Source organism: Secundilactobacillus paracollinoides (assembly GCF_001702155.1).
Classification (GTDB): Bacteria; Bacillota; Bacilli; order Lactobacillales; family Lactobacillaceae; genus Secundilactobacillus; species Secundilactobacillus paracollinoides.
Window position 1 is genome coordinate 1,672,471 of the sequence record NZ_CP014912.1, and the last position, 57,671, is coordinate 1,730,141.

Consider the following 57,671-nt stretch of genomic DNA (forward strand, 5'->3'; position numbering starts at 1 on the left):
TCATCTTGTAAAACTGGGGCTTTCTGGCACCAGTGCTTATACAATGGCCAATACCCGTAAGGGTTATTGGCGAACTGCGCATAGCAAGACATTGACCTATACTCTGACAAACAAAAGACTGGAACGCCTTGGACTCATCAATATGAGCAAGACACTCCAGTCAATACAAAGTGCTTAAATTATTGAACCGCCGTATACGGAACCGTACGTACGGTGGTGTGAGAGGTCGGTAATTGAATTAATCAATTACCTCCTACTCGATTGATATGGTGAAGGCCAAGTTGGGTTATACTTTTTGACAAAATGCTCAGCTCTAGTAACACTATTTATTGGTAGTTTGAAAATGTCATAAATTATGAATTCAGCTTCGACCTCATTCGAAAGTGAACTAATGGTTTGTTCAAGCCCCAGTAAAAAAATATTGAGTTGATCAGAGTCGTTGGAAAGGAGCATGACACATAAGAAACAGGCAAAGAGATTATTTCTATTTTTGAAAATAGTTTCAGTATTTTGGATTACGATATCGTCATTAAGTATTTTTTTGATCTTCTGCAGCTTTAATTGTTGAGAGCACTGCATCTGACTTAACACAGAGTTATGTGCAAAAAAGTTTCTGAATTGTCTAAGACAAGTCATAGCATCTTTAAAAAGTTCGGTGTAATCCGCATCACTTACTTTTGAACTTTTAAGGGATAACATTTTCTTAGAAACCAATATCTCGTCCTCAAATTTTAGTGAATTAAACCAATAGTAAGTCTGCCCAAAGGATAATTCGTCAATTAAGATCCAAGGAGGGATGTGGTTATGATTCTTTCGGTAGTGTTTAATAGGCAACCCTTGTATTATTTTTGTATTACCATCTCGAACATCAATAAGTTGCTTCAATGTCTTTTTAACGATTCCTTTTTTACTGGAAGAATGAGGATAGTTAGTCTTAGTCAGATAGCCATCGATTCCGCTATTGACGCCAAATTGATCAGCGATATGATAGGAAAGAACTGTCTTAAAGTTTTTTTCAATCATTAATATTTGACTTAAAAATACCGATTTAATGCGATCTTCTATACTTCTTATTCGTACTAGTAGCTCAATTGATGTTTCTTCTTGGAAATGAATAGGGTGTTTTGAAACCAGAAGCTTATCTAAATTACCATTAATAAGATCATAATAAGAATATGTTTGTAAGGCATGCCTTGCATAATCGTCGTTTGTTATAATGAGTCCCCGTTCTTTAAGTAAAGATAGTTGTTCATCATAGGTTTTAAAGGGTTTATCAGGCTTAAAAATAGTCATTTTATTATCACCAAAGAAAAAGGCACTTCCTCATATAATTAAGAAAGTGTCTTTTTACTAGTCGCCTTACCGTCTCCAGTTAGCAACCATCTCATTTTCTCAATATTAATATATTGGCGATGCTTTCGTCAAGTATTAAATACTACGCACCGGATCGCCGATTTTTATCGACTTTTCTTTGATGGTGCGGGGGATGATAGTGTCTGTGTTAACGAATAGCTTTTGAAATTTACGAGTGGTTATTTCTTTAGAAGTGGATGCGAGTGCTGTCAGTTTATCTTAAGTATTGTTTCAGTAAACGTTGTCATATGACAAGCAAGAGTAAAAGATGAATGGATATCGTCCGGTTCTAACATACATTCACATAATCTAAAAGGCCTAATGATCCAAGTGTTGTCTAGATCAATATTTTTTCTCTGGGCTCGTTAATTTCACACCTGTCGCCATATGATATGCCATCCTGTGAACCAATATTAATGATTCATTCAGTGTCACTTAAAATACGAATTACGTTACTGGCCAATAAATATACCCGCTATTTAGTGTTGTTTAATCAGTGGTCAAATTTAAAAATCAAGAAGCTCCCTTTTGGTCTATGCCATTTATAACTCTATTATTACATATTCTGTCCAAAAATAACAGTGGTTAAACTTTATGGTAGAAAAGAGAAAACTCTGGTAGATTAGACTAAATATAGTGGTTTAAATGTTACCTATCCTCACGCTGGCCACGCCGTTTATTCCAAGCCCGCTTCCCATAGAACACCGCATAGCAAAGCGCAATAAACGGCACCATATAAAACAAGGCAGGCCGCTGCGTCGGGTCAAACACAATCAGGACGCACGACAACAGGCTCATAATAAAACGCTGCCCAGGGCACCACAGGATACCACGGCGTTTTGAATTTTAATTCGGAAACGGTGTGCCCATCTTTAAGCCACTGTTTGCGGAAATTGATCTCGGAGAGTGCGATGGCCATCCATACGATTACGACAGCTAAGCCGGAAATGGACACTAAAACGAGATAGACGGTTGAGGCTGCCACGACGGATGAGGCCAAGGCCAGGATGCCGCCAACCATGCTCAAGCACAGCGCTAACATCGGGATGCCATGGCTATTAGTTTTGGCGACTTTTAGCGGAATGGTGCCTTCATTTGCCAGTGACCACAACATCCGCGTCGACGCATACAAGCCGGAGTTCGCCGCTGATAGAATTGCGGTCAGCACCACAAAGTTCATCAGATCACCCGCAAAGGGCAGGCCAATGCTATTGAACACCAACACAAACGGGCTCTCGCTGACGCCAGCTTTCTGCCACGGAATCAGGGCCGCCATGACCGTGATGCTGCCGATAAAGAAGATAATGAGGCGCGCCAAGGTCGTGTGGATGGCACGCGGTAATGTCGTTTCCGGATTCTTGGTCTCACCCGCCGTCATGCCAATCAGTTCGGTGCCAGAGAAGGCAAAGTTGACGGTCAGCATGGTTGTAAACACCGCTTTGTAGCCGTTTGGGAACAGCCCGTCCTTGAACAGGTTGCTGAACATCGGCGCGTGCTGATAACCCTTCATGTGAATGACTCCAAACATCGCGCAAGCCCCCAGAATTATGAAAACGATAATGGCGATCACTTTAATACTGGAGAACCAAAATTCCGTATTGGCGAAAAATTTCACCGAAGCGGCGTTGGACACAAAGATGACGATCATAAATAGCGCGCTCCAGATCCAAGTGGGCGAGTGGGGAAACCATTTCGTCATAATGAGGCCAGCTGCCGTAAACTCCGATCCCAAGGCCACCGTCCAGGTCAGCCAGTAGAGGATCGCGACGGTAAACCCAGTCCCGTGACCAATATAGCGGTCGGCATAAACGTGGAACGACCCGGTTTCCGGCATGGCAACGGAGAGTTCGCCTAAACACAACATCACCAGATAAACAACGACAGCACCGATTCCGTATGCTAAAATAGTTCCGACGGGTCCTGCTTCATGAATCGTGTAACCGGAGCTCAGAAACAGCCCGGTCCCAATGACACCGCCCAGGGAAATCATAAATAAGTGCCGGGACGTCATTTTCCGTTCCAGCTTGGTATCCTTAATTTTCCAAAATTTTTTCCTCCGTTCAAGTTAAGAACAACTTGAATTAGAATATCATTAAAAAACAATGAATTGCAAGGGCTACATATATGAGGGGTATTTTAATATGAATAATGACTTACTAAAAAATTGGCTTGAGAAACAATCCAGCCTGGTGCTCGACGGCGCGATGGCCACAGAGCTCGAAAAACGCGGCGTGGACACCGACAACGAGTTGTGGTCTGCCATGGCGCTCGTGCACGACCCGCAGGCGATTACGGATGTGCATCGCAGTTACTTTGATGCGGGTGCCAATATCGCCATCACTGACAGTTACCAGGCCAACGTTCCGGCATTCTTAAAGGCCGGCTTAACTGCTGAACAAAGCGGAAAAATGATCTTTGATTCCGTCAAACTCGCGCAAAAGGCCCGCAATGATTATGCAGAAACGTTGGAAGACTCCGTGCGCCAAGCAACGCCGCTGTTGATCGCCGGTAGTATCGGCCCCTATGGTGCATACTTGGCTGACGGCAGCGAGTATACCGGGGACTACGAGTTAAGCGCAGACGAGTATAAGGGGTTTCACCGCGCGCGGATGCAACTGCTGGAAGAGGCCGGCATCGATCTGTTTGCCTTTGAAACGCAACCGAACTTTGAAGAAACAAAGGCGTTGGCTGACCTGTTGACCACTGAATTTACAGGGATTTCAGCCTGGCTGTCCTTCAGTGTCACGAATAAGGCTGAATTGTGCGATGGCACACCGTTGAAGGATGCAGTCGACTATTTTAACCAGTACCCAAACATTGTCGCAATTGGCGTCAATTGCACGGCCATGGACAACATTGAGGGGTTGGTAAAGGTCATCCACGATGCAACGGACAAACCAATCGTGGTGTACCCAAATAACGGCGACACCTATGACCCAAAGACAAAAACCTGGCAAACAAATCCCCACGCGGTGCCGTTCAGTGAACTAGTCCCAAAGTGGCAGGCGGCCGGTGCGTCATTGATTGGCGGCTGTTGCCGGACCACACCTGATGATATTCAGGAAGTGGCGGAGACAGTTAGAAAATAAATAGTGTGGTAATGATCCGTTACCCTTTGAAACGTTTTTCCAATACCAGGTGATAGTCCGTTGCATTCCGCAATTTGGCACGGAGCTGAAGTGCCTCGCGATGAAGCTAATTCGATTTCTGCTGCGCAGCTCTCGAATGGATCTTCATCGACTCGCACATCAGTAACCGGCTCAGGGACGGTCGCTAACTGATGTCGACACCACAGCACCGTGCCAAATTGCGCCATTCCACTGACATTGAGTTCAATTTTTGCCATTAGTTAAGCATCACAAGGGTGTTAAAACTGGTTTGCGGAGAATCCGCCCCTGACTGCTAGTAAGGCCATTGACAGCAATGCTTCAGACAAAGTGTTAGTCACTGGTAACGATTAATTAACCGATCTCATGACACCATTTATGAAAATATACCATCTATGCTGACTATTTAAGTATTGTAGTGTAGATGTTCGGCATTGCAGGCTCGGTGGTCGCTAACGGCTGTCTTTTAGCCGGTTACGAACAAGGGAGACGTAGGAGATCCTTGAATTTATGCCAAGACATTCAATAGCTACGGAGCGAACCCCACCTCAGTCTGCAGGGCCGAACGGCGGAACAAAGCGAACTAATAGCTCATTCTTAATCACTCAACATATGGAAGATTTCTTTCCAGAAAGTACTTCGGTTTTGGTGTAAAAAGCATCACACTCAAATAGGCACTCATTTCATCCTTAAAATCTTCAATCAAAAAACGCCACCTACCAGGATGGCGTTTTTACTATATGTGTCACTCATGATGCCGGCGATAAGCCTTAATTCGCCGCAAATGCCGCTGAATTCGATAATCAGAAACAACGTGCCAGAATGGATTGGGTCGGCATTGCTGTTTATTTTCTCTTTGTTGCCAGTAATCGATATCAGCATCGATCTGTTTTTTATTGAGCCAGGCGTAATCATGCTGTAAATAAGTCCGCACATTTTCGCGAGTATCCTTTGGCCAGTAGACGTGGTCGATGAACTGACTGCGCGTTGGCATCAGCACAATGGCTTCGTCACGCGCTTGCTGGTAGATCTGTGTGACGAATCCAACACCGTATGGGGGCAACACATCGTCTTTGGTTCCCATTGGTTTGGCAAAGATATATGGTGCCAGAGGGATGACAATAAGACCGTGCAACAGATGCCGTTGACCAGCAACGCGTCAATGTCTAAAGCGTGCTGGAGGTCACCAGAGAGCCGGTAAGCGATGGTTTGCCCATCCGTCCGTTCAATTTTGGCACACCACAGTTGTTCGGTCATTTTGCTGATCCCCCTTTTTGTCTAATGATAGCGCTACCATTAATTACTTTATGCTAGTCGTTAGGATAAAGCAAGCACCTTTTATAGGTGTTCTAAGTGGTCATTTTTGAGTTTAGAGGCTATTATTACTGTTTTTGATAACTATTTCAAGTCGAAAAAATAATTTATAGAATAAATTTAAGACCAGAAACACTGATTAATGGCTGTTCTGACCGACTAATGGTGACTGAACAATCTCGTAACCGCTTGCATTCGGATAAAAATTGCGTCACAATGAGTCCAATTAACAAAGCGTGACCATCACCGCGAAAAGAGGTCTAGGAAATGAATAAACAGCTAAAATTTAACCGTACCTTCTATAAAAATGTTCAGTTCTGGTTAGGCATTGTCGTACTCGTCATGGGGGCTGGCAGTCTCTTAAGTGAGGCCGTTTCGAGTATTTACTTCTGGTTGGACATTGCGATGATTCTTCTGGGCATCATCACAGTGATCGATGATATGATCCTGCATCGTCGACCCGTAAATGACTAGCGCTGGTTATAAAAACGACTGACTGGTTCCAATAAATTCAAAGGTGGCTTTTTCCTGATATAACAGGAAAAGTCACCTTTTTGTGACGACAATGCGTAATGAAAGCCAGATTATTCTTGTATTTATTGGTCAGTCACCGAATAAATTTGCTATACTGGAAAGCATACATTAATTGAGCGACAAAAAATTATGCACCCGGCAGCAGCGCTAGGGGACTACCGGCAAGCAATTGGAGTTAAGACTATGCAAGCAAAATATGAAATTGTGGAGGACGGCGTTAAGGAAAAGATCCTTGCCGGCACTTACGCAATCGGAGATAAGCTGCCCACCGAAACGGAATTAATGAATGACTACAACGTCAGCCGGTACACAGTTCGCCGGGCAATCGGAGATTTGGAAAATGAGGATTTTGTTTACCGGATTCAGGGTGGCGGCATGTATGTGAACGACTGGCAAACCGCACAAGCTAATAAAAACAATTCAAACCGGATGATTGGCGTGATTGCAACTCATATTGCCAATTATATTTTTCCCAGCATCATTAGCGGGGCGGACCAGATCATTTCTGATAATGGGTTTTCAATCCTGTTGGCGAATACGCATAACGACCCGAAACTCGAACGGCGCTCACTGACAACCATGTTGCAGAGCAACGTTGCTGGCTTGATTATTGAACCCACTCAAAGTACGATTCCAACGGCGAACCGCGATTTGTATGACAAGATTGCGGAGCTGGGACTGCCAGTGGTGTTCATTAACGCAACCTATGATTTGCCAGAATTGAACGCGCCATCGGTGACCACCAATGATGAGGGTGCCATGGCGAAATTGACGAATTATCTGATCGATCAAGGCCACGAGCGCATCCTAGGGGTGTTTCAGGTGGATGATGTGCAAGGGGTCAACCGGATGAACGGGTTTATCAAGGCCTACCAAGAGCACGCGGCGATCGCGTTGAAGTCTAATATCATCATGTATCAGTCAATGGACCCGATCAAACAGATTTTGGCGAAGATCGAACACGCGGTGAAATCCAATAGTCGTCCGACGGCCATTGTTTGCTATAATGACCAGCTGGCAATTCGCGTCATCGATATGGTCAAGTCGTTGAACTTACGCATTCCGGACGATATTTCAATCACGGGGTTTGATGACTATAACGTTGTCCGGTACATCGATCCAGCAATCACGACCATGAGTCATGAAAAAGAGCGGATGGGGCATGATGCAGCCCAACTATTGATGAATTTGATCAGTAAAAAGCCTACCAAATCGATTGTTTACGATCCGGAAATGGTTGTCCGCGATTCAGTTAAAAAAATCAATTAAAGTGTTCTCTTAAAGCGTCCCGAGGTCAAATAAAGACCCCGAGGCTTTTTTTGTGCCAAAAAATTTAAAGAACAAAGTATGGCTTGATGCCTAATCTCACAGCATTTAGAGGTACAGTCACAATTGCTAGTGTCCGTATAAATATAAAATACATTGATTTATTAGTATAAATATAATAAAATTCAAGTTGTAAGCGATTAATGTATTAATAAATTTAACCCACGAGCTGTTATCTGGAGGAATCAGACATGGAAACAAGCCAGATTAAAGAAAAAATTTTAAACGGACAACTTTCGCTGGGGATTGAACTGGGGTCGACCCGTGTCAAGGCTGTGCTAGTCGCAGACGATTTCACGACGGTCGCGTCCGGGGACTATACCTGGGAAAACGAACTAGTGAACAACATTTGGACCTACTCAGTTGATCACATCTGGGAAGGCATCCATACCAGTTATGCGCAAATGGCCAAGGAAGTTCGCGAGACGTACAGTGTGTCTTTGACGAAGATCGGATCGATTGGCGTGAGTGCAATGATGCATGGGTACATGCCATTCGATAAGGAAGGCAATCTGTTAGTGCCTTTCCGGACTTGGCGAAACAATATTACCGAGCAGGCAGCGGATGAGCTGACGGAACTGTTTGATTTTAACATTCCACAACGATGGAGCGTTGCGCACCTTTATCAAGCAATTCTTAACCAGGAAGATCATGTGAAAGACATTGATTTCATCACGACCCTTGCTGGGTACGTGCACTGGCAATTATCCGGCGAAAAAGTGCTGGGTATTGGCGATGCGTCTGGGGTCTTTCCAATTGATGACGACACCCAAGATTACTCAGAAAAAATGATTGACCAATTCAATCAACAACGCGGTGTTCGCCAGTATCTTTGGAATTTGAAAGCCATTTTACCTGAAATCAAATTAGCGGGTGAAACGGCTGGAACGCTCAGCACTGCCGGTGCTCAGTTATTGGATCCGTCTGGTGAACTGCAGGCCGGTTCGCTGATGGCACCACCTGAGGGTGATGCTGGGACTGGGATGGTGTCGACCAACGCGGTTCGGAAACGCACCGGGAATATTTCCGCTGGGACATCCGCCTTTTCGATGGTGGTCTTGGACCAACCAATGGCCAACGTTCACCGCGATATCGATATGGTGACCACACCAGATGGCGCACCCGTTGCCATGGTGCACACCAACAACTGTTCATCAGACATCAACGCCTGGGTCGGTTTGTTTGGTGAATTTGCCAAGGAAATCGGTGTTGATCTCCAGCCAAATGATTTGTACGGTGCGCTGTTTGACAGTACGACTCGTGCGGATGACAATGCCGGTGACCTGCTCAGTTACGCCTACCTGTCAGGTGAAAACATCACTAAGATGCCTGAAGGCCGGCCAATGTTTGTCCGGACACCGAATAGCAAGTTCAACCTACCGAATTTCATGAAGACACATCTGTACTCTGCTTTCGCACCGTTAAAGATCGGCAACGATATTTTGGCGAATGAAGAGCACATTAAAGCAGACGTGTTTATTGCCCAGGGTGGGCTGTTTAAGACCCCTAAGATCGGTCAACAGGTGTTGGCTGATGCGTTGGATACACCAATCACCGTCATGAGCAATGCCGGTGAAGGTGGCCCATGGGGCATGGCCGTTCTTGGGTTATACACGCTAGCCAAGGCAACTGAGCCGGGCGTTGAAGACCTGGCAGATTTCTTGGATCACAAAGTCTTTGCTGACCCAGAGGCCACCACGGTCAACCCTGATCCGGCTGGTGTTAGTGGATGCAACGCGTTCATCGAAGCCTATAAGAAAGGCTTGAACGTTGAATTAGCAGCCACCCAATCAATTGATCTTTAATAAAGGAGTCCATTAAGAAATGCTAGAAGCCTTAAAACAAGAAGTTTATGAAGCAAACATGCAGTTGCCGGAACTCGGCCTCGTGACCTTTACCTGGGGGAACGTTTCAGGTATCGACCGCGAAAAAGGATTGTTTGTCATCAAGCCATCAGGCGTGGACTATGACGATTTAAAGCCTGAAGACCTGGTCGTCGTCAATTTAAAAGGGGAAGTGGTTGAAGGTGAAATGAACCCGTCTTCCGATACCCCAACTCATACGTACCTGTACAATCATTTTCCAAATATCGGCGGGATCGTTCACACCCACTCTCCATGGGCCGTTTCCTTTGCGGCTGCTAAGATGGACATCCCGGCCATGAACACCACGCATGCGGACACATTCTTTGGGGATGTGCCGGCTGCGGATGCATTGACGCAAGAAGAAATCGAAGCCGACTATGAAGGCAACACGGGTAAGACCATTGTGAAGACCTTTAACGAACGCGGTCTAGATTACGAAGCTGTGCCAGCAGCCCTCGTGAGCCAACATGGGCCCTTCGCATGGGGGCCGACACCAGCCAAGGCCGTTTATAATTCCAAGGTCCTTGAAGTGGTCGCAGAAGAAGACTTCCACACCATGGAACTGACGCATCAAAGTTCTGAACTGCCGCAATACCTGTTAGATAAGCACTACTACCGTAAGCACGGTGCTAATGCCTACTACGGTCAAAACAATGCACATTCAAAGGACCACGCAGCACGGTCTTAATTTAAAAACTAACCTTAAAAGGAGAATAAAATCATGATCGAAACACCAGACTACAAATTTTGGTTCGTTACCGGGAGCCAATTCTTATACGGGGACGAACAATTAAAGTCCGTTGAAAATGACGCTAAGGACATTGTTGCGAAGCTTAATGCTTCAGGCAACCTGCCTTACCCAATTGAATTTAAGTTGACAGCAACCACTGCTGACAACATCACGAAACTGATGAAGGATGCCAACCATGATGATTCCGTTGCCGGTGTCATTACCTGGATGCACACCTTTAGCCCAGCTAAGATGTGGATCCGCGGCACGCAATTGTTGCAAAAGCCGCTGTTGCATCTCGCAACCCAATATTTGAACTACATTCCTTACGACAGCATCGACATGGACTACATGAACCTGAACCAGTCCGCTCATGGTGACCGCGAATACGGCTTCATCAATGCGCGTCTCCGGTTAAACAACAAGGTCGTTTACGGCTACTGGGGTGACGAAGAGACCCAGCAAGAGATTGCTGATTGGCAAGACGTTGCCGTGGCTTACAACGAATCCTTCAAGATCAAGGTTGTTTTATTTGGCGACAAGATGCGCAACGTTGCTGTGACTGATGGCGACAAGATCGAAGCCCAGATTCAAACTTGGCTGGACTGCTGACTACTATGCCGTTGGCGATCTCGTTGAAGAAATGAACAAGGTGACGGATGCTGATATCGACGAAAAGTATGCTGAATTAGCGAAGACTTACACCATGAACCCAAGTGCCGGCGGTAACGACGAAGCCTTCTTTGAAGACCACGTGAAGTACCAAATTCGCGAATACTTTGGGTTGAAGCGGTTCATGGATGCGCACGGGTACACCGCCTTCTCAGATAACTTTGAAGACCTGTACGGTATGAAAGAATTACCTGGTCTGGCAACACAATTGTTGATGGCTGAAGGCTATGGTTTCGCAGGTGAAGGGGACTGGAAGACCGCCGCTTTGGATCGTTTGATGAAGATCATCAGCCATAACAAGCGGACAGCCTTCATGGAAGACTACACCCTTGATCTGCGGAAGGGCCACGAAGCCATTCTCGGTTCACACATGCTCGAAGTCGATCCAACACTTGCTTCTGACAAGCCAAAGATCGAAGTACACCCATTGGACATCGGTGGCAAGGAAGACCCTGCTCGGTTGGTCTTCACCGGTGACGAAGGCGACGCCATTGACGTGACCTTAGCTGATTTCGGTGACGAATATCGGATGATCATGTACGAAGTCACTGCAAATAAGGCTGACGAAACACCAAAGCTGCCTGTTGCTAAGCAATTATGGACGCCTAAAGCAGGCCTCAAGGAAGGCGCTACTCAATGGATCCAAAACGGTGGCGGCCACCACACGGTTTTCTCATTTGGCGTTACTGCCCAACAAGTAGAAGACTTTGCTAACATGGTTAACTTGCACTTGATCAACATCAAGTAATCGAAGTTTTACCCCTCAATCTGATATAAAAAGCCCAAGAACGCCCAACTCTTGGGCTTTTTATTTGATATTGAAACTATTGCTAACCAAAAATACAGCGTTCAGGTTCTTGTCATTACAAGAATCTGAACGCTGTTTTGTCGTTTCATTGTTAATAAATTGTCTTTGCAAAGTCAATCAGCCGATTTAGAACGGTATTACTAATTTTGCCGACGACTTCACCATGTCTGCCCACAAAATCATAATTTGGCACTTGAAATAAGATGATTGAGCCCTTGATGCCACTATCAAAATCGGCTATCGGGGCATACATACGCCTATTTTCAACTTGTTTGGATGTTATCGGCATACAGACAACCATGCCTGTTTGTTGGTTATAGCCATCATTTGAGATAACGACCATCGGCTGCTTAATGTTACCTGCCGCCGGATCGTGTCCGCCTTCCTCGTGGCCGATATGGGGTTCAGCGTCAATGTAAATGAGGTCACCTTGTTTTGGACTCACTCAGGTTTCTCCTTCCCAATGGGTGATTCCAGACCGTAATTGCCGACTCGGTCTAGTTCGGAACGAAAATCGATATCCGAGTAAGTGCCATCAAGCCATGGATTATCTTTGGCAGCTCGATATTCTAAAGTATCATCATCTTTGGAAACGAGAATAAACTTTTTTCCTTCAGGAACACCAGCACTTTTCGGGACTGTTAGTGTCAATGAATTACCGGTTCGTCGTGTAGCAAATTCACCAAGAATTTTTTCAGTTGATTTAGTTGCCAAGTTAGCCACCTCTTTCTGTAATTACAAGTATATACAAAAATTTTAAAAAAGCGAGTCTTTTGATTTGAATCATTAACTATAAAACAACTTCATTTCAATGTCTTGATTATAGTTCCCAAAGCCACGACCAAAGATCGTACAACCACCGTTATTCTTGGCGTTTTTCTTGATACCAAGCCGAACAGCAAACGTGTCGCGGCTTGTATCGATATCTTCGAGTTTGACGTCAGTAAACGGCTGGCCATCTAGAAAACTGCCGTCGTGGGTCAGGCGCAGCGTTTTAAGGATGCCATACTGGTTCACGTTGTCTGGTACCCATTCAGGCGTGTACTTACCACGGGTGTCTGAGAAGTCGCCTGGTGCGGTCCATGTGCCGATCTCGGTACCGTTAATGTAGAAGGTGATGTCTGAGGGCCAAACGTTGTTAGAGAAGGGAAATTCTGAGCCTAGCTCCATTGCAAGGTCGAGCATCTCAACGTTGTTTTTGGCAGTTAAATAATTTGGGAATTGGTATTCCACAAAGCCGTTGCACCACCAGATCATGCCTGCCGAGATGCGATCAGGGTCCATAAAATAGGCGGCGTTATCGACCTTGCCGATATAGTCCGTTTTACCAGCGAGGCCACACGAAGGCTTGACCGAAAAGTTCGTAAAGTGGCCAACGGGGACCTCGGTTTTGTAAGAGTCAAATTCCGGGTAAATGGTCTGAGGAAAATGCACGTTGATGTTATCAACAGTCAAACGCGATACCTTATTGTGGCCGATACGTTCAAATTTGATAATACCTGCATCCGCGAGTTTGTTGAGATGTTGTAACACAATGGTGCCGCTCAGTCCCAACTCGCTGGAAAGGTCATGCACGCTCATCTTACGTGCTGAGAGTTTTTGAATGATGCGCAGTCGAACTGGACTAGCAAGTGCTTTATAGACGGGAAGAGAGCTTAATGTGATATCCGCTTCCATGGGAATGCCTCCAATAATAAGGTTGATTGTTAATTAAGTAACAATAATTATATTGAGATTGAATCGTAATTTAACTGGACAAGTTCATTTTACCAATGCTTTTATTGTTTTAAAACTAAAATAGCAAAATAGTTTGGAATTAGTATGGAAATTCATGCGATATATTATTTAGATGCGTTTGCACCATTGAAATTTTAAATGAATTATCGAAATATAAGCTGATTTATAGGCGATTGATTGATGCCTGTTGCTGACAATATTATGATTTTGTTTAGTTTTTTTAAGCCAACTAATCAGATGAAAATTCCTTGATTTATTCAATAAATATTTATTTCGATTTTAAATTCATCAGTATAAAATGATGGTTTATATGGTTTATTAGGATGAAATAGGTCAATGATTGCGTTTTTAACAATAAAAAGGTTGCTAGTAATCAAAAAAACACACTAAAACATCAAAAAGCATATTGTAATCGCTTTCGGCTCATTTTATGATAAAACCGTGCACAAGAGGAACAAGCTACGTAGTGATAAAAGTCTTAAGGAAATCGTAAAACATGGCGAACACAAATCAATATATCAATCCGCTCATTGTTCAACGGGCAGATCCATATATCTACAAACACACTGATGGTTACTACTATTTCACAGCTTCAGTGCCAGCCTATAACTTGATTGAAATCCGTCGAGCTAAAACATTAGCCGGCCTAGCACATGCTGCACCAAGAACGATTTGGCGTAAACATGAAAGCGGTCCCATTAGTCAGCTGATTTGGGCGCCGGAACTGCACTATATTGATGGCAAATGGTTCGTCTATTTTGCAGCGGCTGAAACCACTGCGCTAGACGAAAACGGGATGTTTCAACACCGGATGTTCTGTATCGAGTGCGATGCTGAAAACCCAATGGAAAACGAGGACAACTGGTTTGAACACGGCCAAGTCGTTACCGACAAGGATACGTTCTGCCTGGATGCCACGTGCTTTGAAGCTAACGACAAATTGTATTACGTTTGGGCTCAAAAAGATAAGGCCATTCGCGGTAATTCCAACTTATACATTGCTGAAATGGAAAATCCTTGGACACTCAAGACGAAACCAGTCATGTTGTCTAAGCCAGAATTCGATTGGGAAATTATCGGCTTCTGGGTCAATGAAGGACCAGCTATTATTCACCGCAACGGTCGTTACTTCTTAACCTATTCTGCAAGCGCTACCGATGAGAACTACGCCATGGGCATGCTGACTGTCAGTGACGACGCCGACTTGCTCGATGCCGCTAATTGGGCAAAGTCAAAGGAACCCGTTTTTAAGAGCGATTTAGCAACCCATCAATATGGCCCAGGTCACAATTCGTTTACGATCGCTGAAGATGGCGAAACCGATATTATGGTCTACCACTGCCGCGATTACACCGAGATCAAGGGTGATCCATTGTATGATCCAAATCGTCATACAAAGGTTCAACCATTTACTTGGAACGACGATGGCACACCAAACTTTGGCAAGCCAGTTCCTTACAATTACGATTAATCAATCTAAACCGTCAAGTTTATACCGAATAGAAATGGAGTGAATTATCTTGGATAATACACAACCAAGACAGAAAAAAGATTTCTGGGGCTTTCCAGTCACCGATTTTACTTACTTCTTCCAGTGGCAAATTATTAACGGGTATTTAACCCTCTGGATGGAACAACAGGGTCATTTGGACGGAACCACAGCTGGGTTCGTTTTCTCAATGATGGCCTTCATGTCACTGATCTTCCAACCAATCTTTGGGATCATCTCTGACCGCCTTGTGTTCAAAAAGAACTTACTGGTCATCATTGCGATTGCCTCAATTTTAATTGGACCGTACTTCCAGTGGTTATTCTTACCATTAGTTCACATTAACGCTGCGTTAGTTGCCGTTGTTACTGGTATCTTCCTCAGTTTCGTGTTCAATGGTGGGGTTGCCGTTGTTGAACAATATGTCCAACGTGCTAGTCTGGCTAACAAGTTTGAATATGCCCACTCACGGATGGGTGGTTCCTTGGCCTGTGCCTGTGCCTCATTTGCAGGTGGGAAGTTATTCCTCTGGTCACCAAACTCAATCTTTTGGGCATGTACTGTAATGGGGATCATCTTGACCTTGACGATCACCTTCAGTGATAAGATCCACATGGAAAATGCCGCCGCTGCTGGTGACACTAGCGACTCATTGGACTGGAGTTTAATTGGTCAAATCTTCAAGATCCGTAACTTCTGGATCTTATCGATCTTCTACATTGGGACTTCAGCTTTGTACGATGTGTTCGACCAACAATTCGTTATCTTCTTCAAGACGTTCTTCCACACAACTGCTGCCGCAACCACGGCCTACAGTTACACAACTACTGCACAAATTGCTTTGGAATTCTTACTGATGTTCCCAATGCCATGGTTGATCAACAAGATCGGTTCACGTAATGGTTTGATTGCCTACGGGGTTATCCTCTGCATCCGGATCGTCGGTAGTGCCTTAGCACCAAGTGCCGCACTGGTTATCATCCTTCGTTTGCTTGCCGGCTTCGAAATGCCTTTGGTCTTAACTTCAATCATGAAGTACATTGCCGGAGCCTTCGGTATCCGTGTCTACGCCACCGTTTACGCGTTGTCGTCGAACTTTGCTAAGCAAATATCCGTCTTCATCTTCTCAACTGTTGCCGGTAATTTGTACGACTCAATTGGTTTCCAACACACGTACTTCATCTTGGGCGCCATTGTTGCCGTTGCAACCATCATCGCTGCCCTCTTCTTAACGAAGGAAGACCCAGTTCAAGCTGGTGAAGTTGCAGCTAAGAAAGAATAACCATTGCCGCAAACAATGCAGAAACGCGATTTTCATAAATAGTAAACTTTAAAACACTTTCACTTACTTGTGGGACTCCAGGAATATTCTTGGGGTCCCTTTTTAGAACATGTCAAAAGGCGATTATTAACTGGAACTGCCTTGTCGCTCCGTTCCACCGTTCGGCCCTGCAGGCTGAAGTGGGGTCGCGTAGGAGCTATTGAATTTCCTTTCAGAAATTCAATAGCTCCTACGTCTTCCGTAATAGTAAATGACCAAAGTACGGACATCAACTATCACCGACAACACAGCCTGCAATGCCGAACAGTTCCACTCCACTCCGCTACGATACCTGTAATTATGTTCCTAGATGGCGAGGCTTCAAAAGTGGCGTCATGAAACCTGTTAATTAAGCGTTACTGGTGCCTAGCACATTGGGAGAAGCATTGCTGCCAGTGTCCTTAATAGCAGTCGAGGGCGGATTCTCTCCAAACTAGTTTTAACGCCATTGTGATACTTAACTAGTAGTAAAAAGGGTGCACAATGTCAGTGGAATGCAGCAATTTGGCCCGGTATCGAACCACTTCGATGCCGGGCCAAATTGCGGAATGTAACGGACTATAACGGCCTATTTTACCCATCATTGCCCAAAAAAGCGCCCAGGGTGATAAGCCCTAGGCGCTACGCTATTATTCCTTCCCGCGATTCCCGCGTCGATCCAATGAAAAACTAACGTAGATGAGCACGAGCACGATGCCGGCACCGAAAATCGTGGTGAGGTTATTTGCAATTTGACCAGATTTAACGGCCCAGGCGATCCAGATCAGGATGATCTGAAGGACCCAAGAAACGATGGATTGTCCGGCGAAGTGTTTGGTAAAGAGTTTCATGATAGTGCCTCCTATGGCTGTAAAGTTTCTGGCAGACTGCCGTTTTCTGGAATGTAGTCGATGGAATCCGCGATTCGTTTTGGAATGGGAATCTGTGGATCGACATGTGGATTGTTGAGGTGAATTGAGTTATTGCACTTGCGGTACTCGGAAGGGGAGAGCCCCATTTCAGCCTTGAACTTGCGCATGAAGACTTTCGGGTCGTTGAAGTATGAATTGTAGGCGATCTCCTTGATGGACATTTCGGTTCGAATGAGCAACAGGGTAGCGACTTCGATCTTAATGTGATTGAGGTACTTGAGTGTTGACATGCCGGTGTATTTTTTAAACAGCCGGGTGAGGTAATCAGGATTTAAATGCACCTTATCCGCAATTTCTGCAACGGTGAGGTCATTGGTAATGTTGGCGCGAATCCACTCCTTTACGTTGTCGATTCGCGAGCTTTCATTATCTGGATCAAAGTTATGCCAGTAGGTGTTGTAGAGCTGAATGAGGAGCGCTGATACCAAATAGTCGCGTTCTTCGATAAACGATAATTCGTTGTGAATTGACAAGATCTGATGAATTAAGATCGTTGTTTGGTCCGCATCGACCAGCTTAAACACCAGCGGTAAATACAACTCCTTATCCGTGTGATCGGTATCCTTGGTTTGCACCCGCGGAAAGAGGTCCTGTGCTTGGACATTTAACAGCTGTTCAGGCTGCTGAGAGAAGAAATGCAGCCAGTAAAAGTCGATATCAGTTGATTTTTGATAGCCGACCATCTTCGTAAAGGGTGGGACGATCAGGATCTCGTTTTTATGCAACACGAGCTGTTGCTGCCCGACTTCTAGATATAAAGGCTCATTAATACAAAAAATAAGTTCATAGTCGCCCTTGTGAAACATCTCTTTATGTTGCCAAGGTCCTTCGTCTTTGAATTCGCCACCTTTATAAAAGAGCAGTGTTTTTGAAAGCGTAAATGTAGAAAATAACACAATCATAACCTCCTTTTTGTGATGTCGGAAACCGTCACTAAAAGTTCAAAATGAACAATTGGTTTTAATATCGGAAATGGTCACTATATGTCGAAAATGTTTCTAATCAACGTCTGATTCAGTATGAATTTAACATTCGTAAACTCAACTTACAATGGTTAAGTCGGAAACAGTAACCCTTTTTGCTATTATAGCCCTTTTTTGTTAATTTGGAAACGCTTACTATATAGATGCAAGCAAAAATCCATCCCGGGATATGGAGGGAATGCAGGACTTGTCCCGTATTCATGCATTGTAGATAATCGAGCAATATCGTTTCAAATGACGCATTTTATTTTTTGAAGAATCACGCTTTTTCAATTATAAGTTGTAGGCTTAAATTATGAGCGCAAATGCAGACCACGCCGATCAGCACACTGCCGTTGCCAGTTCACTACTCAACGACCGGTTGCCTTGGCACAGAAAAATCACCTATGGGTTCACTGATATGTCTGGGAACCTGCTATACTGTATCATTAGTTCTTACATGTTATACTTCTTCACAAATGTCTTCGGACTTGGCGTTGGGACAGCTGGTGGCCTACTACTGGTTGGTCGTTTCTTCGATGCCATTGGTGCCCCAGTCATGGGGATCTTAGTCGACCATACTCATAGTAAATATGGGAAGAACCGGCCATGGTTCCTCTGGATGTCACTCCCATTTGCTGTTTTCGTTTGGTTACTGTTCACAACGCCAGCTCTGAGCGGCACAGCAAAAATCGTTTACGCTGGGGTAACTTACATCTTGGCTGACTTGTCCTACACAGCCATGTCGACACCGATTACGTCAGTTTTGCCCAATCTAACATCAAACTCTGATGACCGGATGTCAGCTAATTCCATTCGACTGGTTCTTGGTAACGTTGGGAACTTCTTCGCCGTTACCTTCATCATGCCATTTGCGAGTTTGCTTGGGCACGGCAACCAACAACGCGGTTGGTCGTTAGCCGTTGGGGTCTACGCCATCATCGCGTTTATCCTGCTGATCATTGCGTTCCTCGACATGCGTGAAAAAAACATCGCCGAAGAAAAAATTATTACGATTCGTGAAAGTTTTAAAGCAGCAGCTGGTAACTGGCCATGGGTCATTATCGTGTTAGCCAACCTGATTTACTGGACAGCCTATACGGCGCGTAACGCTGCGTTGCCATACTACTTCCAGTACAATTTGGGCAATTCAAGTTTAACCTCATTCTTCAACGGCTTTTCAATCATCCAAGTGCTTGGGATGGCCGCCGTCCCATTCTTTGCTAAGTATCTGCATAAATGGGGAACCACAGTGTTTATGCTTGCCCTGACAATGATTGGCCAAATTTGGATGGGGCTTGCCGGTGCCAACGTGACGTCAGCCTTGATCGGCTGGTGTATCGCATGTATCGGTTCTGGGAGTGCCTGCACGATGTTCTTCGCCATGGTTGGTGATACCGTTGACTTTGGTGAATGGCGCAACCATATCCGTGCAAATGGCTTCCTGACTGCGATCGGTGCTTCATTCTGTATCCAAATGGGTTCTGGGTTTGGGTCATTCATCGCTTCCATGATTATGAAAGCCGCTGGGTTTACTGCTTCTAAGGCGCACCAAACGGCTGCAAGTATGACTGGTATTAAATTCTCATTTGTTTGGATTCCAGTCATTATTTACGCGGTAAGCTTGATTTTGATTATCGTTTACCGGAAGTGGGAAAACCACGAACCAATCGTTAAGGCTGATTTAGCAAAGCGGAATGCCGAAGCTGAAAAGGCCGCTGAATAATCGACATAAAAGAGAAAAGAGGGACTTTCAATGCAAGTCTTCGCGACACCTAAATTAAAGCACGTCGACATTACGTCTGATTTTTGGAAACGCTATCGCGAGCTGGTTGTTAAAGAGGTCCTGCCTTATCAATGGCAGGTCATGAATGATGAAGCTGATATTGCGATTGCTGATGATCCGCAAAATAACGGTCAGGATAAGAATAGTCACGCCGTTGCGAATCTCAAGATTGCGGCCGGCGAAATGGCAGGCCATCATTACGGGTTCCCATTTCAAGATACTGACGTCTACAAATGGTTGGAAGCTGCAGCGTACTCATTTAGCTATCAGCCGAATGCTGATTTGAAAACGATCACTGACAATCTCATTGAGTTGATCGCCAAAGCACAAGATGAGGACGGCTACCTGTCAACGTATTTCCAAATCGACGCGCCAGAGCGGAAGTTTAAGCGACTTCAACAGTCACATGAACTCTATACAATGGGCCACTATATTGAAGCCGGTGTTGCGTACTACCAAGCCACTGGTAACCAAAAAGCCTTGGATATTGCTACCCGAATGGCTGACTGCATCGACCGTAACTTTGGCCTAGAAGAAGGCAAGATTCCGGGTTACGATGGTCATCCCGAAATTGAATTGGCGTTGGCACGATTATATGAAGCAACTGACGACCAGAAGTATCTTGATCTGGCCCACTATTTCTTGAACCAGCGTGGGCAAGACCCAGCGTTCTTCGAAAAACAAATTGCGCTTGATGGCGACAGTGTTGACCGCGACCTGATACCTGGGATGCGTGATTTTACCCGTGAATACTACTTGGCCGGTGAGCCAATTGCGGATCAAAAGGTCCCACATGGGCATGCCGTCCGCGTCGTTTACCTTTGCACTGGGATGGCTTACGTTGCTCGCTACACACGAGATGCAGCATTGCTGGCTGCTTGTGACCGGTTCTGGAATGATATTGTTAAACGACAAATGTACATCACAGGCAACATCGGTCAAACAACAACTGGGGAAGCTGTGACCTATGATTATGATTTGCCAAACGATACCGATTACGGCGAGACTTGTGCGTCGGTTGGAATGTCCTTCTTTGCCAAACAAATGTTGAACATTCGGGCAAAGGGTGAATACGCCGATGTTTTGGAGAAAGAGCTCTTTAACGGTGCCATCAGTGGAATGGCCCTTGATGGCAAACACTTCTTCTACGTGAACCCGCTTGAGGCTGATCCAGCTGCCAGCAAGGGAAATCCTGGTAAGTCGCACGTGTTGACTCACCGCGCCGACTGGTTCGGTTGTGCCTGCTGTCCGGCTAATTTGGCACGGTTGATTACGTCAGTTGATCAATACCTGTACACGGTAACGGATGATACGATCCTGTCGCACCAGTTTATTTCTAACGACGCTCAGTTTGAAGACGGCGTTGAACTCAATCAGTCGAATAACTTCCCGTGGAATGGCGAAATTCATTACGATGTGAAAAATCCAAATGGCAAGTCGTTTAAACTTGGTATTCGAATTCCATCCTGGTCAAAAGAATTTGGCTTGGAGATCAACGGTGAGGTGAAGACCTTGCCAGTAGAGGATGGGTTTATCTATCTTGATGTGAGTGACAAGACTGTGACGATTGACCTGTCTCTTGATATGCGGGTGAAGTTTATGCGGGCTAACAACCGTGATAGTGCTGATTTTGGCAAGGTCGCTATCCAACGTGGCCCAATCGTTTACGCGGCTGAACAAGCTGATAATAAAGCACCGCTATGGTCTTACGAAGTGGATACCAAGACAAAACCAAGTTATGCCTACAATGCCGATTTGTTGAACGGGGTCGGTGTGGTCAAGGTAAGCGCGGATAAGGTAGAACTGGATGGTACGGATGCTGATCTGTATACCGAGGATAACGAGCAGGCGAGTGAGCAGGTCGAAATGACCTTGGTGCCTTACTATGCTTGGGCTAATCGGGAAGATGGGCAGATGCGGGTTTGGTTAAATAAGTAGCGCGTGGAAGGAGGCAGTCTCGCCTCCTGAAACGCGTTTCGGCAATGTGAGATTAGAACACGTCGCCATGACTGTTTACAAGCGAGAGCCACAATTCCAGACCCTAGTATTATTTTTAGTGTTGGTTTTGAAAGTAGAAAGCTTTCGTTAAAAAACAGTCTTTAGCATGTAGTAATATGTTAATGAAACAAAGAGACCCCTCGGAATTTTTGATTTAAAATCCGAAGGGTCTCTTTGTAGTTTAAAAATATCAATCAACGTCCTCACGCGGCACTTCCGCTTCCCTTGCATCACTGCCACCCTGCACCTTCCCAAGCACAGTCCGCGCAATCGGTCCAACGATCGCCAACTGCAGCGGCAATGCAACAATCACGTTAAAGCCCCAAGTATGCAGGTAGTTGATCCAGATATTACCGGCAAAATTATGAGCCATGATCAGCCCAAATAGGGACATGCAGGATACCATCCCAAGCACCATCATGACAGAAATGGTGATGCCGATCAGGAACGTGTGGCGTTTCATATAGTCATTAATAATGTAGCGAAATGCTAATTTTTTGGCAATTGGTCCGACGAACAACAGATCCAGGATAACGGCAACTGCGAGACCACCTGGGTATTCAGCGAGGACATCTACGGCGTATGTGCCCGCAAAACCCTGGGCAAGGGCAACATTATAGGCGACCATTCCAAAAACCATCAGACCGGCCATCATTGCGGTAAATAGTAGTTCTTCTTTTAAATTTCTTGGCATTGTGTATCTCCCTTTTAGTCATAGTTTTAAATCACAATGTTGGTTAGTATATCGAATTTGATAGGGGCTTCATAAGTTACATTTTAATGACAAAATATAAAACGATTTCGTTATTAATCAATTGATAAACGGCAAATCCCTTTTAAATCAGTGTTCAAAAACGATTAAAAAGGGGGTCATAAATTGACTGACTGCACCATTATATTACGTTTGTGTTTTATAGTTTCTTCCTATTTATTCTTGCTGGGCAACAACGTATACTAAATGGGTAGATTAGTGGGAGACGATTACGATGAAAATTAAAGGAAGACCATTACTGGTGGGGTTGCTGGTGATGGTTGCAATTTTGTTTAGCGGTGGTCGTCCGGCGCTTGCAAAAGTGCAACAGCCCAATCTTGGACCGTACGTCTATGAAAATGACGACGCGTTGACCACCCAGTACGACCACATTATGGCGGTCAATCGAAAATTAAAACAAAAAAAGTATCCGCAAACGATTAGCCTGTACATTACCGATACCGTTCCCGAGGGGCTAAGCGACAGCTACATGACTAATTCTGGGGCGCCGTTTGGTGAAACCTACGGAACGGAAGTGCTCAGTGCTTGGCAGAACACCCAAACAAAATCTGACCAGAATGATAACAATAATCAGGCTGCCCAGCTGCAGAGTGAGCAAAGCATCATCATTGTTGGCGTTAAGGACCACCGCATCGGGTTCGCGCCCAGTCGCGGGACTGAATCTTACTTTACGGATTTTAAGTACTCACAACTCATGTGGGGCTTAAATCGCCAATCGCGGTCAACGGACCGTAACGTGCAGGTTGCAGCTGCTGTCCAGCTCTTTAACCGGGTAGCTGGTAAAATTAATGCTGACAAAGCGGTTGGCGGCAATAGTTTGACCTGGGCGGACTTTCGTTCAGATCTATATGGCTGGTTAATACTGGGTGCTTTTATTATCATTTTGGCCATCATCGGCCGCTACGTTTGGTGCTATCGCGTGCGTAAAGATTCGTCGACTGACGATTTGGACGAAATGTATGCGGATGGCGTTGCCGACGAGGAAAAAAGCAACAAAAACCATGAATAGGTAAAAGAGTACGGTTTACGACAAATCGTGCTTTTTTTGTGCGTCATTTTTCTCTATACTGGACTTGTAAACTAATTGGAGACGATGTTATGAAGATTAAAGGAATCCCATGGTTGGTAGGGGTATTGGCCATGGTACTGATGATTGTGAGCGGCGAGCAGCACGCTGCTGCAAAGATTCAGGATCAAAACTTAGGGCCGTACATTTATGAGCAACATGAGGTGCTGACGGAAGCCCAGTATCAAAAAATTATGGCGCTCAATCAGAAAATGAAGCGCGCGAAATTCAAACAGTATTTATGCCTCTACATCGCTGACCGGATTCCTTCAAACGAGTCGGTGGATGGGGACAATTTGTCCGGTACGCCAAACGGGGCAAGCTATGGCAGCACGATCCTTGACACCTGGAACGACCGCGCTACCCGAAAGTGGGATGACGGCTTAGAAGATTACGACGTCAATTACATCAAACGTTATCATATGAGTGCGCAACGCAACATGATGGTCGTCGGGTTGAAAGACCATCGTATCGCTGTGACCGGTAGTGATATCACTGACGAATACTTTAGCGATATGAAGTTTGACATGATCACTTGGGGACTGAAGAACCAACTTCAGTCAAACGATGAGGATACGCAGATTGATGCAGTGATGACGGCCTATACGCGGGTCAGCCACAGAATTACGTCGCAAAAGGCCATGAATCATGACAGCCTGTCGTGGGATGAGTTTCGAGGAGACGTGATCACGGGGATCTTTTTTATCATTATTGGTGGTTTTTTGTTGCTCATTATTATTTTTCTTTGGCACAATCGCGGTAAGGGCGGCGGTGGCGGCTCGTACGCGGATGGTGAGTTTGATGAAGGCTATGTGCTGGGGATGATGGAAGGCGAGCAGCAGGATAATGATCGGTATTAGGTCGGGTGTGATTTGGCTGGTCTGATGTTGAATATTTTTGATGAAGGCATTGTTTTCTTTGCAACGATTTTTTTGGGGTATTACTTTTGAAACTGGGTTTGTATAAAGAGCGTTGAACTACTTATTGGGTACTTTGTGGTTGTCGTTCTTTTTGTTTTTTCGGTGGTTTTTGATTGTCTTTCTTGGCATCATGGACTAAACGAGTTTCGGAAAACAGAAAGCTGCATGTAAGCCGACTCTGACAGAAAGGCCAAGTTCGGGCCTTTCTGTCAGAGTCGGCTTACACTCCGCTTCCTACCGTTTTCCTTCACTCTCTGGTGTTTTACTTGATGCTGTGAGTATAAATTGTGCTTCTAGGCCACCGCGACTAAACGAGTTTCGGAAAACTGAGACCGGCCATGAAAGGGGCGTTAGTGGAAAATCCAAGCCCAGGATTCCCCACTAACGCCCCTTTCATTCTGGTCTCAACCGTTTTCCTTCACTCTCTAGGCTTTTTAATTGAACCCCCACCCAACTCTAGTGTATTCTGTGGTCAACGTAGGCATTCGACACTTGAAAGGGAGTAAGACAATGACAAAATACGATTATGATGTGTTGTATCTTGGTAGTGGTCACGCAACGTTTGATGGGGCGATTCCTTTAGCTGCCACCGGTGTTAAGGTGGGGGTAATTGAAAGCGGTTTAATTGGTGGCACCTGTCCGAACCGTGGCTGTAATGCTAAAATCACGCTTGATCAGCCGGTTGTGTTGACCCGTTTAGCTGAGCGCTTAAACGGTGTTGTTAATGGTGACCTGACCGTTGACTGGTCCGCAAACGTGGCCAATAAGCAGGCAGTCATTGATGGATTGCCAAAAATGATTGCTGGTTTAATGACGCAATCTGGCATCACGCTGTTAAATGGCAACGGGGTATTGATCGACAACCACACGATTGAAATTAACGGGCAACAGCGTGTCACTGGCGACAAGATTGTTTTATCGATGGGACAACGACCAAACCACATTGATGTTCCAGGGACTGAGATCGCACATGACAGCACTGATTTTATGAACCTGAAAGAATTGCCAAAGCACTTGGCCATCCTGGGTTCCGGCTACATCAGCATGGAATTTGCGACAATTGCGAACGCTGCCGGCTCCGACGTAACTGTATTAATGCACGGGGACACCGCTTTGCGTCAGTTCTATCAACCATTTGTTAAACAGGTCGTCGACAATTTGAGTACGCGTGGCGTTCAGTTTGTGCCACAGGCGAACGTAAGCGGCCTTGAAGAAAACGGCGACCAGGTTATTGTGACCTATGGCGATGACGAAGCCTTAGCGGTTGATTACGTGTTAGACGCAACCGGCCGGATTCCAAACGTTGAAAATCTCGGCCTGGAGACAGTTGGTGTCGACTATACGGAAAAGGGCATCACTGTCAACGATCACTTGCAAACGAGTGTGGACAACATTTATGCCTCGGGCGACGTGATTGATAAAACGCAACCGAAACTGACGCCAACAGCAATTTTCGAATCCAAGTATTTGTCATCAGTTTTTCAGGGTAAGGAAGTGGGTCCAATTAATTACCCAGTCATTCCCTCAGTTGTCTTTACTTCACCAAGGATCGCAAAAGCGGGCGTCACGGTTGAATATGCAGAACAAAAAGACTGCAAGATCGTTCGAAACCATATTGCGGACGATTGGTACCGTCAAGTGGATAAACAAACCATTGGCGACAGTTTCTTGATGTTTGACGACGACCAAAAATTAGTCGGCGCAACGGAAGTCAGTGAAAAGGCGGATGATGCCATTAACACACTCTTGCCAGCACTAGAATTCCATTTGGATGCAAAACAAATAGGCAGAATCGTGCCGTTGTTCCCAAGTATTGGGGCGTCGGCTTGGGAAAAGTTGTAGAGAGCGCGGAGCAAGGCGGTTAAGGGGCAGAATGTAACGGACTCTGGCAGAAAAGTCCGGGCCTGACTTTTTTGCCAGAGTCCGTTACATGGCCACCCCTCGCCTTGCGGAGCGCGTTTAGGCAATGTGACAGTAAAGCACGTCGCCTAGATCGTTTGTTGATTAAAACAGAAATCCCCGAATCTGGAATTTTTGCCAGAGTCCGTTACATGGCCGCCCCTTGCCTTGCGGAGCGCGTTTAGGCAATATGACAGTAGAACACGTCGCCTAGATCGTTTGTTGATTAAAACAGAAATCCCCGAATCTGGAATTTTTGCCAGAGTCCGTTACATGGCCGCCCCTCGCCTTGTGGAGCGCGTTAGGCAATGTGACAGTAAAGCACGTCGCCTAGATCGTTTGTTGATTAAAACAGAAATCCCCGAATCTGGAATTTTTGCCAGAGTCCGTTACATGGCCGCCCCTCGCCTTGTGGAGCGCGTTAGGCAATGTGACAGTAAAGCACGTCGCCTAGACCGTTTGCGGATTAAAACAGCAAAGTTTGAGGCTGACTTTTCAACCATAGTCCGTTACACGTTAGCTCCTGTGCCATGTGGCGCGCACGTATCAATGTAACAGCAGAATAACTTCACAATTGCGAGTTTAACGATTGAATGAGAAAAACGCGACCTTAATCATTTACGAAAAAATCGAGTAATAAACCAAAAACCAGGACGCCCTCAACCGAGAGCGTCCTGATTTTCTAATGTTTGGTTGTGTGACACGTACTGAATGAGTTTAAGGTACGCATTACCAATAAGTTAAACGATTTCGAGGTGTAGTTGCCGGTCCTTGACCCAGTGGAAGGCGAGGAGAACACGGTAAACGACCAAGGAGATAATGGCTGGAACGGCAACACCCATGGCAAGGTAGGCGAGGAACATGCCCATGTTGCTTGATGCCAAATTAATTGGGGCAATCAGTGAGTTTAAGCCAAGGCCAGCCAATGTATAGGAAACTTTAAAGTGGAAGAACAGCGTTGCAATTGGCGCTGAAACTGCTGCGGCAATGAATGACGGAATTGCGAGTCTCGGGTTTGCCAACAAGTTTGGAAATTGAACCTTTGGTGTGATGACGCCTTGGGCAATGTTAGCACCAAGGTTGTTTTGCCGCCATGAGATCACGGTGAACCCGACGAATTGAGCAGTTGTCCCAATCAAAGCGGCGCCTGATGACAATGGGTCCAGCATAACGGCAACCGCCAACGCGGCCGACGATGCTGGTGTCATCAAGAAAAGTGACCAGGCTAATGAGACGCAGATTGATCCGATCAATGGGTTTACCTTCATGGATTCTGCAATGAAGGCACTCAGCCAGTTCAATGCTGGGGTGGTGACACTTGCGAGGGCCAAGCCAGCAATGGAACCGACCAAAGTGGCCGCTAATGGCACCAGCATCATGTCCAGAGGTGTTTTCCCAGTGAGGTATTTCCCAACAAGGACGGCAACAAGTCCAGCAGCAACGGCTGAAATGGGTTGACCAGTTGTAAAGATACCAGATTGTGCAGCTTCAACCATCTTGTTCCCGGTGGCGGTGGCAGCGTGCATGTTGGCACTAGTGAAGTACACAGCGTTTGCACCAACTGTTGATGAAATCATGGCGCTAAACATGACCAGCGTGTTTGTTTTAAGTTGTGAAGCAACTGCGGCACCGAAAGCGGGCGCGAGTAACCATTGCGCAATTGAGCCGACCTGATACAGGGCTGTCCAGTGCACGAAGTTGGCGATCGACTGGGTTAGCAGCCCAATCCCCAACATGACCAGCACGGCGTTTGAGACCCCGGCAGAGACTTTGTAGATGTAATCCATGACTGATAGTTTTTCGGTATCAGCCGTAGCAGCATTGGCATTACTCATATGTAAGACTTCCTTTGATATGTATTGAAAAACTAATAAATGAGAAAATGATTAAAATACTAATATAGTGTTCATTTAATCACCGCTTTGAATTGATGTCAATAGAAAATAACGAATGATTAATTAACTAGAACGTAATTAGTTTGCCTTTTATGAACCACTTAATGATAGTTTCCTGAATTAATTCGGAAGAAATAACCAACAAATTTGATGTTTTTGTAATTTTTAATCAAATTTTAATTGCACACCCTTTCAAAATCAGCTACTATGAAATTGCTAAATACTTGTTGGTACGTGATTTTGCCGATTACGCACACAAAATAACGCCGATCTCGTTTGGGATTGACGTTATTTTTGTCTCATCGTCAAAATGATGTTCGGATTCTATTGTAAAAGCCACGTTAGAATTCCGGAATGTTCGACAGACAACCGTGGTTCTGTGGTATGCTTAATGCATCAAAAATAAAGGGGCCAATACCGATGAACCGAATTTACTTAGCAGCACCATTTTTTAGTGATGGTCAAAATGACCGGGTCAATGAAGTGGTTAGTTTGTTACGCGCCAACAAAACGATTGCTGAAGATGGCATTTTTATTCCGTCTGAACATCAACACGATGACTTAGAATTCGGCAGTTTTAAGTGGCAGGTTGCAACATTTAATAGTGATGTTCGCCAAGTACGTAAGGCTGACGCTGTGGTTGCAATCCTTGATTTTCAGTTTGAAGAAACAAAGGAAAACGAACCTGATTCTGGAACGGTGTTTGAAATTGGGACGGCTTTCCAAGCTGGGGTTCCGGTTATTCTTGTTCAGTATGATGAGAGCAAGAAGCTTAACTTAATGTTAGCCCAATCTTACACGGCTTTCTTTAATGGGAAGGCTGATATTCAGGGGCTTAAGGATTATGACTTTGATAGTTTGCCACAGAAGTATGTGGATAAAGAAGTTTTTTAATTGATAAGATTGTGAGACACGTGACTTTTGGTTGTGTGTCTTTTTTTGGCCTTGGATTTGAGTGCATCCTGTTTTCTGATTTAATAAATGCAATAAACAAGTACTGGACGGGTTATTTTGATTGGGATGTTTGGTTCCTTTAATGCGGGATGTTGGTTTTGCGCTCCCTTGTTATCTAGTCTAAACGTGTTCGGCAAAGCAGAGGGCTCCTGCATAGGCCAACTCTGGCACAAATTTGTCTTGAATCTTGGGTTCTTGGTTCAGAGTGGTGCAAGTTATGCGCTCCCTTGTTACCTGGCCTAAACGTGTTCGGCAAAGCAAGGGGCGGCCATGTAACGGACTCTGGCAAAAAAGTCAGGCCCGGACTTTTCTGCCAGAGTCCGTTACATTCTGCCCCTTAATCGCTTTGCCTCACACTCTCTATTTCATTCACATTAAATTTTTTAACGATTTGGTTAAAATTTGCGGTTCACCCTCTGGGTTCGGTACAATGAGTATGCATCATGTTTTGTGTTGGAATGCTGATTGATTAGAATTTATTTGAGGAAGGGTGTCAAAGATATGAAGAAGCCAGGTAAGTACATACTTGGCTTGATGCTTTTGGGGACTGTTGGCGGCTTTTCGCTTGCTAACGTTGGCACAAATCACCAAGCCAATCAAGGTGCGATCGTTGCGCATGCTGCTACTACCGTTAATGCTGTGAATCAGGGGATGAAGGCTGACGATAAGACAGACAATGCGCCAATTTTACAACGGATCATCAATGCTTATTCAGCAGATGATAACGTTACGATTCATGTTCCGAAGGGGACGTATCTCTTTACTAACGATGAACTAAAGGCCATCGTGTTGCATTCAAACATCACGTTTGATTTCGATGACGGTGCCGTGTTTAAGATTGCGAGCGGCGACCGGATTCCGTTCGTTTACCCGAGTCCCGATGCCGGTTACGGTGGTGGGATCTCAAACGTCACCTGGAAGAATGCCACTTTCCAAGGGGACTATAACGCAACGGATGGTCAGGCCGTTTTCGTTCAGAGTATGAACCATGCGTCAAACGTGACCTTCGACGGGTGTACATTTGACAACTGTGAATCTCCTACTGGCCACTACATCGATATTGATGGCAGCCACAATATCAACATTACGAACTCAACGTTTACTGGGTTTAACGCCTCAACTGATTATGACTATAAGGAAGCTATTCAGGTCGACTATTCTGATACCAAGGCAATGTCGTATCACCAAAGCGGTGACCAATACGACGACCTTGCTTCCTACGATGTGAATGTCACGAACAACAAGTTTATCCCGTTGTCAAAGGCTTCTGGTGCTGTGAAATCATTCGCGCCAAACCCAATCGGTGAACACGTTGTTTACAAGAAGGGTGTCCATGGCCTGATTCACGATATTCATTTCACAGGGAATTTCGTGCAGGATGCCAAACCATTACTGGATGATTCCGGCGACGGTGCCAACATTCACTTTATCATGGTCAACAATTTGTATATCAGCGGCAACACGTTTGAAAATGTCAACGCGCTGGGTTCTGGGAACTATATCCGGATCACCAACAGCGTGCCGGGTCTCGCAATTTCAAACATTCAAATTACCAACAACCAATTTGTGAACCTTGATCCTGATAACCGTTACATCTACTTTGATAACTCAAAGGGTGGCGGTATCAGCAAGATCAAGGTCACAGGTAACAAGATCACCTCGTCGAAATCAGACATTCCGTTTGTCCTTTCAAACGGCCTGAGTTCGGGTGATTTGACCATGAGCAACAACACCAACAACACGTCAACCAAGGTCAGCACGACTGATGTGAAGAACACCACCAAGCTGAAAACGAAGTTGACGGGGACTTACAAGGGCGGTTCTGCTACGAATAAGTCTGAAAAATACTATTCAGGTGCTAACAACCAGTATGCTAAGTTGGTAACGAGTGCTTCCAAGAAGTACGGTCTTTATAACCACGTGAAGGGCCACAAAGGTTGGTATCTCTACAACAAAAAGGATGGCTGGGACAACGCTAAGAAGTCCGGCATCGTTTACGTTGACGAACGGGCAGACGCAACCTCTGGTAAGTGGTACCGGATTCGGTTCAGTTCAAGCACTAGTGCTCGGAAGTACTGGGTTCGTGCTGGCGCCTTGAAGTTTGATAAGATCACATACGAAACTTACAACAAGACGTTAACGACCTTGAAGAAGTACCCAATCTACACGTTGGTCTTCAATGATCCGCAATTAGCAAAGAGTAAGGGCACGACCGCTGACTTGTCTTCACGGACAGTAAAGGTTACAAAGCGGGCACGTCGGGTTTCTGTGCTGAATGGTAAGACTTCGACTTACTACCTTATTAATGGGAAGTATTGGACTCGCGCATTGGCTTTTTATTAGAGAGCGTGGAGCAAGGCGGTTAAGGGGCAGAATGTAAGGGACTTTGGCAGAAAATCCCGTTTCTGGATTTTTTGCCAAAGTCCCTTACATGGCCGCCCCTTGCCTTGCGGAACGCGTTTCGGCAATATGACAGTAGCGCACGTCGCCAAGACCAGCCTGCTGCCAAGACCATAAATCCCTGAACCTGGGATTTTCGCCAGAGTCGGCTTATGCAGTAGCCCTCTGCCTTGCGGAACGCGTTTCGGCAATATGACAATAGCACATGCTGCCTAAACCGAAAATCAAACTAAGTTATCAAAAAAGTAACCCACATAAAAAGACTGGACAACCCGTCCAGCCATAGTTCCAAATATCCCGAGCTGCCCAACCGCAGTTCGGCTACATACTCGCTTCTTCGAGCAATTGATACCGGCACGATCACGCACCGTGCACCAGAAAGGATGTTACAGACAAACGGATGAAGCATAGTGAACAGCAACTTTCAAAAGAGGCACCATGGACAGACTTGGTGATTGCCGTCGGGGTCATTGCCATGGTGTTGGGGCACGCGTTATTTCCTTCAATTAAAACGAGTCATCCCGCAAGCACGCTCTACATTGTGATCTACTGGTGGCACATGCCGCTCTTCTTTATTATGGGTGGACTGACCCTTAAACCGCTGACTCGAAACTGGCGGGCGATGTGGCAGTTTGTACGTGAACGGATTCTACCAATGGCGGTCACGTATTTGATTGCTGGGACGTTATTGATCTTCGCAAGTCATTTCATTCACGGCGACTCGTGGTCCTACACCGCGCATTATTTTGTGCGGATGCTTTACGGTGGTTCGGCACTTAACGGGGACCTGACCATGATGTGGTTCTTCACCGTCATGGCCTTGACGCTGGTGGTCGTTGAACTGCTGATCACATGGCTGGATACCTTCACCCAGTTCTTTATTGCGGTGACGATGTTTGCGATTGGTATCAGCTATGGCAGTGTCAGCTTCTTCCATCAGGTCCCGACCGTCCCGTGGACGGTTGATTTGGTTTTGATGACTACGTTATGGATGCTTTGTGGCTACCATGGCTATCGGTATTACGGTCAAATGAAGAACAAGGCCTTCTTTGCGACGATCATTTCAATCATTTTTGTTATTCTGGCCATCTGCCGGTTTGAGTGGGGATTGAACTTCTGAAGACACATGAAATTAAAACGCCGTATATGGCCTTTTTCGTGCCATTGATCGTCACTGCGGCGTTATGTATTATCGCTGAAGCCCTATACAAAAAAGGGTGGTTCAACTGGCTCCGGCCATTCGCCTGGTATACCGTACCGATTTTGTACATGCATCAGGCTGTGATTGATGTTTTAGCAAAAGTACCAGCACTCGATCACACGATTATTTTATGGCTGTTAGGATTGATCATTTCCCTTCTTATCGCAGCTGGTTGGCATCAGTTAGTTAAACGCGTTTTACCAAAAAAATCAGTATAGAAAAACAACCGCCCCGGAGCTCGGGGCGGTTGTTTTTCTATGTGCTTTCACTTGAATGTGAACGAATAATTGCTAGTGATATGTAACCGATTTCTTTCATGCAAGGACAGTTTAACATGGATAAGGCCGGGTTACAATGGTTTTGCTCAAGTGTTAACAAAACAACAAATGATAAAATAAGTGCTGATTTGGTACAAAAAAACAACCGTTAGCGTCTATAGCGGCGGGTAACGATTGCGTCAAATGAGCATTTAGTTTTAATGAAATAATTATTTACCTGTTTCGATAAATTCCCCTTGGTGAACCTTGCCATCGTTCAACACGGCAGCAATCTTTTGAGCAACCTGATCGGGTGTCTGGAACCCGTCCGCATGCGCATTGCCGTTCAAGTCAGTCGTGGTTGGACCCGGATGAATGCTGAAAATTTCTAACGGACGTTTGTCAGCGTCGAACGCAGCAGCTAACGAAGTTGTCATGGTGTTCAAGGCCGCCTTACTTGTTTTATAAGCTAGTGGGTTCCAGAAGGGGTTCGCGGCCGTTGGAATCGTGATGTTGATGATTCGGCCGCGGTTGGTTTCCAGGACCGGCAGCAAGGCTTGAATCAGCGTAAAGTTGCCAAAGAAGTTGACCTGCATCGTTGACTGCAGGTCGCTGATCTGTGTATCAGGTGCCTTGACCTGCATGTTTCCCGGAATACCGGCGTTGTTGATGAGCATGCCGAGGTCGGGGTAGATTGATTTTACCGTTTCAGCAGCTGTAAATAACGTGTTGTTATTACTGAGATCAACGTTGAGATAAGCCGCTGAAATGCCCTGAGCGGTTAATTTTGCGACGGCTTCCTGGCCGCGGTCAGCGTTGCGTGCGCCAACAAGAATGCTGTTGCCTTGGTTGCCAAGTGTTTGTGCGAGCACGAAGCCGATACCTTTGTTGGCACCTGTAATTAAGATTCTGGTCATAGAAAATCGATCTTTTCAAGTAACTGTTTTTAAAGTGTGACCTTAGTCTAAACCCTAGAGTGCTCTCTAGGGCAACTAAAATGACGACTTTTCGAAACCTTCGTGAAGGAAGTGTGAATTTGCGCATGATAGTCTTGGTATTTAGTATAATAAAAGAAAACGGAGGTACGCGCGATGAAGCCTATATTTCTGATTAATGCTGGAAGTTCCTCAATGAAGTGGCAGTTGATTGAAATGCCGTCGGAGCACGTGGTTGCAAATGGTCAGGTTGAGCGGTTGAATTTACCAGGGTCGATCGTTAAGGTCAACGTTCGTGGTAAAAAGACAACCGAAACGGTGGAGAAGCTGGACGAGGTAACGGCAATTGACCGCATTCTTGAACGGCTCACGCGGCTGCACATCGTCGAATCGTTAAACGATATCCAGGCAGTCGGCCACCGTGTGGTTGCAGGCGGGACAGTGTTTCACGCGTCCGTTGAACTAACGCCAGATCGTATCGAGCAGCTTCGAGAGCTGAGTGAGTTAGCCCCGTTGCACAACCCGCTTGAAGTGAAGTGTATCGATCTCTTAGCGGAAAAGTTGCCGCAGGTCACACAGTACGCGGTGTTTGATAGCACCTACTTTGCGGACTTGCCGGAAAAGACAGCCATCTATGGGATTCCGTACGACTGGACAAAAGACTTTCAGATCCGACGGTATGGCGAGCACGGTATCTCACATCGCTATCTAGCGCAACAGGCAGCCGAGATGCTGCAAAAACCTTTAGCTGAGACAAACGTCATCACCATGCATTTGGGCAGTGGCGCCTCCATTACCGCTGTTCAAAATGGAAAACCATTTGATACATCAATGGGACTGACGCCGGTGACTGGAATGTTGATGGGTACTCGAAGCGGCGATGTGGATCCGAGTTTGATTCCTTATTTGATGAAACGGTTGGGCTTCAGAACGCCGGAAGAAGTGCTGTTGACACTCAATCAGGCTTCTGGATTGCTGGGTGTTTCTGGCGTGTCCTCAGACATGCGGGATCTTCACGCAGCTGCTGGCGATAACGAACGGGCAAGGCTAGCACTAGACATGTTCGTTAATCAAGCGGTAAAACTCGTTGGTGCTTACTACACTGAAATCGGTGGCGCGGATGCGTTGGTATTCGCCGGTGGCATCGGTGAGAAGGATGAGGTCATTCGAGCTGCAATCATCGAGCGGTTAGGCGTGCTGAGTATCAAAATGGATGCGACTCTGAATCAAGCAGGGGCGACCGGTGACCTTGGCACAACGGATAGTGCAGCGCGGGTATTGCTGATCCCAACGGATGAGGAGTTGGCAATGGCGCGGGAGGTTCAGGCGTTGATTGATTAGCAGACTTAAAAAGACGAGCGCAAGGGGAGTCTTGAAGCGATTCTGGTTGCGGGTCGTCTTTTTTTGAGGCTATTTTTTTGAGGTGTTCGTGGTGGGGTGATTGGGAGACCGCTCTGATAAAAGCCTAGTTTGAGCATGTTGAAGTGGTTCTCTGTCCTCGAGTTGAAACGCGTTTCGGAAAACAGAAAGCTGCATGTAAGCCGACTCTAACATAAAGGCCCGAACTTGGCCTTTATGTTAGAGTCGGCTTACACTCCACTTCCTACCGTTTTCCTATACGCTCTAAATCTTTTGATCCTCTTTCACAACATCAACCTGAAAAACTCGCGTAGCCCAAGGAAATTGGGCTTTTTTTGCATCAAAATGCGGGCCGTTATCCAAGAACGTCCCCTTACCAGTGATGTGGAAACCAGCACCTGGCCCAACTGTACCTTCAACTTCTTTGCTGCCGACCGTGAGCAACAGACTGTTGTCTTCCTTCATTGCTTCTTGAATGCTGTGCATCCCAGCAACTGGCAAGTAGATGGTGTCACCCTCGATGGTTAAGTATGAATTCCAAGTGTTCGTCACAGCCAGTGGGCCACCCGTTGTAATGATGGTGACAACCCCTTCGTGAGATAGTACATCGCGTAATTTTTCTGATAACATGAGAAAACCTCCTCCATGAATGTGCTTACATTTTAGCACAAATAATCGGTTTGTTGAACACATGTTTGTGTAGAAAGGTAATATTGGGATATTCTTAAATTATAAGTGATGCGATAAAATAAGCAGTCAGGACGACAAACGCCTACCTTTCGAATAAAGACGAAAGGTGGGCGCTTTTGTTATTTTGTTGAGAGCCAATCCTTAGCGGCAGCTAATTCTGCCTGAGACGGATGATGTGACTGGTGGTTTTTGAAAACTGTCACATCTGCGCCTGCGGTTTTTAGTTCGGTTATCAGCTCATCGAAATTGGTTTCGGTGACGATGGGGTCTAGATCGCCAAAGGTCGCAAACAGGTTGACGCCTGTTAGGTCTGGCAAGGTTGACTGCGGTTCGATCAGCATTGGATGTAGTAACACAGCCGTTTTAAATGGAGGCTGCTTATGCAACAGCGAGTACGCCGCAATGTTTGCGCCGTTTGAAAATCCAAGAACGATCAGTTGTTGCGCGTCCAACTGGTGTTCAGCGGTAAGGGTACTGACGCTATCCCATAACCAATCCGATTCGCTGCTGATATTATCAAGGTCAAAACTGCCGTCAGCGTGCCGGATGAAGTAACGATTGGCGCCAGCACCTTCTGTGATGCGGCCACGAATCCCAAGCGTTGGGTGCTGTGGCAACAGAAAGTTTGCCAGCGAAAACAAGTCTTGCTCATCACCACCGGTCCCGTGCAGCATCAAGACCGGCGCTAAGTCAGATTGTCCCGGAAAATAGGCAACGTGTTGGTCAGCATCATTCATCTTGCACCTCCGTATTAAACGGCACGAGGTCGGCTTCAATGCTGGCGCGTTGAGCCTCTAGGAACGGCGGCAACTCTAAGTGGCGACCAGCTTCCTCATACGTTTCATCCACTAAGAAACCAGGCCCGTCAGTCGCAATTTCAAAAAGGACGCCAGGTGCTGCCCGGAAATATTCTGACTGGAAGTAGTAGCGTTCAACGAAGCCGGAGTCGTGCAGCCCAGCTTTTTGCAGGCGATTGATCCAGTATTCTAGTGTTTCATGATCACTCGTTCGAAATGCCAGGTGATGCACGCTGCCGTAACCTTGTAAGGCGTTGGCGGACATCAGGTCGAAGTTAACGATAACCTGAGCACCGTGCCCACCATGATGCAGTTCGTAGAGGGTTTGGCTTCCTTCAACGGCGACTACACTAAAGCCCATGACCGTAGTTAAAATCGGGTTAAGCTGTTCTGGATGTGACAGGGTGATCACCATTGGGCCAAGGCCAGAAATCGCCATTTCGGCAGGAACTGGGCTGTGCCGATAAGGTGTTCCACCAGCCACACCAGCGTTATTTTCATCGGAAATGAGTTGGTAACGCTGGTTGTCAAAATCGTAGAAGAAGAGGGTTTTAGCATCAAATTGGGTGATGACATCACCATGTTTGATGTCATTGTCGTCGAACCGATGACGCCAATAGTCAATGGCGGCATCGTTCGGCACCCGAAACCCAATGCGCGAAATGCTGTTGTTTCCGGATGTTCCGTGCCCGAGACCTGGGAAATCAAAGAAGGTGATGTCGGTGCCGGCAGTCCCCATATCATCCGTGAAATATAGGTGGTAGGATGCGACGTCGTCTTGGTTGACGGTTTTCTTAATGAGATGCAGCCCAAGAATCTCAGTCATAAACTGAAACATTTTTGGAGAACTGGACGTGATTGCAGTGACGTGATGAAGCCCGATTAAGTCTGTTTTGGTCATGGTGGCCACCTCCGTGAGTGCGTTAATTTTTAATTGTAGTATGGCACACTTATTTAAAGTAAGCAATTATAAGAGCGTGCAGAGCGTGGAAGAAAACGGGTTGAGGGCGGAGCCTAAGTACCTTTGGGCTTAAATGCCTGAACTTGGCATTTGTGTCCGAAGTTGCTTAGGCAGTAGCCCTCAGTTTTCTGGAACGCGTTTCCGCTATGAAGCCAAGAAAGACAGCGGAAATGCCTGAACTTGGCATTTTTGCCAGAGTTACTTAGGCAGTAGCCCTCTGCCTCCTGGAACGCGTTTCCGCTATGAAGCCAAGAAAGACACCGTAAATGCCTGAACTTGGCATTTGCGTCCGAAGTTGCTTAGGCAGTAGCCCTCAGTTTTCTGGAACGCGTTTCCGCTATGATGCCAAGAAAGACAGCAGAAATGCCCGGACTTGGCATTTGCGCCCGAAGTTGCTTAGGCAGTAGCCCTCTGCCTCCTGGAACGCGTTTCCGCTATGAAGCCAAGTAAGACAACCCGCAAAAGAAACAGAAAAAAACGACTCTCATTGGAAAATCCAAAATAGGATTCACAACGAGAGTCGTTTTATTTTATCGACTTACCGAGTTTGAACATATGCCTTATTAGCAGTGATGTAAGTGCCATCGCTCAACTGGATTCGGGCAGTCCCGTTTGAAGACTTCACAATTGATTTGGCAGTTAACGCAGTGTTGTATTTCACACTGGCAACCTTATCCGTCAGATTGGCCGTCTTGTAACGATTGATTGCGCGGGTAGCGTAAACCTTGGTGCCGGAGGAAATGCTGCTCATGTAAGTTGCCTTATTTGAGTAGTTGTACCAGCTGGAAACGGTCTTGCTATCAACGACCTTGCTCAAATCAACGTTGCCGCTGATACCGGAAACGCTGCCTGAACTCGTGTATTGCCACAAGTCAGTCGAAACGTTTGGCTTAGCTGAGTAGTTGGCGATCCAAGTACCATCAAATTTTGAGGTACTGATGCTGTGGGAGCTGACGAAGCTCTGGTATGAGTAGTAGACCAACGGCTTGTTCGTCAGACTCCGCATGGTTGAAAGCCAAGCGTTGACATAAGTTTGTTCCTTACCCTTGGCGCTAGAAACGCGGTGTTCGTTGTCCAAAGCAAAAAACTTCGCGTTGGTGCTCGAAAGGGCGTAGAACTGGCGGGCATCGTTGACAGCGTCAGCGGTGCTGTTAAATTCGACGTAGTCGTACTGGCCAAATGGAACCCCGTACTTCTTGGCACCATTGGCGTTGGTATTGCGTTTTGAATCCAACGTGTAGTCAGAATCGCCAGGGTTACCGTGTTTGACACGGATGATTGCCATCTTGATCACCTTTGAGGCTTTCGACCAGTTGATCGACCCTTGGTACTGTGACACGTCGGCAATCTTGGTGGCTGAAGCAAACGCTGAGCTGCCAATCGTCAGCGCACTCACAAGCGCTAAACTCCCTGCAAAGATACTTTTCATTAAACGATGTTTTTTCATGGAATACCCCTTTTTCTTGTCTTAATGCTATACCCTAAGTCTAACGTAACAATAAAACAGTTCGAAAACAGGCAGTTTACAGTCTACTTACATTTGTGACAGGGATGTAAAGGAGACTGTGATAGGATGGCGATGTAGCCTCGCTATGGTATTTGGCTATGCAGACCGGTGCTATTACATATCTCCAACGGTAAAGATTTTTAATATTGAAATTATCTGCCACATAGAGTCATGGGAAAACTAGTTAGTTTGTCGACACTATCAGGAAGCAGATGGTTAGAAGCAATGCTATCAATGGACTTAATGGCAGTCGAGGGCGGATTCTGCAGAAACTGGTTTAATACTATTGTGAGACTTAACCAGAAAATGAAATTTAGCTAATATGAGTGAAATGGAACAATTTGGCACGGAGTCGTGGTGTCGACATCAGTTAGCGACCGTTCTTTGGTCGGTTACTGATGTGCGAGTTGATGGAGATCCATTCGAGTGGCGCACAGCGACAATCGAATTAGCTTCATCGCGAGCCACTACGGCGGAGTGCCAAATTGTGGAATGAAACGGCATAGCAAGTTAACGTTGCAGTAGCATTCCCTTAACCTGACCTTGACGCGTAAGATGAAAATGTTATGATAGACCTATCATCTATTCTGAGGAGTTTTTAATAATGCAATTACCTATTATCACTCAACTGAATAGTCGTTATTACTTTTGGTTTTTCCAGAGCTGATCTGTGAGGAGCCAAGAGCATTTTGTCATTAAATGCAAACCGACCACACAGATCAGGGACTGACTGTGTGGGATGAGACCATAAGACCCCTGCAGTCGTGCCGTGACTGCAGGGGTCTTTACTATCTAAGGAGTGGTTCAAATGAGTCGTTTATCAAAGACAATGAAGAAAGAATTAGCACAGATCCAACCGTCATCCATTTTAGCGTTTAATCAGGAGATCTCTGCGATCCCAGATATCGTCAAATTGACATTGGGGGAGCCTGATTTCAACACCCCGGATCACGTTAAGCAGGCAGCTATCAAGGCCATTGAAAACAACGATAGCCACTACACCGATTCCCGTGGAACTGAAGGCTTACGGCAAGCAGCGACTCATTTTTTGAACAGCAAGTACGATCTGAACTATGATCCAGACACCCAAGTCCTTGTAACAACTGGTGCGACTGAGGGGATCTTCTCAGCCCTGACCGCAATTTTGAACCCCGGTGATTCCGTCATTATTCCAACCCCAATCTTTCCACAGTACATTCCAGTGAACATCTTAAATGGTGGCACACCAATCTTTGTCGATACATCGGATAACGGGTTTGTGTTATCACCTGAAAAATTGCAGGCAACGATCGAAGCCAACAAGGATACCGTTAAAGCCATTGTGCTGAATTTCCCGAACAACCCGACTGGTGTGACCTACAAGAAAGATGATCTAGAGAAGCTTGCCGCTGTAATCAAGCAGTATGATATTTTCGTCATCAGTGATGAAATTTACTCTGAATTGACTTATGACGGCACGCACGTTTCCATGGCATCGATCCTGCCAGAACAGACCGTTTTGTTAAACGGCGCTTCGAAGTCGCATGCCATGACCGGTTGGCGCATCGGCCTGCTATGCGGGCCAGTTGACGTTGTGACGGAAATCGCGAAGGTGCACCAGTTTGCCATTACTTCAGCAACGACAAACGCCCAAGCAGCTGCTGAGGAAGCTTTCAAAAGCGGACCAGATGACGGGCAAAAAATGCGGGTCGTTTACCAAGAACGTCGGGATCTTCTGATCGATGGACTGCAGAAGGCTGGCTTTGAGTGTGCGAGTCCAAACGGCGCGTTCTATCTGTTCGCCAAGATTCCAGCCGGCTTAATTCAAAACAGTGTCGACTTCTGTTATGATCTGGCGCGCAAGGCGAAGGTTGCCGTGATTGCCGGCAGTTCGTTTGGCCCCGGTGGTGAAGGTTACGTGCGGATTAGCTACGCGGCCAGCACAGAAAATTTGAAGGAAGCTATCAAACGGATTCAACAGTACGTTACCGACAATCAAGACTAAAGCCAATAAAGAGGGCAGTTGATCATGAAAATTTTAATGTATACGGTGCGCGAAGATGAACAAGCAGCAATCAAACACTGGGAGAGTCTGCACCCGGATTTTCAGGTGGCCACGAATACGGTACCGTTAACGGCCGATACCGTTGACCTCGCGAAAGGGTACGACGGCATCGTGGTGCAGCAGCACGTTACCATCGATGATCCAGTCATTTACCGAAAACTCCACGATTTCGGCATTAAACAGTTGACGTTGCGGATCACCGGTTATGAGATCGTTGACCTGAAACTAGCTGCGGAAAATGCCTTAGTGGTCACAAATGTGCCAGCGTACTCACCACGGTCAGTGAGCGAATTGGTCTTGGCGCACGTCATGTACCTCGTGCGGCACCTGGGAATCGCCCATGCCAATAGCCGCCAGCAGGACTTTCGCTGGATCGGATTAGAGGCCAACGAAATTCATAACCTGACCATCGGTATCATTGGTGCGGGCAAGATTGGGAGTGCCGTTGCCCGGATCTTCCGCGCGCTGGGATCGACCGTCATTGCGGCTGACCCGATCCACCGACCTGAACTCGGCGACACGCTGACGTATACGGACCACAAAACCGTTTACCAAACGGCCGATATTGTAACGATGCACACGCCGCTGACGCCGGAAACCACGCACATGATCGATGCAGCCGTGTTTAAGCAAATGAAACCGTCAGCGTTCTTCATCAACGCTTCACGGGGTCCCGTTGTGGTGGCAGACGACTTGGTGGCGGCCCTTGAAACCCACGAAATTGCGGGCGCCGGCATTGATACGATTGAAGGCGACAGTCGGCTCTTCAGTCAAGATTGGCGCGGTAAACCGCTAAACAACGCACCGTTAGAAAAATTACTGACCATGCCGAATGTGAGTGTGAGTCCCCACGTTGGCTTTTACACGGATGCGGCAGTCGCCAACATGGTTGAAATTGCACTGGATGATGTGCGGACGATTTTGGCGGGTCAAAAGAGTCGCCATGAGGTCACTGAATAGATGTTTGAAATAACTTTCCGTTGGCTAGCCGCGGGAGGTTATTTTTTTTGATATCATCGTGGTTAATCACGAGGCTACAAACTCTGGCGTTAATAGAGTAAAATAAAGGGTATAAGAAACCGCTATCAATAACGGGAAGGGGTGATTCGGTTGGGCGTGACATTACCACAACCATTTAATTTTAAGGGTGGCAACAGCGCGGTGATTCTCCTCCACACGTTTGCCGGGTCACCAATGGACGTCCAAATTTTAGGGCGAAACGTCCAGCGAGCCGGGTACACTGTTGTGGGACCGGCGTTCTCGGGACATGCCACAGCGGATCCAGCCAATATTTTCCTTCAGGGCAATCCGACGCAGTGGTGGGCGGACACCCAGTTGGCTGTTAATCAGTTAAAGGCGGCCGGTCATGACCAGATTGCCATTTTCGGCGAATCACTGGGCGGGTTGTTTGCCATCAAGGCAATGGAAGAACTGCCAAACATTGTGGCTGGTGGCACCATTTCCACGCCGTTGTTTCCAATTGATACGAGTCGAGTCGCTGACCGGTTCTTGCAGGACGCGCGGGCGTGGTACGAAAAAATTGGGACACCAAGTGAGACGCTCACGTCAAAAATGGCGTTTTTAACAGAACAGATTCACTTGACGTTGCGGGCCATTGGGGACTATACTGTGCCAATCCATGACAAGCTGAACGTTATTAAACAACCGACATTTATCGCCCAACCGGATGCGGATGAATTGATCTATCGCACGGTTGGTCCACGGTTAGCAGAAACGTTGCAGGATCAGACGATGGTGAGCTACCATCACTATCCCGATGCACCGCACGTCATGACCTATAGTCCGCAGGGACGGGTACTGGCGGATGATCTGGTGGCATTTCTTAAAACTGTATTCTAGCGGCTGTCCCCTGAGAAAGGGGGCGGCTGGTCGTCAGCTCTAATCCCGGTTAAAGGAAGGTGAACGTGATGAGACAACTCAAAGCAACACTGCTCGTTGGGGCAAGCCTGTTGCTGTTTGGCAGTGTGGGGGCATCCACACGGGCTAAGGCGGCAACGACACCGGCACCAAGTCAAACGGTACTAGCCCATACTTCCAGCTATTATGCGCGACATGAACTTGCACTGATTACCCGTTACGGCATTGATCTGAGTTATCAAACGGCCTACAACAAAGCCGGGCATATATGGGTGTATGACCAAACGCAGAATAAGGCGTTGCATCAGAGCTTGAAGGTTGCGATGGCCAACTGGAACGCGAAGTTGGGTACCAAAGTCTTCTATGTGGGATCCAAAAACTACCACACGATGGTCGTGAAACTCAGTGACGGCAAGTCAAATGATGGCAATCAAATGGCGTGGTGGTTACCGACAACAAAAACCATTCAAGTTGATAAATCGTACTATACGGATCAATTAAGCTTCATTGATAAATACATGAAACGCAATTACGCCCGCACCCCTGAGACTGGGGTGACGACAACCCAAGCGGACGCCACGATCGATGCGACGGCTGCCGGGACAGCCCGGACGGTTGAATACAGTCGGGTGCTGACGCACGAACTGGGCCATACGCTCGGGTTGACACATTCGAAAAATAAGACGGATCTGATGTACGCCGGTCTCGCGTTCGATGATATTTATTCGTATCAGGATGTGACGGCTACGAGTATCTGGGCGAACCCGCTGTCTACTACGGATGTGAAGCGGGGGGAGTTGGCAGTTAAAATAGAGTAGAGCGTGGAACAAGGCGGTTTAGGGGCGGTGTGTAAGGGACTCTGACCGAAAAGTCCGGGCCTGACTTTTTGGTCAGAGTCCCTTACACGTTAGCCCCGTGCCTTGTGAAACGCGTTTCGGCAAGGATGCCTAGAAAGTTCAAAGGGGCCATAAGTAATCACCCACAACCTAAAAACAGTACACACAAAATAAAGAACCCCCCTTCAAAAATCGGCTTGCGATTTTGAATGGAGGTTCTTTATTTTCCTATAGTTCAACCATTTATGCACTGTTATCTCCCTAACCTGTGGATAACATCGTGGATTGTGAATTACTGTAAAAATCTGTAGAATAGCGTTAATAACAACTACTGGATAAGCTAAGGAATAACTAGTATGGCACGGCGCAACGTGAAAAGTAATAAACGTATTTGTCACACCATCAAACAAAATATACATTCACATCCACACAGTTTCCACAAGCTATCCACAGGTTATGCACAGACTTATCCACAGTGTGCACAGAGAGGGGTTTATGATGATGCCAACGTTTCTAACAGCAACTGAAATGACGACCGCAAGACAGTTGATTGCTGATAATCCGCGGTTAGAAGGCTTTGTTCCGGGCGAGGGTAGTCTCACACCTGCGTTTACGCTGGTCAGTGAGGCACCAGGCCGAGTCGAAGCGCAGACGGGCCACGGGTTTATGGGACCGGCTGGGCAAAAACTCAACGAGTGGTTAGCATTTCTCGATGTCACGCGCAACGATATTTATATGACGGGAGCGGTGCGGGGACGCCCCTTTACCGAAACTAACGGCCGAAAACGCGATCGTAAGCCTAGCAAAAAGGAGGAAGCGGCCTTTGCACCCTTGCTGGATGGTGAACTTGCAAGGTTACCAAAGGACCACGACCTCCTTGTGCCATTAGGCAATACTGGATTACAGCGGTTATTGGGGAATCAGGTAAAAATTGGCGATGTGCATGGGCGTTGTTTCAGCCACGCGATTCGGTACTGGGATGGTCAGACCTATCAGTGGACTGAGCGCGAGTACCGCATTTGCGCCATGTATCATCCGTCCTACGTTCGCCGTTTCCCTAAAATGCAGGCAACGGCAAGTGCTGACTTAGCAGCGTTGAAGGCGGTATTAGACTAGCGCTGGGTTCTTTAGAATGCGCACGCGGAACACGGCATCGATGGCGCTTAAACGGGCAATCAGGTCATTTTCGACTTCCTGCTGCAGATGCTTTACATCAATGACGGTGTAGGCAACGTCGTCGCGGGCGGCGTTGCTCATGCCCTCAATGTTGATGTTGGCGTTGGCCAGTGACGTTGCGATTTGGCCGACCATGTTCGGAATGTTTTTATGGATCAGGGTGATTCGGTACGGCGTCGTAAATGGGACTTGCAGGTTCGGCAAGTTCACACTGTTTAAAATATTCCCAGTTTCTAGGAACGTCATGATGGTTTCGGCACCCTGAATGGCACCGTTAGTTTCGGCTTCAGCTGTTGACCCGCCAATGTGCGGGGTGACCACAACGTCATCACGGTCGAGGATCTCATCGCTGCCAAAATCGGTGTAGTAGGTGCGGGCTTTGCCGGCATCAAGGGCGTTGACGACTGCAGCGTTATCCACGATACCGCCGCGCGCAAAGTTAAAGAGGGCAACGCCTGGCTTCATTTCAGCAAGCTGTTCGGCACCAATCATCCCTGTTGTTTCGCTGTTCTTGGGAACGTGAACGGTGACAAAATCAGCCTGTTTAATGGCCTCATCAAGGGTCTGTGCCCGGTGGATGTCGGTGGAAATGCGCCATGCTGCGTCAGAGGTGAGGTAGGGATCGTAGGCAATGACTTTCATCCCAAGATGGTTCGCAGCGCTCGCAACCAGGGAACCAACGTGGCCGACACCAATAACAGCCAGCGTTTTACCTAACAGTTCTTCGCCGTTAAACTTGGTTTTATCACGTTCCGTCCGTTTTGAAATATCCGCACCACTGTTATGAGCAGCGTAATCGGCGGCCGCAAAGAGGTTCCGAGTCGAGGCAATCAGCATGGCGACCATCAATTCCTTCACGGCGTTGGCGTTGCTGCCAGGTGTGTTGAACACGGCGGTGCCGTTGGCCGTTGCCTGATCTAACGGAATGTTGTTGAAGCCGGCACCAGCACGGGCGATGACCTTAAGTGATTGCGGGAAAACGTGGTCGTGCAGGTCGACTGAGCGGATGAGGTAACCGTCCGCGTCGTCGGTCTGATTGAGTTGATACTGGTCGGTGAACCGGTCCAAGCCGGCTTGGACGATGGCGTTGTACGTCTTTACTTGATACATAGTGAATTCCTCCTTGGATGTGGGTTAACGGTGTGCTTTTTCAAATGAATAGAGTTCGTTGACCAGTGCTTGAACCCCGTCAAACGGCATGGCGTTGTATAGACTGGCACGCAAACCGCCAACACTTCGGTGGCCTTTTAAACTCATTAAGCCGTGGGCGGTCAGGTCGGCGATGGCGGCCTTATCCAGGTCGTCGTCACCAGTCATGAACGGGATATTGGTCAGCGAACGATCAGCTGGTTTAACGTGGTTGTGGAACAGGGTTGAATGATCGAGGTAGTCGTAAAGCAGGCTAGCCTTCTTTTCATTGCGCCGCTGCATTTCATCCACCCCGCCGTTTTCCTTGATCCATTTGAGGACAAGCCCCGTGGCGTAGATGGAAAAGACAGCCGGCGTGTTGTACATGGAGTTCTTCTTAGCAAACAACGAATAGTTCAGGATACTTGGAATATGGGGCACTTCCTTGATGAGATCCTTGCGCACGATGACGATAACGGTGCCCGCTGGCCCAATGTTTTTTTGGACGCCGGCAAAGATCAGCCCGAAGTCTGAAACGTTGTAGCGCTGGGCGGTGATGTTGGAGGACATGTCGCCGACTAGGACGGTACCGTTGGTGTCAGGCAGGGTGTGGTAGGCGGTGCCTTCAATCGTGTTATTGGTGGTGATGTGTAGATAGTCGTAGGTGTTTTGGGCCAACGGCGCTGGAAGGACGGGGAGTTCCTGGTAGTGGTCAGGCTTGGTGGTTGCTAAAGTATCAACGGTATAGCCTAAATTATCAGCTTCCTTGGCTGCCCGGTCTGCCCAGTGGCCGCTATCGAGTAAGGCGATGCGATGATGCGTGGTTGCAAGGCTCATCGGCACAGCCGCGAATTGGCCGGTACCGCCGCCTTGGAAAAACATGACCTCATAATTGTCAGGAATGGCCATCAGGTCGCGCAAATCATCCTGTGCGGTGTTAATGATGTTGTCAAACAGGGCCGACCGGTGGGAGATCTCCAAAATACTCATCCCGGAGCCTTCCAGGGATGGTAAGTCGGTTTGAATCTTCTTGATCACGTCATTTGGTAGGGTCGCCGGACCAGCGGCGAAGTTGTAAACAGTCATTAGTTGAGCCTCCAATTAGAATTTTATGAGCAGATAGATTAAAAAAGCCCTCACAGTTTTCACTGCGAGGGCGGTTATCATCACTTATTCAGTGGCCTCACAGTGTGATATGAATCACCTATGTGAAGCCTTTTTTGGCGTTGCCAAAGGGGCCTACATAGATGGGACTGTAGACCAGGAGGAGGATGTTTGGTTGTTCATGTTGTGTGCGTTCATCGTAATCGGCCTCCATTTCTTTAATTAAAATTTAACAGAGGAATTTAGGAATGTCAACAGGTTTTAGCAGACTTGTCTGAAATTCTATGCCATAATAACAGCAGAATAAGAAAAACGGAGGCACACTATGACCGACTTTTATTTCATCCGTCACGGGCAAACGACGGCCAATATTCAGGGACTCAAACAGGGGACAATGAACACTGAGATCACGGAACTAAACGAGACTGGACTAGCGCAGGCAGCAAATCTACGCGACCATTTTGACATTAGTTTTGCAGACCAGTTGGTGGCGAGCCCCTTGAACAGGACGCGCCAGACCGCTGCTATTTTGAACGAGAAGGCGCAGTTACCTGTCAGTTACGATGAACGGCTGTTAGAGATTTCCTACGGCGACTGGGACGGCCAGAAGAACCGAGATTTAGAGAAACAATATCCCGATGTCTTCGACCACCACTTACACGATGTCCTGCCCAGTTACGTGGCATTAGCGCATGGCGAATCGTTTGATACAGTGGTTGCGCGGGTTAAGGCGTTTATGACCGACCTAGCTTCTCAGAATCCAGATCAGTCGATTATCGTTGTGACGCACGGGTTTACTGTTAAGGCCGCTGCGATGGTTGCAGTTCAACCGGGGAATGTGATGGCGTTGCCGGAGCCTGGGAATACTAGTGTGACTAAGATTAGTTTTGATGGGGATAGCGGGCAGGCTTATCTTTGGGGGTATAATCAGGGGTATTAACAGGTTTATCTGAATTGGCGTTGCTGGCTCCTTTGTTTTGGGGGATGGCGATGCTTTTTTGTTGGGTGTTTGGGTTTGGGGTGAAGTCTTTCTAGGCCACCGTGCCGAAACGAGCTCCCGGAAAGCAGAGGGCTACTGCGTAAGCCAACGCTGGCAAAAAATTCAGAACCAGAATTTTTTGCCAGCGTTGGCTTACGCTCCGCCCTCTAACCGCTTTCTTCCGCTCTCTTGCACTATTTTGAAAAAAACCTCCATTTCTGTCCAACATGCTCAAAAACGAGCTTTTTGACACTGGACGTTTTATAATGTAAGTGCTTACAACTGATGTGTTCGACGCTCAACGTCAATTTAAGATATTTTTGAGGTGGTTTTCTTGAAGAAGATAGGTGTTTTTGTTGGGAGCTTGCGCAAGGGGTCTTATTCTAAAAAACTGGCCAAAGCGTTGGTATCCTTACTTCCTAGTAACATTGAAGCTGAATTTTTAGATACTGGCGTTTTGCCACTATTTAACGATGATTTGGATCCGAACGGTGTTCCAGAATGGAATCATTTCCGGCACCAGCTAGACGAATTGGATGGGCTTTTGATTGTCACTCCGGAATATAACCGCTCAATTCCAGGGGCTTTGAAAAATGCCATGGATATCGGTTCGCGGCCGATCAATCATTTTGGTGGTCGGGTTGCATTGGTCGTGTCAGATTCAATCGGTAACGCCGGTGGATACGGGGCCAACCATCATTTACGGCAAACCTTTACGACGCTGGACATTATTCCGGTTCAACGCCCAGAAGTCTATATTGCCCATACAGATCAGTTGTTCGACGAGAATGATATGATCAAAAATGAAGCAACAATTGGGTTTTTACAATCAGCGATTGATGCCTTTACCAAATTGCTTTACCTGACCTCGCTTTCCAAGAGCGTTGGCGAGTTTTTGGATGATAGTACAGACCCGTTACCCTTAACGCTTGGTGATGGGCACTATTATCATAAAAACACTGACGGCAAGGTAACGGCAGAAATTAAATTCAATTTTGATACGCCAGAAACGGTTACGATTACAAGTACCACGGTTGACCCTGAGTTGCAGGGGAAGGGGATTGCCAAGCAACTCGTTTTGAAGGTTGTTGCAATGGCTAAGGCATACCAGCTTAAAATCATTCCTGAGTGCAGTTATGCTAAATCTTTCTTTGAAACGCACAAGGAATATCAGACGTTGGTTCGGTAAAATAAACGAGAATCTTTAAAAGAATCAGACTGGAAATTCGAACAGAATTGCTGGTTTGATTCTTTTTTTCTGTACAAAATATGACTTATTTTTTGGCTAAAACGCCAATCGTGAACTTATTATCAAGTTATTTCCGACTTACTGAAGGTGATTTAGATGGAACAAAGAATACTGTCAGAATACTACAGTGGAGTGAAATCCCTGTTATATCGGGGGTTGGCAGGGGATCGGATGCTATTTTAAAAGTTGAAATCACTGTCTGAAGGTACCTAAAAAGTTGTTGTATTTTGCGATAACATAAAAATACGGTTATTAATTACGATAATTTTATCCGGAATAGTACAAAATGATGCTACTAGACTAATTAATCGGCTCGAAACGTTATCAACACAACTGAAAGCGCTTTATGCATATTAGTCAAAATGAGCGCTATTTTCAATAATCACGGGTGAAAACGACCCCTGCAAAATAATTTGGATGACGGGTGGTACATTGAACGTGTCAAAAAGGACTTGCGCGAAAGGTGCCATTATTAAATTGCTTGTGAATTAATAAACAGTTATTTGCGTGAGCCAAACTAAAGGGTAACGGGCGACAATGATTTCCCGTTATCCGACACGGAGGTCTCTCAATTGGAAGCACAAACGAACCATTATCCATTAAAGCCAGATCTAATTAAGTTCGGCGGGTATGTCTTATTTCTATTCGTGGTTGGATGGGGCTTGGTCTTTACCTATCTTGACCGGTATCCATCCTTATTAGCAATGGCATTCTTATCCTTCACGTTTGGGCTTCAACATGCCTTTGACGTGGATCACATTACCGCAATCGATAACATGACGCGAAAACTGGTCAACGATGGCAAAAACACACACGGCGTTGGGTTCTTTTTCTCGTTTGGTCACTCACTGGTAGTTGTGATTATGGCGCTGATAACGATTTTCTTCGTTGAGTGGTCTAAGAACCAATTACCGAAGTTTCAAGATGTTGGTGGGGTGTTTGGGACTTTATTTGCGGGCTTTATGCTTCTGCTGCTTGGGACGATCAACCTCTTTATTTTGGTCGGTATCTGGCGGTCCTTTAAAGCAATCAGCAAGGGCGACTTTTCCACTGCGCAGGCATCGACTGATACTCGGATCTTCAGAACGTTTAAGAAAGCGCTCAACATCATTAACCATAACTGGCAGGTGGTCTGCGTTGGGTTCTTATTCGGTTTAGGATTCGACACCGCGACTCAGATTGCTGTCTTAGCAACTTCCGCTGTCGCAACTAGTAAGGGGATACCGTGGTTTGCGGTCTTTTCCTTCCCAATCCTATTTACCGCAGGCATGTGCTTTATGGATTCCTGTGATGGGCTGTTTATGAGTACGGCCTATAGTTGGGTCTTTTCATCACCGTTCAGAAAAGTATATTACAACCTGGCATTAACCGGTTTGTCTGTCACTGCCGCGTTCTTTGTGGGTATCGTGGATGTGCTGCAGGCAATTGGCGGGTACCTGAAGTGGCAGAACCCTGTCATTAAATTTGCGCAAGCATTGAATTTCAATATTTTAGGAATCTGTCTGGTCGTCTTATTTATCATTACCTGGTCAGCGGCACTGATCTTTTGGCGGGTGTTTAACCTTAAAGCTAAGGATGATGAGGTTGTTGCGGCTGAAGAAAAGCAGGAAGCTGCGTTTGAAAAACTTAATGTTACCGAAAGTACTGTGCGGGTGAATAGTGCGGTGAAGCAGACGGGGCATGAGCATAGTTTAGGGTAGGTATTCGGCGTTTAGCCTATTGTCTGCTGAATTGGAAGTTTATTAAAAAAGCCCCCAACCGAAATCGATTTGGATTTTGGTTGGGGGTTTTTTTGTTTTGGAATTTGTTGTGGTTCTCTGTCCTTGAGTCGAAACGCGTTTCGGAAAACAGAAAGTTGCATGTAAGGAGACTCTGACAGTAATGCCAAGTTCGGGCCTGACTATGTGGTTCTCTGTCCTCGAGTCGAAACACGTTTCGGAAAACAGAAAGCTGCATGTAAGGAGACTCTGACAGTAATGCCAAGTTCGAGCCTGACTATGTGGTTCTCTGTCCTCGAGTCGAAACGCGTTTCGGAAAACAGAAAGCTGCATGTAAGCCAACTCTGACGTAAATGCCAAGTTCGGGCATTTACGTCAGAGTTGGCTTACACTCCGCTTCCTCCCGTTTTCCTTCACGCTCTACCTAAATACCGGTTTACTATTCCGATACAAAATATCTTCATTTTTTCCCAGCATATTGGCATACCGAGCTACTGCGAAGAAGTAGTCCGACAAACGGTTGATGAAGACAAGGACGTCCTTATTGATGTCATCTTCACCTTGCAGCGTCACAATATGGCGTTCAGCACGACGCGTAATGGTTCGGGCAACGTGCAGGGCGGATGCTGGTTGGTTACCACCAGGCAGGATGAATTTTTGAACGGCGGGAACGGCCTCGGTGTACGTGTCGATCTTACCTTCTAACCACTTAACTGAATCGACATTAAAGATGAATGACCGCTTGGGGTCGTCGTTAAGCGTTGCCAGATCAGTACCAGCGTCGAACAGCAGTTGTTGGATCCCCTCCAGCTCGTCCTTTAACACGGCGGTTTCTGGGGTCAGAACAGAAATCGTATACCCAACCCATGAATTAAGTTCGTCAACGGTCCCGTAAGATTCCACACGAGCGTCGTCCTTGTCCACAATTTTCTTACCAATGATCCGGGTCTGTCCCTTGTCACCTTTTTTTGTGTAAATTTTCATAATGAGCCTCCTGAAATAATGGGATAAAATTACTTTTCTCCATTGTACATAAAATAACCTTAAAGTGGCGATTCTTGATGCCCGTCGATAAACGTTGCTGCAATCGTCTTTAAAGCACTTAAACTCGAAAAAACAGAATCTCTAGCAAAATGGTGGCATTCATTTTGATATGACGTCAAAATAGTTGGTTTACGACGAGAATTTGTTATAAAAGCGGTTTCAAAAATCGACCAATTAAAATGAAGTGTGTCATAACCCTTGATTGACCAGTTATTGTCAGTTGACCGTTGTGAAAATGTCATACAATATTTTATCATTCGCAATTAATTCTGTACTATTTTGAAGAAATAATAGAATTGCGGCAAAAAAATTGTTAGTTGAATCACAAGGCGTTGAAATACAAGGGGGAACCTATTATATTTTTAATAGGAACCAAGTTCGGTATGATGATGTAAGCGGCAACAATATCAATTATTCTATTCATTTAAAGAAAGTCAGGTTAGTCATTATGGGTAATTCAGATCGGTTAAGACGAATTGTTTTGGCAGCAATGTTACTTGCACTATGTGTGGTGGGCGCCAACATTAAGATCATGGGGTCGATTGCGTTTGATTCGGCCCCAGCGTTCTTAGGCGCCATTTTATTAGGACCGTGGTTTGGCGCGTTTCTTGGTATCTTTGGCCATTTGACCTCGGCTGCGTTGTCCGGATTTCCGTTAACCTTGCCGGTGCACTTAGTTGTCGGCTTTATGATGGGGGTCTGCATGTTTGTGTTTGGCTGGATCCGGCAACGGTTCGGTAAAGATAAATTTGGGGTGATCTTAATTTCTGACATTGTGGGGTACATCATTAACACCCCGTTGGAGATTCCGCTGCTTTACCCACTGTTAAAGGGCACTATATTTGCGTTGTTTGTGCCGTTGACTGTCGCAACCATCTTTAACATCGTCATTGCTGAAATTGTTTACGCGTTTTTACCAAAAACGATGAAGCACGCCAACTTCTTAGGGAGCCACTAATATGACAATTATTCATGGCGGCAATCGTGAGTTGATTGCACAGCAGGTGGGCGTTGATCCCGCGTCACTAATTGATTTTAGCGCCAACATTAATCCGTTGGGGCTGTCTCCAAAATTAAAACGGGTGATTGCCGATGCTATTGATGAGGTGATCTACTATCCCAACCCCCAGTACCCAGAATTACGTGATGCAATCGGCACGCACTTTAACGTTTCGCGTGAGGATGTGTTCGTCGGAAACGGCGCGGTGCAGATGATATTTGACACCGCAACGGCCTTACAATCGAAGCACGCATTGGTTCTGGCGCCGACCTTTGGCGAGTATGAACGCTCATTGACCCGCGCTGGCGCAAGGGTCTCACACTTTAACTTAACGCCCGAAAATGTGTTTCAGGTCTCAGTGACACAATTGATCACGACGTTAGAGGCCGACAAGTCAATTGATCTGGTGTGTCTGTGCAATCCGAATAATCCGAGTGGTCAAGTCATTATGCCAGAAGCTGTTCAGCAGCTGGCAGACTACTGTATGGGGCACAATGTCTGGCTGATTTTAGATGAAGCTTTCATGGATCTTGCAGACCACGATGCTCTGAGTGCTGTGAGTCAGCTGACCGCAAGCGATCCCGTGATTATCCTGCGGTCAGCAACGAAGTTTTTTGCGATTCCCGGTCTCCGTTTAGGGTTTGCCATCACCAAAAATGAGCAGCTTAAACAACGACTGATTGCCACGCAGGAACCCTGGTCGGTCAATACCATGGCGGCTAAGTTTGGGGCGCATATGTATGACGATGCGGTTTATATTAACCAAACATACGCATGGCTAACGACTGAACGACCACGGTTGTTTGATGCACTTAAAACGATTCCGTACTTGACCGTTTTCCCCTCAGTCACGAACTATTACTTACTCCGCAGCACGATGCCTAACCTTCGCGAAAAACTCTGGCAGGTCGGCATCATGATTCGCGACTGTTCCGATTATGCAGGACTTGGCAATGACTACTACCGAGTGGCGGTTCGAACGCATTCAGAAAATGAACAGCTGATCGCGGCACTGCGTTCAGTCGAATAGATGTCTAGCAGGTGAAAGGGCTGATTGCATGAAGAAAATAATGATTGCTGGGGCAACGAGCGGTTCTGGTAAGACCAGTGTGACGCTGGGCATTTTGTCAGCACTCAGTGGGCAGATGCGGATTCAGCCATATAAGGTTGGTCCGGACTACGTGGATACTAAATTTCATTCCCGCATCACGGGACGGCCGTCACGCAATATTGATAGTTTTCTTGTCCCAAACAATGAGACGTTAAAATACCTGTTTGAACGGGATACCAATGACCTTGATCTGGGTGTTGTTGAAGGGGTCATGGGCCTCTACGATGGGCTGGGCACTGATAAGGATGCCCATTCCTCCGCAAGCATTGCTAAGGCGCTGGCCATTCCAGTTGTCTTAGTGGTGAATGGCCGGTCAGCCTCAACATCGATTGCAGCGATAGTGAAAGGATTTCTGACATTCGATCCGGCCGTTCCAATTGTTGGTGTCGTCGTCAATAACGTGATGAGTCAAAACCACTATGAGTTGATCAAAGGGGCAATTGAACGCTACGTTAACGTCCCAGTTCTGGGGTATTTGCCGTTTAAAAAAGAGTTGGCTTTACCTTCGCGGCAGCTTGGGCTGGTACCCGATAACGAACTGCCCGAAGTGGATGCCAAAATTGCGGCGCTTGGAAAATTAGCGACCGCACATATTGATTTAAATCAGATCCTCGCATTGGCAGGCACCAGTGTGGATCCGCAGGCACCGTCACCCATTGTGACGCACCAAGTGGCGTTAACGCTTGGTATTGCCCAGGATGATGCGTTTAATTTTTACTATCAAGATAATTTAGAAGCTTTACGGGAAGCCGGCGTTGTTCTCAAACCGTTTAGTCCCATTAAGGACAAAACATTACCAGCTGATGTTGACGCACTGTACCTTGGCGGAGGCTATCCCGAAGAATTTGCGGCACAGCTTGCAGCAAATACGGAAATGAAACAAGCCATTCGAAACTTCTCGCTGGCGGATAAGCCAATCTATGCAGAGTGCGGCGGACTGATGTATTTGGGCAAACAGTTGACGACTGAAAATGGGACTTACGAGATGGTAGGTATCCTCGATGGCAGCAGTACCATGACCCCACGGTTGAAACGATTTGGGTACTGCGAGGCAACACCGGCGAAGTCGTCGCTTATTGGCATGGCTGGCACCAAATTAGTTGGTCATGAGTTCCATCACTCCGTTTTTGCTGCCCAGTCAGGACTCGAACCGATCCTTCATATGAAAAAGGTGCGGGATGGTGTTGTGGTTGACGAGTGGACTGGCGGCTACCAAGTCCGCCAGACATTTGCGAGTTACCTGCATGTTCATTTTTACCAGAGCGCAGCAGTCTTTAACGGGTTACTGGATCGGTTAGGAGCGCGTATTCATGCAAGTCATTAGTATGATTACGATTGGATTCGTATTGGATCTGCTGCTTGGCGATCCGCCGACCTGGCCGCATCCAGTTAAACTGATAGGACACGCAATTGCTGGTCTGACCAGATTGTGGAACAAGCCCGCCTACAAGCCAAGAACGCGGCGCTGGTTGGGCGGCCTCATGTGGGTGATCATCGTTGGCGGCACTTACGCAATTACGTTTGGTCTTTTATGGCTGACCCGGTCGATTCCCTGGTTACATTTTGTGATCGGCACGTATCTGTGCTACACGTGTCTGTCAATTAAGGGCCTCGCCATTGAAAGCCGCAAGATTATGGCGAGTTTACGGGAAAATAACTTGAAACAGGCTCGCTACCAGGTCGGCATGATCGTGGGTCGAGACACGGATCGGCTTTCGGCAGAGGACGTTTGTAAAGCAACCATTGAAACGGATGCTGAAAACACGAGTGACGGTGTGATTGCACCGCTGCTGTATCTAGCCGTTGGCGGTCCGGCGTTAGGTCTGGCCTACAAGGCAGTCAACACGCTGGATTCGATGGTCGGGTATCAAAACGAGACGTATGGTGATATTGGTCTGGCGTCGGCAAAATTAGACGACCTGTTCAACTACATTCCGGCCCGGCTGACCTGGTGTTTACTGATGCTGGCCACGGCGCTGTTGCGCTTTGATACCAGCAACGCGCTGGTTGTCGGCAGGCGGGATCGAGAACATCACCGCAGCCCAAACAGCGGCTTTTCTGAATCAGTTGTTGCGGGGGCGTTAAATCTACGTCTTGGCGGCCCGCACACCTACTTTGGCGAACTTGTTGATAAGCCATTTATTGGCAACGCGGATGCGGTTGCTGCCGATTTTGGGGCCATTCAAAACACGCTAAAACTCGTTTATACGGTTGCGGTTTTAGGCTTAGTCCTAGTCTGTGCTTGTCGGGTTGCATTTTTAATCATTGGAGGATTTATGGCATGAGTGATTACATTACGATTCCAAATAAAATTACGGATAAAAGTTTTGAAATGATTCAAGACGAAATTGATCATATTGATCCGAACTACACGTTTCATTCTGCAGTTGAGGAAGCCACAATTAAGCGTGCAATCCATACCACCGCAGATTTTGACTACCTCAAAAATTTAAAGTTCACCCACGACGCAATTACAAAAATCGCGCACGTGATGCAAAATGGCGGCACGATCTTTACCGATACGACCATGGCACTGGCGGGAATGAACAAGCGAAAGCTAGATGCTATTGGCTGTCACTATCACTGTTACATCAGTGAACCGGAAGTATTCGCTCGGGCGAAAGAACGCGGCATTACCCGGTCAATGGCGGCCATTGAAGTTGCGGCTGAAGTCCCAACGGAAAAAGTGTTTGTCGTTGGCAACGCGCCAACCGCACTGTATAAGATCTTAGAAATGACTAAGGCTGGTAAGTTGACACCGGATGCCGTTATCGGCGTCCCCGTTGGCTTCGTGGAAGCTGCTGAAAGCAAGCAAGCCCTCTACGAAAGCGACATTCCAGCCATCGTTGCACTAGGGCGCAAGGGCGGCAGTAACCTT

At 46.6% G+C, this 57,671-nt stretch carries 50 protein-coding genes and 3 pseudogenes (2 of these 53 only partly in view); 32 read left to right on the top strand and 21 right to left on the bottom strand.

The features are described 5' to 3' along the window. A protein-coding gene (ltrA, locus tag AYR61_RS07005) for a group II intron reverse transcriptase/maturase (RefSeq protein WP_065902193.1) crosses the window boundary here: on the top strand, positions 1-178 show its 3' end. 1,205 nt of this gene lie to the left of the window's left edge; the window shows 178 of its 1,383 coding nt (coding positions 1,206-1,383); its start codon lies beyond the left edge, outside the window; it ends in the stop codon at positions 176-178. A 68-nt stretch (positions 179-246) separates the two neighbouring features. On the opposite strand, the gene AYR61_RS07010 is transcribed toward ltrA, so the two are convergent. Beyond that, on the bottom strand, positions 247-1,293 hold the full coding sequence (locus AYR61_RS07010; RefSeq protein WP_065902323.1) for an Abi family protein: 1,047 nt from the start codon (positions 1,291-1,293) through the stop codon (positions 247-249). A gap of 708 nt (positions 1,294-2,001) precedes the next feature. Continuing rightward, positions 2,002-3,364, bottom strand: a pseudogene (locus tag AYR61_RS07015) (amino acid permease). 130 nt (positions 3,365-3,494) lie between these two features. On the opposite strand from AYR61_RS07015, the gene mmuM reads away from it, so the two are divergent. After that, positions 3,495-4,442, top strand: coding sequence for a homocysteine S-methyltransferase (gene mmuM / locus AYR61_RS07020; protein ID WP_065902325.1), 948 nt, complete (start codon positions 3,495-3,497; stop codon positions 4,440-4,442). Here the strand turns inward: mmuM and AYR61_RS15355 are convergent. From AYR61_RS15355 to AYR61_RS15925, 3 genes and pseudogenes are all read right to left on the bottom strand, one after another. Beyond that, complete coding sequence (locus AYR61_RS15355) at positions 4,412-4,699, bottom strand: hypothetical protein (protein WP_156773222.1); 288 nt, start codon at positions 4,697-4,699, stop codon at positions 4,412-4,414. The genes mmuM and AYR61_RS15355 overlap by 31 nt on opposite strands. A gap of 506 nt (positions 4,700-5,205) precedes the next feature. Continuing rightward, on the bottom strand, positions 5,206-5,595 hold the full coding sequence (locus tag AYR61_RS07025) for a DUF7679 family protein (protein ID WP_065902327.1): 390 nt from the start codon (positions 5,593-5,595) through the stop codon (positions 5,206-5,208). A 35-nt stretch (positions 5,596-5,630) separates the two neighbouring features. After that, positions 5,631-5,717: pseudogene (locus AYR61_RS15925) on the bottom strand (DUF7679 family protein); the annotation flags it as partial. Positions 5,718-6,041: 324 nt separating this feature from the next. On the opposite strand from AYR61_RS15925, the gene AYR61_RS07030 reads away from it, so the two are divergent. The 5 genes and pseudogenes from AYR61_RS07030 to araA all read left to right on the top strand — a co-directional run bounded on the left by AYR61_RS07030 (position 6,042) and on the right by araA (position 11,649). Then, positions 6,042-6,248, top strand: a complete 207-nt coding sequence (locus AYR61_RS07030; protein WP_056987708.1) for a hypothetical protein — start codon at positions 6,042-6,044, stop codon at positions 6,246-6,248. Positions 6,249-6,491: 243 nt separating this feature from the next. Beyond that, the gene (locus AYR61_RS07035; protein WP_065902329.1) at positions 6,492-7,577 is read left to right on the top strand and encodes a GntR family transcriptional regulator; all 1,086 of its coding nucleotides are present in this window, start codon (positions 6,492-6,494) and stop codon (positions 7,575-7,577) included. Between the two features lie 248 nt (positions 7,578-7,825). Next, the gene (locus AYR61_RS07040; protein ID WP_065902331.1) at positions 7,826-9,439 is read left to right on the top strand and encodes a xylulokinase; all 1,614 of its coding nucleotides are present in this window, start codon (positions 7,826-7,828) and stop codon (positions 9,437-9,439) included. A 19-nt stretch (positions 9,440-9,458) separates the two neighbouring features. Next, a complete protein-coding gene (locus AYR61_RS07045) occupies positions 9,459-10,187 on the top strand; it encodes an L-ribulose-5-phosphate 4-epimerase (RefSeq protein WP_065902333.1) in 729 nt (242 codons plus the stop codon). A 33-nt stretch (positions 10,188-10,220) separates the two neighbouring features. Beyond that, positions 10,221-11,649 (top strand): annotated as a pseudogene (araA, locus tag AYR61_RS07050) (L-arabinose isomerase). Between the two features lie 151 nt (positions 11,650-11,800). Here the strand turns inward: araA and AYR61_RS07055 are convergent. From AYR61_RS07055 to AYR61_RS07065, 3 genes are all read right to left on the bottom strand, one after another. After that, entirely contained in the window at positions 11,801-12,154 is a 354-nt protein-coding gene (locus AYR61_RS07055; protein ID WP_056987711.1) for a type II toxin-antitoxin system PemK/MazF family toxin, read from the bottom strand. Continuing rightward, entirely contained in the window at positions 12,151-12,423 is a 273-nt protein-coding gene (locus AYR61_RS07060; protein WP_054711276.1) for a hypothetical protein, read from the bottom strand. The genes AYR61_RS07055 and AYR61_RS07060 overlap by 4 nt, the downstream gene beginning before the upstream one ends. A gap of 72 nt (positions 12,424-12,495) precedes the next feature. Then, the gene (locus AYR61_RS07065; protein ID WP_065902335.1) at positions 12,496-13,386 is read right to left on the bottom strand and encodes an ArsR/SmtB family transcription factor; all 891 of its coding nucleotides are present in this window, start codon (positions 13,384-13,386) and stop codon (positions 12,496-12,498) included. Between the two features lie 556 nt (positions 13,387-13,942). Between AYR61_RS07065 and AYR61_RS07070 the strand changes: the two genes are divergently transcribed. Together AYR61_RS07070 and AYR61_RS07075 are read left to right on the top strand one after the other, a co-directional pair. Beyond that, positions 13,943-14,917, top strand: a complete 975-nt coding sequence (locus AYR61_RS07070) for a glycoside hydrolase family 43 protein (protein ID WP_065902337.1) — start codon at positions 13,943-13,945, stop codon at positions 14,915-14,917. A 49-nt stretch (positions 14,918-14,966) separates the two neighbouring features. Beyond that, on the top strand, positions 14,967-16,217 hold the full coding sequence (locus AYR61_RS07075) for an oligosaccharide MFS transporter (RefSeq protein ID WP_065902339.1): 1,251 nt from the start codon (positions 14,967-14,969) through the stop codon (positions 16,215-16,217). A gap of 668 nt (positions 16,218-16,885) precedes the next feature. Here AYR61_RS07075 and AYR61_RS07080 read toward each other — a convergent pair. Continuing rightward, a complete protein-coding gene (locus AYR61_RS07080; protein ID WP_054711284.1) occupies positions 16,886-17,086 on the bottom strand; it encodes a hypothetical protein in 201 nt (66 codons plus the stop codon). Positions 17,087-17,097: 11 nt separating this feature from the next. Next, positions 17,098-18,063, bottom strand: coding sequence for an AraC family transcriptional regulator (locus AYR61_RS07085; RefSeq protein WP_054711286.1), 966 nt, complete (start codon positions 18,061-18,063; stop codon positions 17,098-17,100). Between the two features lie 382 nt (positions 18,064-18,445). Here AYR61_RS07085 and AYR61_RS07090 point away from each other — a divergent pair, with 382 nt between their 5' ends. Both AYR61_RS07090 and AYR61_RS07095 read left to right on the top strand, forming a co-directional pair. Further along, a complete protein-coding gene (locus AYR61_RS07090; RefSeq protein WP_065902341.1) occupies positions 18,446-19,855 on the top strand; it encodes an MFS transporter in 1,410 nt (469 codons plus the stop codon). Positions 19,856-19,885: 30 nt separating this feature from the next. Next, a complete protein-coding gene (locus AYR61_RS07095) occupies positions 19,886-21,853 on the top strand; it encodes a glycoside hydrolase family 127 protein (protein WP_054711287.1) in 1,968 nt (655 codons plus the stop codon). A gap of 250 nt (positions 21,854-22,103) precedes the next feature. On the opposite strand, the gene AYR61_RS07100 is transcribed toward AYR61_RS07095, so the two are convergent. Next, positions 22,104-22,607, bottom strand: coding sequence for a DUF2798 domain-containing protein (locus tag AYR61_RS07100; RefSeq protein WP_065902343.1), 504 nt, complete (start codon positions 22,605-22,607; stop codon positions 22,104-22,106). 292 nt (positions 22,608-22,899) lie between these two features. On the opposite strand from AYR61_RS07100, the gene AYR61_RS07105 reads away from it, so the two are divergent. The 3 genes from AYR61_RS07105 to AYR61_RS07115 all read left to right on the top strand — a co-directional run bounded on the left by AYR61_RS07105 (position 22,900) and on the right by AYR61_RS07115 (position 26,513). Beyond that, complete coding sequence (locus AYR61_RS07105) at positions 22,900-23,694, top strand: hypothetical protein (protein ID WP_065902345.1); 795 nt, start codon at positions 22,900-22,902, stop codon at positions 23,692-23,694. Between the two features lie 89 nt (positions 23,695-23,783). Next, the gene (locus tag AYR61_RS07110; protein ID WP_054711289.1) at positions 23,784-24,611 is read left to right on the top strand and encodes a hypothetical protein; all 828 of its coding nucleotides are present in this window, start codon (positions 23,784-23,786) and stop codon (positions 24,609-24,611) included. Between the two features lie 570 nt (positions 24,612-25,181). Continuing rightward, positions 25,182-26,513 carry a dihydrolipoyl dehydrogenase family protein gene (locus AYR61_RS07115; protein ID WP_065902347.1) on the top strand — a complete coding sequence of 444 codons (1,332 nt, stop codon included), beginning with the start codon at positions 25,182-25,184 and terminating at the stop codon, positions 26,511-26,513. Between the two features lie 797 nt (positions 26,514-27,310). Here AYR61_RS07115 and AYR61_RS07120 read toward each other — a convergent pair. Further along, positions 27,311-28,405 carry a PTS transporter subunit IIC gene (locus AYR61_RS07120; RefSeq protein ID WP_065902349.1) on the bottom strand — a complete coding sequence of 365 codons (1,095 nt, stop codon included), beginning with the start codon at positions 28,403-28,405 and terminating at the stop codon, positions 27,311-27,313. A 480-nt stretch (positions 28,406-28,885) separates the two neighbouring features. Here AYR61_RS07120 and AYR61_RS07125 point away from each other — a divergent pair, with 480 nt between their 5' ends. The 4 genes from AYR61_RS07125 to AYR61_RS07140 all read left to right on the top strand — a co-directional run bounded on the left by AYR61_RS07125 (position 28,886) and on the right by AYR61_RS07140 (position 33,238). Beyond that, a complete protein-coding gene (locus tag AYR61_RS07125; protein WP_054711291.1) occupies positions 28,886-29,359 on the top strand; it encodes a nucleoside 2-deoxyribosyltransferase in 474 nt (157 codons plus the stop codon). A gap of 561 nt (positions 29,360-29,920) precedes the next feature. Beyond that, entirely contained in the window at positions 29,921-31,762 is a 1,842-nt protein-coding gene (locus tag AYR61_RS07130) for a glycoside hydrolase family protein (RefSeq protein WP_065902351.1), read from the top strand. Positions 31,763-32,219: 457 nt separating this feature from the next. After that, entirely contained in the window at positions 32,220-32,939 is a 720-nt protein-coding gene (locus tag AYR61_RS07135) for an acyltransferase family protein (protein WP_065902353.1), read from the top strand. Continuing rightward, positions 32,921-33,238 (top strand): hypothetical protein, encoded by a 318-nt coding sequence (locus AYR61_RS07140; protein ID WP_065902355.1) that lies wholly within the window; start codon positions 32,921-32,923, stop codon positions 33,236-33,238. Before AYR61_RS07135 ends, AYR61_RS07140 begins: the two co-directional genes overlap by 19 nt. Before the next feature lie 269 nt (positions 33,239-33,507). Here the strand turns inward: AYR61_RS07140 and AYR61_RS07145 are convergent, their stop codons facing one another. Continuing rightward, the gene (locus tag AYR61_RS07145; protein WP_065902357.1) at positions 33,508-34,194 is read right to left on the bottom strand and encodes an SDR family NAD(P)-dependent oxidoreductase; all 687 of its coding nucleotides are present in this window, start codon (positions 34,192-34,194) and stop codon (positions 33,508-33,510) included. 174 nt (positions 34,195-34,368) lie between these two features. Here AYR61_RS07145 and AYR61_RS07150 point away from each other — a divergent pair, with 174 nt between their 5' ends. Beyond that, positions 34,369-35,553, top strand: a complete 1,185-nt coding sequence (locus AYR61_RS07150; RefSeq protein WP_065902359.1) for an acetate/propionate family kinase — start codon at positions 34,369-34,371, stop codon at positions 35,551-35,553. 282 nt (positions 35,554-35,835) lie between these two features. Here the strand turns inward: AYR61_RS07150 and AYR61_RS07155 are convergent, their stop codons facing one another. From AYR61_RS07155 to AYR61_RS07170, 4 genes are all read right to left on the bottom strand, one after another. Further along, on the bottom strand, positions 35,836-36,201 hold the full coding sequence (locus AYR61_RS07155) for an FMN-binding protein (RefSeq protein ID WP_065902365.1): 366 nt from the start codon (positions 36,199-36,201) through the stop codon (positions 35,836-35,838). A gap of 179 nt (positions 36,202-36,380) precedes the next feature. Further along, positions 36,381-36,998, bottom strand: a complete 618-nt coding sequence (locus AYR61_RS07160) for an alpha/beta hydrolase (RefSeq protein ID WP_054711302.1) — start codon at positions 36,996-36,998, stop codon at positions 36,381-36,383. Next, positions 36,991-37,959: a ring-cleaving dioxygenase gene (locus AYR61_RS07165; protein WP_065902370.1), complete on the bottom strand. Its 969-nt coding sequence runs from the start codon at positions 37,957-37,959 to the stop codon at positions 36,991-36,993. The genes AYR61_RS07160 and AYR61_RS07165 overlap by 8 nt, the downstream gene beginning before the upstream one ends. 598 nt (positions 37,960-38,557) lie before the next feature. Next, entirely contained in the window at positions 38,558-39,448 is an 891-nt protein-coding gene (locus AYR61_RS07170) for a GH25 family lysozyme (RefSeq protein ID WP_225356462.1), read from the bottom strand. Between the two features lie 886 nt (positions 39,449-40,334). Between AYR61_RS07170 and AYR61_RS07175 the strand changes: the two genes are divergently transcribed. From AYR61_RS07175 to AYR61_RS07195, 5 genes are all read left to right on the top strand, one after another. Continuing rightward, on the top strand, positions 40,335-41,510 hold the full coding sequence (locus tag AYR61_RS07175) for an aminotransferase class I/II-fold pyridoxal phosphate-dependent enzyme (protein ID WP_065902372.1): 1,176 nt from the start codon (positions 40,335-40,337) through the stop codon (positions 41,508-41,510). A 21-nt stretch (positions 41,511-41,531) separates the two neighbouring features. Beyond that, positions 41,532-42,530 carry a D-2-hydroxyacid dehydrogenase gene (locus AYR61_RS07180; RefSeq protein WP_191982302.1) on the top strand — a complete coding sequence of 333 codons (999 nt, stop codon included), beginning with the start codon at positions 41,532-41,534 and terminating at the stop codon, positions 42,528-42,530. Between the two features lie 156 nt (positions 42,531-42,686). Next, positions 42,687-43,430 (top strand): alpha/beta hydrolase, encoded by a 744-nt coding sequence (locus tag AYR61_RS07185; protein WP_056987751.1) that lies wholly within the window; start codon positions 42,687-42,689, stop codon positions 43,428-43,430. Between the two features lie 68 nt (positions 43,431-43,498). Continuing rightward, complete coding sequence (locus AYR61_RS07190) at positions 43,499-44,266, top strand: matrixin family metalloprotease (protein ID WP_054712203.1); 768 nt, start codon at positions 43,499-43,501, stop codon at positions 44,264-44,266. 513 nt (positions 44,267-44,779) lie between these two features. Beyond that, positions 44,780-45,400 (top strand): uracil-DNA glycosylase, encoded by a 621-nt coding sequence (locus AYR61_RS07195; RefSeq protein ID WP_054712201.1) that lies wholly within the window; start codon positions 44,780-44,782, stop codon positions 45,398-45,400. Here the strand turns inward: AYR61_RS07195 and AYR61_RS07200 are convergent. Continuing rightward, positions 45,392-46,570 carry a phosphoglycerate dehydrogenase gene (locus AYR61_RS07200; RefSeq protein WP_065902380.1) on the bottom strand — a complete coding sequence of 393 codons (1,179 nt, stop codon included), beginning with the start codon at positions 46,568-46,570 and terminating at the stop codon, positions 45,392-45,394. The two genes, AYR61_RS07195 and AYR61_RS07200, sit on opposite strands and share 9 nt — an antisense overlap. A gap of 24 nt (positions 46,571-46,594) precedes the next feature. Further along, positions 46,595-47,674 carry a 3-phosphoserine/phosphohydroxythreonine transaminase gene (gene serC, locus AYR61_RS07205; RefSeq protein ID WP_056987717.1) on the bottom strand — a complete coding sequence of 360 codons (1,080 nt, stop codon included), beginning with the start codon at positions 47,672-47,674 and terminating at the stop codon, positions 46,595-46,597. 343 nt (positions 47,675-48,017) lie between these two features. Between serC and AYR61_RS07210 the strand changes: the two genes are divergently transcribed. The 3 genes from AYR61_RS07210 (at position 48,018) to AYR61_RS07220 (ending at position 51,620) form a co-directional block, all read left to right on the top strand. Next, complete coding sequence (locus AYR61_RS07210) at positions 48,018-48,632, top strand: histidine phosphatase family protein (protein WP_056987718.1); 615 nt, start codon at positions 48,018-48,020, stop codon at positions 48,630-48,632. 373 nt (positions 48,633-49,005) lie between these two features. Further along, entirely contained in the window at positions 49,006-49,860 is an 855-nt protein-coding gene (locus AYR61_RS15360; RefSeq protein WP_065902382.1) for a GNAT family N-acetyltransferase, read from the top strand. 632 nt (positions 49,861-50,492) lie between these two features. After that, complete coding sequence (locus AYR61_RS07220; RefSeq protein WP_082409392.1) at positions 50,493-51,620, top strand: HoxN/HupN/NixA family nickel/cobalt transporter; 1,128 nt, start codon at positions 50,493-50,495, stop codon at positions 51,618-51,620. Between the two features lie 438 nt (positions 51,621-52,058). Here the strand turns inward: AYR61_RS07220 and AYR61_RS07225 are convergent, their stop codons facing one another. Together AYR61_RS07225 and AYR61_RS15365 are read right to left on the bottom strand one after the other, a co-directional pair. Further along, positions 52,059-52,622: a cob(I)yrinic acid a,c-diamide adenosyltransferase gene (locus tag AYR61_RS07225; protein ID WP_191982225.1), complete on the bottom strand. Its 564-nt coding sequence runs from the start codon at positions 52,620-52,622 to the stop codon at positions 52,059-52,061. Positions 52,623-52,681: 59 nt separating this feature from the next. After that, positions 52,682-52,924, bottom strand: coding sequence for a hypothetical protein (locus AYR61_RS15365; RefSeq protein ID WP_191982226.1), 243 nt, complete (start codon positions 52,922-52,924; stop codon positions 52,682-52,684). 206 nt (positions 52,925-53,130) lie between these two features. Between AYR61_RS15365 and AYR61_RS07230 the strand changes: the two genes are divergently transcribed. The 5 genes in view from AYR61_RS07230 to AYR61_RS07250 are tightly spaced (at most 28 nt apart) and all read left to right on the top strand, a layout consistent with a single transcriptional unit that may run on beyond the window. Then, a complete protein-coding gene (locus AYR61_RS07230) occupies positions 53,131-53,640 on the top strand; it encodes an ECF transporter S component (protein ID WP_065902387.1) in 510 nt (169 codons plus the stop codon). Between the two features lies 1 nt (position 53,641). Further along, positions 53,642-54,712, top strand: coding sequence for a threonine-phosphate decarboxylase CobD (cobD, locus tag AYR61_RS07235; protein WP_054707901.1), 1,071 nt, complete (start codon positions 53,642-53,644; stop codon positions 54,710-54,712). Between the two features lie 28 nt (positions 54,713-54,740). Then, a complete protein-coding gene (locus AYR61_RS07240) occupies positions 54,741-56,117 on the top strand; it encodes a cobyrinate a,c-diamide synthase (protein WP_065902389.1) in 1,377 nt (458 codons plus the stop codon). Next, positions 56,104-57,078, top strand: coding sequence for an adenosylcobinamide-phosphate synthase CbiB (cbiB, locus tag AYR61_RS07245; RefSeq protein WP_054707903.1), 975 nt, complete (start codon positions 56,104-56,106; stop codon positions 57,076-57,078). The genes AYR61_RS07240 and cbiB overlap by 14 nt, the downstream gene beginning before the upstream one ends. Beyond that, positions 57,075-57,671: the 5' portion of a cobalt-precorrin-8 methylmutase gene (locus tag AYR61_RS07250; protein ID WP_056987720.1), read on the top strand. It continues 51 nt past the right edge of the window; 597 of the gene's 648 nt are visible here — the first part of the coding sequence; it begins with the start codon at positions 57,075-57,077; its stop codon lies off the right edge, out of view. The genes cbiB and AYR61_RS07250 overlap by 4 nt, the downstream gene beginning before the upstream one ends.

Coding starts and splice junctions, on each gene's coding strand:
- cbiB (WP_054707903.1), top strand. CDS start 56,104: ATGCAAGTCATTAGTATGATTACGATTGGATTCGTATTGGATCTGCTG.
- AYR61_RS07210 (WP_056987718.1), top strand. CDS start 48,018: ATGACCGACTTTTATTTCATCCGTCACGGGCAAACGACGGCCAATATT.
- cobD (WP_054707901.1), top strand. CDS start 53,642: ATGACAATTATTCATGGCGGCAATCGTGAGTTGATTGCACAGCAGGTG.
- AYR61_RS07110 (WP_054711289.1), top strand. CDS start 23,784: ATGAAGATTAAAGGAATCCCATGGTTGGTAGGGGTATTGGCCATGGTA.
- serC (WP_056987717.1), bottom strand. CDS start 47,674: ATGACTGTTTACAACTTCGCCGCTGGTCCGGCGACCCTACCAAATGAC.
- AYR61_RS07125 (WP_054711291.1), top strand. CDS start 28,886: ATGAACCGAATTTACTTAGCAGCACCATTTTTTAGTGATGGTCAAAAT.
- AYR61_RS15355 (WP_156773222.1), bottom strand. CDS start 4,699: ATGGCAAAAATTGAACTCAATGTCAGTGGAATGGCGCAATTTGGCACG.
- AYR61_RS07030 (WP_056987708.1), top strand. CDS start 6,042: ATGAATAAACAGCTAAAATTTAACCGTACCTTCTATAAAAATGTTCAG.
- AYR61_RS07045 (WP_065902333.1), top strand. CDS start 9,459: ATGCTAGAAGCCTTAAAACAAGAAGTTTATGAAGCAAACATGCAGTTG.
- AYR61_RS07195 (WP_054712201.1), top strand. CDS start 44,780: ATGATGATGCCAACGTTTCTAACAGCAACTGAAATGACGACCGCAAGA.
- AYR61_RS07170 (WP_225356462.1), bottom strand. CDS start 39,448: ATGAAAAGTATCTTTGCAGGGAGTTTAGCGCTTGTGAGTGCGCTGACG.
- AYR61_RS07230 (WP_065902387.1), top strand. CDS start 53,131: ATGGGTAATTCAGATCGGTTAAGACGAATTGTTTTGGCAGCAATGTTA.
- AYR61_RS07065 (WP_065902335.1), bottom strand. CDS start 13,386: ATGGAAGCGGATATCACATTAAGCTCTCTTCCCGTCTATAAAGCACTT.
- AYR61_RS07115 (WP_065902347.1), top strand. CDS start 25,182: ATGACAAAATACGATTATGATGTGTTGTATCTTGGTAGTGGTCACGCA.
- AYR61_RS07155 (WP_065902365.1), bottom strand. CDS start 36,201: ATGTTATCAGAAAAATTACGCGATGTACTATCTCACGAAGGGGTTGTC.
- AYR61_RS07225 (WP_191982225.1), bottom strand. CDS start 52,622: ATGAAAATTTACACAAAAAAAGGTGACAAGGGACAGACCCGGATCATT.
- AYR61_RS07070 (WP_065902337.1), top strand. CDS start 13,943: ATGGCGAACACAAATCAATATATCAATCCGCTCATTGTTCAACGGGCA.
- AYR61_RS07010 (WP_065902323.1), bottom strand. CDS start 1,293: ATGACTATTTTTAAGCCTGATAAACCCTTTAAAACCTATGATGAACAA.
- AYR61_RS07105 (WP_065902345.1), top strand. CDS start 22,900: ATGAAAATTAAAGGAAGACCATTACTGGTGGGGTTGCTGGTGATGGTT.
- AYR61_RS07200 (WP_065902380.1), bottom strand. CDS start 46,570: ATGTATCAAGTAAAGACGTACAACGCCATCGTCCAAGCCGGCTTGGAC.
- AYR61_RS07040 (WP_065902331.1), top strand. CDS start 7,826: ATGGAAACAAGCCAGATTAAAGAAAAAATTTTAAACGGACAACTTTCG.
- AYR61_RS07100 (WP_065902343.1), bottom strand. CDS start 22,607: ATGCCAAGAAATTTAAAAGAAGAACTACTATTTACCGCAATGATGGCC.
- AYR61_RS07175 (WP_065902372.1), top strand. CDS start 40,335: ATGAGTCGTTTATCAAAGACAATGAAGAAAGAATTAGCACAGATCCAA.
- AYR61_RS07090 (WP_065902341.1), top strand. CDS start 18,446: ATGAGCGCAAATGCAGACCACGCCGATCAGCACACTGCCGTTGCCAGT.
- AYR61_RS07150 (WP_065902359.1), top strand. CDS start 34,369: ATGAAGCCTATATTTCTGATTAATGCTGGAAGTTCCTCAATGAAGTGG.
- AYR61_RS07160 (WP_054711302.1), bottom strand. CDS start 36,998: ATGAATGATGCTGACCAACACGTTGCCTATTTTCCGGGACAATCTGAC.
- AYR61_RS07165 (WP_065902370.1), bottom strand. CDS start 37,959: ATGACCAAAACAGACTTAATCGGGCTTCATCACGTCACTGCAATCACG.
- AYR61_RS07120 (WP_065902349.1), bottom strand. CDS start 28,405: ATGAGTAATGCCAATGCTGCTACGGCTGATACCGAAAAACTATCAGTC.
- AYR61_RS07135 (WP_065902353.1), top strand. CDS start 32,220: ATGAAGCATAGTGAACAGCAACTTTCAAAAGAGGCACCATGGACAGAC.
- AYR61_RS07145 (WP_065902357.1), bottom strand. CDS start 34,194: ATGACCAGAATCTTAATTACAGGTGCCAACAAAGGTATCGGCTTCGTG.
- AYR61_RS07035 (WP_065902329.1), top strand. CDS start 6,492: ATGCAAGCAAAATATGAAATTGTGGAGGACGGCGTTAAGGAAAAGATC.
- AYR61_RS07190 (WP_054712203.1), top strand. CDS start 43,499: ATGAGACAACTCAAAGCAACACTGCTCGTTGGGGCAAGCCTGTTGCTG.
- mmuM (WP_065902325.1), top strand. CDS start 3,495: ATGAATAATGACTTACTAAAAAATTGGCTTGAGAAACAATCCAGCCTG.
- AYR61_RS07240 (WP_065902389.1), top strand. CDS start 54,741: ATGAAGAAAATAATGATTGCTGGGGCAACGAGCGGTTCTGGTAAGACC.
- AYR61_RS15365 (WP_191982226.1), bottom strand. CDS start 52,924: ATGACATTTTCACAACGGTCAACTGACAATAACTGGTCAATCAAGGGT.
- AYR61_RS07080 (WP_054711284.1), bottom strand. CDS start 17,086: ATGAAACTCTTTACCAAACACTTCGCCGGACAATCCATCGTTTCTTGG.
- AYR61_RS07130 (WP_065902351.1), top strand. CDS start 29,921: ATGAAGAAGCCAGGTAAGTACATACTTGGCTTGATGCTTTTGGGGACT.
- AYR61_RS07095 (WP_054711287.1), top strand. CDS start 19,886: ATGCAAGTCTTCGCGACACCTAAATTAAAGCACGTCGACATTACGTCT.